The sequence below is a fragment of the Niameybacter massiliensis genome (genome assembly GCF_001282685.1).
Lineage (GTDB): Bacteria > Bacillota > Clostridia > Lachnospirales > Cellulosilyticaceae > Holtiella > Holtiella tumoricola.
Window position 1 is genome coordinate 1,074,067 of the sequence record NZ_LN875035.1, and the last position, 57,671, is coordinate 1,131,737.

Below are 57,671 nucleotides of genomic sequence, written 5' to 3' on the forward strand. Positions count from 1 at the left end.
TAATTATGATGGTACTTTAGATAAAACAGGCTGGAACTTTGACTTTAGCGATGTCACTACTGGTAGTGCACTAACTATTGACATGCAAAAAGTTCAGACCGTAACAGGACTCAAAGTATCTGATGTTGTTACAACCACCTCAGGTGCCTATACCTTACTTGTAAGTACAGACGGCGAAAATTGGACAACTGCTAAAGCTTCAACTTTAGACTCTGGCGATAACTATCAGTACTTTAATAAACCAGGCACCAACTCTGATGATCAACGTATTTGGAGCTATGATGCACGTTATATTCAAATTATAGGGGATATCATAACTACGCTTACTCCAAGTCAAATAGATATTATCACTTATCCAGGAGATGCTATCTACTTTATTGAAGATGGTATCGGTAAACTTAAGCATGATTTCTACATTGGAGACCCTGATCTTGAAGATGGTATACTACCTAAAGGTTCATTAGTAGTAGTTGGAAACTATCGTGGTAATCCTGTATTTAATAGTATGGAAATTCACGGTAAATACTTAGTTGAAGCCCATGGTAAAGAAGCTGAACTTGTGGAAGCACCAATTGCGGGGGATATTTATCTCTTTACAGAAATTCCTGAAGATAACCAAGTATCTACAATTGATCAAGGTATCTGGATTTTTGTTCCAAGCGATCAGACCTTACTTGATGCTTTAACTCATTCCGAATCCGAAGAACACGAGGAAACACTTGAACTATTAACAGCTATCAAGGCAGTCCTTTATCGTACATCGGATGCTTCAACTACAGATAATGCCTATATAGTAAGTGATACACCTTGGATTATTCCAACTGCTGAGTCACTTATTACCTTACAATAAATTTTATTAATGGGAGCATGATATGAAAAAAATAATATTCCTCATGTCACTATCTCTAAGCATGCCTACTTTTGCTCTTTCACCTTTTGGTGTAGAGTTTAAAGTTAATGAAAAAGCTTCAAAATTGCAAATAGAACTTACCAATGTGCCTTCTGGTACTAAGTCCTTTCAATTAGCGTATAACCTTGAAAATGTTCAAGGTTATACAAAAGCTTTATGGGCATCCTTCTTAGAAAGTGGCCATACCTATATCCAACTTACACCTAGTACAGATTCTGCATCAGTTACGCTCTATGCTATTGCCGAGCAAGCACTTCCAAGTGATTTTACACTTATAGAATTAGATCTAGATACAGATTCTAATTGGGCTGTACAAAAAAATGTCTCTATCAAATATCTGAATGAATTTTTAGAAGAAACCACCCTTCCTACTTTTGATGCAAAGCTTACTCAAGTAGAAGATAATAACTCTGGTAATGATGGTTCTGGCAATGGTGGCTCCGGCAATGGTGGCTCCGGCAATGATGGCTCTGGTAATAGTGGCTCTGGCAATAGTGGCTCTAGTAATAGTAACTCCACCAATAGTAAACCAACTAAACCTTCTACACCTGATGTAGAAATCCAACCAGAAACACCACTTATTGAAACCATTCATTTTAATGATGTAGATGAGCATTGGGCTAGTGATTCTATTAAACGCATGGCCCAAAAAGGTCTTATTACAGGCTACATAGATGGTAGCTTTAAACCTAATGGCACTACAACACGTTCTGAGTTTGCAACATTAATTGCAAAAGCTTTTGAGCTAAAGGCTACCACACCAACTCATCCATTCCAAGATGTTAAATCTAACGTTTGGTATACAGATGGTATTTTAGCACTTTATGAACGTGGTATTATTACAGGTCTTACACAAGATACTTTTGGTGGTGACACATCTATCACTAATGAACAAATGGCTACAATACTCTATCGTACATTAGAAAGCCTTGATATTGAACTTCCATTTGTACGAAGTTATATACCATTTAAAGATAGTGAAATCATTAGTCCTTACGCCCTTGATGCCGTTAAGGTCATGTACGAATCAGGACTTGTTAATGGTCTTTCAGATCATAGCTTTGCACCAAAAACATTAGCAACACGTGCACAAGTCGCAACTATACTTGATCGTATCCTTTTACTTATTAACAACTAACCTTAGATTACTATATAGTATAAATAAAAAGGATGTTGCAATTTTTAATTGCAACATCCTTTTTATTTATACTTATAAACTATTTATATTTTTTTAACCACTTCTGATTTAAGTTTCATCGCACCGAAACCATCGATTTTACAATCAATGTCATGTCCGTCTGTTGCTTCATGAATTAAACGAATACCTTTTACTTTTGTACCGATTTTGATAACAGATGAGCTTCCTTTTACTTTAAGGTCACGGATAACTGTTACTGTATCACCATCATTTAATACATTTCCATTAGCATCTTTAATAAGTAATGCTTCTGCTTCTGCTGCTGCACCTGCTGCAGTCCATTCATGTGCACATTCTGGACAAATTAAAAGGCTTCCATCTTCATAAGTATATTCTGAATTACATTTTGGGCAATTTGGTAAAGTAGACATATTCTAGTTCTCCATTCGTCAGTGTTTTTACAAGTTTATATAGTATCATATTCTTTACTTGTTGACAAACTTAGTTTTAGTTTTTTTACCCTTTTTCATAACTAAACCTTATAGTCTCCATATTATATATTTATTTTACCTATTAAAAATTATAGTTTATAGTATAAGGTAATATCAGAATATATTACATACTATTATAAGGAGTCCCTCATGATTGAATCACAATTTAAACATTTTTTAACCCACTACCTCAGCATGCCTAGTCCTGGTGGCTATACTGAAAAAGCTATCTTAAACTGTAAACAAGATTTTGAAGCACTTGGCCTTTCTACTCATCTTACTAAAAAAGGCGGGCTGATTGCAGTTCTTCCAGGTAAAGATACAAGTAAACAAGTTGCCATTTCTGCTCATATGGATACTTTAGGTGGAATGGTAAAAGAAATCCTTCCTAACGGGCATATCCGTTTCCATAAAATTGGTGGCGGTCTGTATCATGCATTAGAAGGTGAAAACTGTACGATTATCACTTCAACTGGTAAAACAGTAAGAGGTTCTATTATGCCTCTAAAATCTTCTACACATCTTTATGGTCAAGATGGTGCTAGTGAACCACGTAATGAATTTAGTGTTGCTATTCGTTTAGATGAAAAAGTTTCATCTGTCTCTGATGTTCATCAACTTGGTATCCAAGTAGGTGACTTTATCTACATGGATCCTAGACTTGAAATTACAGAGAATGGTTTCATCAAATCTCGTTACATCGATGATAAAGCCTGTGTTGCTATTGTTCTTGAACTTTGTACTAGATGGGTTAAAGAAGGTATTCAGCCTAATTATACAACTTTCTTCTATATCAGTAACTTTGAAGAAATGGGACATGGTATCTCTAACATCTTTAACAGTAACTCTCCATTTTCTAATGTCCACGAATTTATAGCACTAGATATTGGTATTGTCGGCCACACACAAACTTCTAGTGAATATAAAGTAAGTATTGCTGCAAAAGATGCAAGAACAGTGTATGACTACGCTCTTAGACAGAAACTTGTAAACTGCTGTGAACAAGACAAAATCCCTTATGCCGTAGATGTCTATAACCGTTATAGCTCAGATGCTTCACAGGCTATGGGATTTGGCTGTGACTTTAAATTTGCATGTATTGGGCCAGGTATTGATGCAAGTCATCATTATGAACGTACTCATATGGAATCTATACTTGCCACTAGTAAACTTATAGAAAGCTATCTTCTTAATAACTTAATAGAAGAATAAGTAAAACCAGGTATTACTTCTTTTTAGATGTAATACCTGGTTTTTTATCATTTTATCAAGATGTCTATTATTGATATGACCATGCCAATTTTGCTACAACTGGATAATGATCTGATGGATACTTTTCATTTACTTTATCTCTACATATTTCTATATCTTGAATTTCAATATCATGGGTTGTAAAAATATAATCTATAGGTTTACCTACTGTTTTCCCTTTAAATCCATGATAGCTACGCCCTATTTTTTCTTCTTTACAACTATATTTTTCAGTATAAGCATTTTGAAGAGACAGCTCTCTTTGTAGTTTAAGCTCTTGCCACCATTTCTTAAATGTCTTACTAGATGGTGTTGCATTAAAGTCACCCATTAACAGTACTGGTGCCTCATACTTTTCATAGTGTTCTTTCATTTTATCTGTAATTAATTTAAGGCCATTAATACGTGCTAAATAACTTAAATGATCTAAATGAGTATTAAATATATTAATTTTTTGTTCTTCATTATTTTTTAAAGAGAGAGTACATGTTGTACAAATTCTAGGAAACATTGCTAGCCAAGCTCTACTTGGTTTTTCTGGTGTTGAAGATAACCAAAATGTATGCTCCTCTTCCACTTTGAATTTGTCTTTAAGATAAAATACAGCTGTATACTCTCCTTTATCTTCCCCATTTCTGCCTACACCTACGTAACTATACTCAGGTAGAAGGTCTAGCATATCCTTTAAGCTGTCTGCCGTTAATTCTTGTGTTCCTATAATATCTGGCTTATTATTTTTAATAATTGCAGCAATAAGTTGTGTTCTATAAGCCCAACGATTGTCCCCAAACGCAAAATAATTACGCTTCATATTAAAACTCATTACTTTAAGTGATATTGATTTCTGCATGGTGACCTCCAGTTCGTTCAATTCTTCTCTGCTTATTATTATATTGCTTATTTCTAAATAATCTCCTATATGATTATTAATTTTTCTTAATCTCTTAGTTTATTTCTTACATTGTATAACTATAATGTCATCTAATCAAGAACTTCTTCATTTTTTCTTCATAGTAATTTTGTCCTATTCCTAAGCTTCTATCTATCAAATAAACAAGTGGCTCTTGCCACCTTTCTTTTACTATTGCACAAAAAGCCTAGATTTCTGAATTAGAAATCTAGGCTTTGATATGGAGATGAGGAGAATCGAACTCCCTACCTCTTGAATGCCATTCAAGCGCTCTCCCAAATGAGCTACACCCCCAAAGTTAAAGCGGCTGACGGGAATCGAACCCGCGTTCCCAGCTTGGGAAGCTGGTGTTCTACCATTGAACCACAGCCGCTTATTTATATTTTTATTATACTCCAAATTTTTACTTTTTCAATATTTAAATTCTGAATTTTATATTTTATTTTTTTTAATAAGATACATTAACTTTTAATTGAAATGATTACCATAAAAAATGCCACTAGGAAAGTCATACGTACTAGTCCTAGCGGCATTTTTACTCTTTTTATCATTAATCTATTAAATAAGATAAGAACTTACTTCTCCTGTGTAATAAAAGCTTAATGTATGAAGAGCTCGTGTTGCTGCAATATACAATAATTGCTTATCAAAGTTATTGCAGTAGTGATCTTTATTGGTTTGATAAACCATGACTGCATCATATTCAAGACCTTTAGCTTCAAAGATTGGGCTAATAATAAGTTTTCCATTTTTATTTTCCTCATCTTTAAAAATCTCTTGTAAATAATGCGCTTCTTTTCTCGTCTTACATAAGATCGCAATATGCTTATAACCTTCTTCAAAGTAACATGCTAAAGTTTGTTTCATATCACTTATTAAGGCCTGTTCACTTGATGCTTCTATTAGCCTTGGCGCTTCTCCATGTCTTTCAAATGGAATCACTTGTTGTGTGCTTCCTCTTAACTTACCTGCAAATTCACAAATCTCATAAGTTGAACGGTAACTCTTTAATAAATCAATTTGTAAACCTTTTCTTGGTTTTAGGATTTCCATAATCCCATCATAAATAGAAGCTTGAATAGGTTTTTCAATAGCCTGGCAGTAGTCCCCTAAAATGGTATACTGACCATTTCTAAAAATCATCTTAAAGATTTTGTAATGAATTGGATAGTAATCTTGGGCTTCATCAATTAAAACTTGCTTGATTGAGGCATATAAGCTCTCCCCTTCTAATCTAAGTTTCAAGTAAAGCAGTACTGCACCATCTTCATAAGCAACTTGCTTTTGTTCTAGACATTTTGCAGTGTGCTTCATCATTCCTTCGATACCTTCTGGTAATACTATTCCTTCTGCAAATTGATTAAAGAGTTTTTGCTTTCTCATCAATCTTTCATAAACCTTAAGTACATTAACTCTAGTAAAACGAGTAATCGTACTCATAAAACAATCATACTCTTCTTGCACAAGGCGTCTTGCTTCTTCTTGTTCATCATGGGCAAATTTGGAATCATTCTCAAGTTTATCTACTAGCTCTTTGTAATAGGCTTTTTCTAAAGGTTTAATACGTTCTAAGAGAATTTTCTCAATACGTTTCAAACGCTTAATAATAGACATGTTTATTTGGTTATCTAAAAACTGTGTTTTAAGCTCTTTCGCACCCATAATTTTTTCTTCACGGTAGTAGACATCTTTAAAAATAATGCCTTCTTTTTCAATCCATTCAATATAACGTTCAAGCATGGTCATAAATGCTTCTGAACCTTTAAAAGCAATAGATGCACGAATTCTATCACGATTTTTGCTACTAATAATAGCTTCTAGCTGACTATGCTTTTTGCCCATTCTTAAGTAGTTACCAAAATAAGCTTCAAATAAATCCTCTAATGTTGCACACTCTACATTTTGTTCGCCAAGCTCTGGTAGTACTTCCGCTATATAATCACCAAATAGACTATTCGGTGATAAAATCATTACATCTTTATTGGTTAGTCCTTTTTCTCTTTGATTGTAAAGAAGAAAGGCAATGCGATGTAAAGCTATGGATGTCTTACCACTACCTGCTGCCCCTTGTACAATAAGCACATCATTTTCTTCATCACGAATAATACGATTTTGTTCCTTTTGAATGGTTTCAACTATATTCCTCATTTGTCTGGAAGTGTTTTGACCTAGTGTTTGTTTAAGCATATCATCCGTAATAGCAATACTTGAATCAAAGAAAAACTTCAGCTCACCCTTTTCCACTTCATATTGTCTCTTAAGAAGCATTTCTCCTTCTATTTCTCCACATGGTGCTACATAGCTTGCTGGTCCTACTTCATGATTATAAAATAGTCCAGCAATAGGTGTACGCCAATCATAAACTAAAACCTCATAGGTATCATCATTCATAGCATTGTGATAACCAATATAAACTTTTTCTTCACTCTCACCGTCTTCTTTAAAATCAAAACGTCCAAAATAAGGTGCTGGTAACATCTTTTGATAATTCATAACCTTTTCTAATTGATGTTTATACTGAGAAGTTTCGATGGCTTCCATATTGACGTACTGGCTCATATCAATGGCTTGATCAAACTCATCAATTGCATGCATACCTTCTTCCCACATTTCCTTACGTATGCCAAGGAGGGTCGCTTTTTGTTTATCTACTCCTTCAAGACCTTTATGAATTTCTTGCTTTAAAAAATCTATAGTTTGCTTTAAATAAGCTTTTTCTTGTTCTAATATAATTGAATCTAACATAGATTACTTATCCTCAACTTCCTCTTCTACTTGTTCCAAACCTTTATATTATGCTATTTTGATTTATTTAACAAGTAGAAATCCCCCCCTTTGTTCACACCTCCATAATAATAGACAATATAGTTGGTCTTCTCTTTGTTTTTTCATAGAGTAATTGCTCTACTACTTTTTTAATGTTGGCTTTTAAGATATACCATTCTACCATTTGATAAGCTAAGCACATTTCTAATTCTTTTGTTGCTACTGCTTTAACTTGATTAATAAGTTCTTCTGCATCTTTTGCATAGACAAATCCACGTGTAATCACATCTGGACCACCCATAATAGAATAGGTCTCTAAATCTATAGCTGCTACTACAATCAGCATTCCTTCTTCTGCAAGATGCTTACGATCACGAAGAACAATATTGCCTACATCACCTACTCCAATACCATCCACTAATATATTACCTGCACGTACACGCCCTGTAATGACAGCCTTTTCATGATCTAACTCCAGAACATCACCATCTTGTAAAATAAAGATGTTTTCTTGCTTCATTCCCATCTCTTTTGCTAAATCACTATGATGTTTTAAATGTCTATATTCTCCATGTGCAGGCATAAAAAACTTAGGATGAGTTAAAGAATGAATGAGTTTTAATTCTTCCTTATATGCATGCCCCGATACATGTACATCTTCTATATCTTTATAAATAACTTCAGCACCCTTTTTATAAAGTTCATTAATAACCTTAGATACTAATTTATCATTGCCTGGTATAGGTGAAGCAGAAATAATAAATAAATCATTAGGTTGTATTTTAATGACACGGTGATGTCCAAAAGCTATTCTTGCTAAAGCTGCCATAGGCTCTCCTTGGCTTCCTGTCGTAATAATGGTAATCTTATCATTGGAATAATTATGAATTTCTTCAAGAGGTATGAGCATATTCTCAGGTATGTCTAAATAACCTAATGTTTTAGCTACCTTTGTAATATTTTCCATACTTCTTCCACTGAAAGCTACTTTGCGGTTATGCTTTATAGAAGCATCTATAATCTGTTGGATTCTATGAATATTTGAAGCAAAGGTTGCAACGATAACACGCCCTTTGACCCCTTCAAACAGTCTTCTTAATGTTTTACCTATCGTTTGTTCAGAAGGTGAGTGCCCTTTACGCTCTACATTGGTACTGTCTGCTAACAGAAGAAGTATTCCTTGTTTGCCAAGCTCTCCTATTCGTTCTAGATCCATTGTTTGCCCATCAATGGGGGTATAGTCTACTTTAAAATCCCCTGTATGAAAAATAATACCTTCTGGCGTATGAATAGCTATACAGCAAGCACCTGCTATACTATGTGTACTTCTTATAAATTCAATTTTCATCTGCTCTAACTGAATACAATCTCCTGGCTCTACGCTATGCATTTTACAGTCTTTAGCTAAACCATGTTCTTGTAATTTATTTTCAATAATGCCTAGAGTTAGCCTTGTTCCATATAAAGGAATATTAATCTGTTGTAAAATATAAGGTACTGCTCCAATATGATCTTCATGCCCATGGGTAAAAAATATCCCCTTTACTTGATCTTTATGGGCTAATAAGTAGGTAATATCTGGAATAATAAGATCTACACCATACATTTGTTCATCTGGGAATCCCATACCACAGTCAATCACGATGATTTCACTTTTATATTGGATTGCAGTAATATTTTTCCCAATACTTCCCAGACCACCTAACGGAATAACTTTTACTGTATCACTCATAAAATACCGCTCCTTTTTTAAACTTTTTAATTTAGTTTTTCCTACATGTAAAAGTGTATGCAAAAAGTCCTACCTTTAGATTTAATTCTAAAGGTAGGACTTTTTCACATGCTTACTCACCACCAAACTTATATCCAACACCCCACATCGTTATAATAAATATAGGTTTAGCTGGATTTGGTTCTATCTTCTTTCGTAGCTTTCTTATATGAGCCATAATATTGTTATCATCATAAGTATAATTATCTTTCCACACGCCATTATAAATCTGTTCTTTCGTATATACTTTTCCTTTATTATTGGCTAATAAATATAAAATATCAAATTCTTTTGGAGTAAGTTGAATCACTTTGTTATCATAGCAGACACTTCTATTAACCATATCTATAGCTAACTTACCGCTTCTTATCTGCTCTGACTCCACTAGTGTCATTTCTTCACTCTCTTTTCTATTTAAAATCAAACAACCATATTCTTTATCTTTTAAACCTTTTAATCCTTCTAACAAATCTTCAAATTCCCTATTACTCCTAGCTTTTTCTTCAAGCTGAGTATAGATCCATTCACACACTTTAGCTTCAATCCCTATTGCCAATGCTTTTTTATTCATATGACTTACCTCATTTCTCTTAAAGTAATTCGCCGTATTTTTTGACATAAATTTTCTTTAAGACTGTAACAAGTATCATATAACATAATATAATGCCCACTAACCAAGCAAAGTAAATGGGTGGTATTGGATACATACCTATAGCTTTACCAAAGCTTGTGTATGGAATAATCGTTCCAATACCAATTGCAAGTGCTGTAACTAGTGTAACAGGTAAGGAAGCTCTACTTTGAATAAATGGAATTTTTGGTGTACGAATCATATGAATAACTAAAGTTTGTGACCATAGAGATTCTACAAACCATCCTGCATTAAAGAGTGCCATAAATAGCACTTTGTCTACACCTGGCTCATGATAATATCCACCACACACCATTGGGCAAATAATAAAGTACATGAGTATATAAGTAACAATATCAAATACTGAACTTGTAGGCCCAATCCATGCCATAAAACTTCCGATAGATGATGCATCCCATTTACGAGGCTTCTTTAAAAACTCCTCATCCATATGATCCCATGGAATAGAAATACAAGAAATATCATAAATAAGATTCAACACAATAAGTTGTATTGCAAGCATAGGTAAAAAAGGTAAAAAGGCACTTGCAACTAATACAGAAAACATATTTCCGAAGTTAGAACTTGCTGTCATTTTAATATATTTAATCATATTACCAAAGGTTTTTCTTCCTTCTATAACGCCTTCTTCTAAAACATTTAAGTCTTTTTCAAGTAAAATAATATCTGCTGATTCTTTTGCAATGTCTACTGCTGTATCTACTGAAATACCTACATCAGCTTCTTTCATAGCTGCCGCATCGTTGATGCCATCTCCCATGAAGCCTACTGTATGCCCATTTGCTCTTAGTACTCTTACAAGTCTTGATTTTTGTTGTGGTGAAAGCTTTGCAAAAATATTGCACTTTTCTACTTCTCGTGTTAATTCTTCATCATTCATATGCTCAATTTCACTACCTAGCAGAAGCTTTTCAACACTTAGTCCCACTTGTTTACATACAGATCTTGTTACGCGTTCATTATCACCTGTTAGCACTTTCACCTCTACACCATATTCTTTTAGAGATGCTATTGCCTTAGCTGTACTTGCTTTAGGTGGATCTAAGAAAGCTAAATATCCCATAAGTACCATATCTTTTTCATCTTTAGTAGAAAATACACCTTCAGCTGATGGATTTGTCTTTTGTGCAACAGCTATAACACGCATGCCTTGGTCGTTGAGCTGTGCTACTGTTTCAAGAATTTCTTTCTTAATAGATTCTGTTAAAACAGTTACTTCTCCTTTATACTCTGCAAAACGGCAGCGATTAAGCATTTCTTCTACTGCACCTTTTGTTACCATTTGTGTCTTACCAAATTCATCTTCAAGTACAACACTCATACAACGTCTTTCAAAGTCAAAAGGTATTTCGTCTACTTTTTTATAACTAGCAAAAATCTCATCTTTTCCCATATCCTTGGTATATTCAATAATAGCAAGGTCCATTAAATTCTTAAGTCCTGTTTGATAATAAGAATTCATAAATCCATGGCGTAGAACACGCTCATCTTCTTCCCCATGAATATCTAAATGGTACTCTAAAATAACTTTATCCTGTGTCAAAGTCCCAGTTTTATCTGTACATAATACATCCATTGCTCCAAAGTTTTGGATAGAGTTTAAGTTTTTAACAATAGTTTTTTTCTTGCTCATCCTAGCAGAACCCTTAGCTAAGCTTGTAGTTACAATCATCGGTAACATTTCTGGTGTTAAACCTACAGCTACTGAAAGTGCAAAAAGTAATGCTTCTACCCAATCTCCTTTTGTAAAACCATTAATAAAAAATACAATAGGTGCCATAACTGCCATAAATCTAATGAGTAACCATGAAACTGAATTCACACCTTTTTCAAATCCTGAAGCCACTTGAGTAGCCACAATAGTCTGAGATAAATTACCAAATAAAGTTTCATCTCCAACGGCCACTACAACCCCTAATGCTGTCCCACTAATTACATTGGTTCCCATAAAAGCTAAGTTATCACATTCTATAGCAGTTTGATAAACTCTGCCCTTTTTTAGTTCAACAACTTTTTCTACTGGTTCACTTTCTCCTGTTAACGCTGATTCACTTATAAATAGATCTTTTGCTTCTATGATTCTAAGATCAGCTGGTACCATATCACCTGCTGATAAGCATATAATATCTCCATTTACAACTTCTTCTAGCGGAATTTCTACCCTTCCTATTTCCTTGCGTTGTACACAAGTTGTAGTCTTAACCATCGCACTTAGTTTTTCTGCTGCATGACTGGACTTAGTCTCTTGTACAAACTTTAATATTCCACTTACAGCCACCATGGTTAACACAATACCGACCGTTGTAAAGTCTGCTTCTCCACTTCCACTAAGAATCACATCTGTAAATAATGAAATTGTTGCTAATATAAAAAGTACCACTGTAAAAGGATTAATAAATGCACTAATAAAGCGTTTTAATGCAGAATCCTTTTTCTCATGGGTAATACTATTAAATCCACATTCTTCTCTTGCTTTTTCTACTTGTTTAATTTCTAATCCCTCTAATGAAGTCCCCATATTTTCAAGTACAAATGCTTTGTGCTTAGTAGCTATATTTACAAGCCATTTATTAATCACGGCTTCACGTGCTTCTTGTTGTCTTCTCATTCTTTCTGCTTGGTTTTTAAAAATATTCTTTTTCATGTCTAATCCCTCCATTTATTCTTAATAACAAAATTGGATTGACACGAAACCTGTCTATCTAACCTACTCTAGAAAGCATCTATTTAGTTGTCCGTTTGCGGTGAGAAGAATGTTCATACGGCATCTCCTCACTTTTTTCACTTTTATACTGCTTATCAGGTCCCGTGCCGTTACTACTACTTGCGTCCATTCTTCTCACCTCCTTTAAATTAACAATACAAAAAAAACCCCTTGCCAAAGCATAACAATGACAAGGGGCCTATCGGCCTAATCTAATTCATCGTTCAAGCTTTAGCATCGTAGGGCGGTGAAATTGTGTTAGGTTATGCCTTGGTTTCGACATCCCCTGCTGACCAACTCATAGTGTCTCCACTATTTTGCGGTAACAATCCATATCCCTACGGTAGCCTCACCTACCGAAGTTATTTTGTTGTGATTACATTTCTAATTATATCAAAAAAATCTGATTTTACCAGAACCTTTTTCTTACTTTTTTCTTACTTTTAAATTTTTAGCATTTTAACATTTATAGTCTTAAGTCTATTCACTATACTTAATAATCTTGATTACATTTATTCTATGCGCTTCTTCTTCTAATGTTTCATAAATAATAATGCTTACACTATCATTGCTCAAACTAAAGACTAAATGATTTAATGTACGCCCATCTGAAGTCAATTTAAAAGCTTCATAATCTTTCTTATCAAGCTCTCCCCAACTAAGGGCCTTTACATCTTGTACATTATGTAATTCCATTAAAGCTCTTTCAACATCTACAATTTCATACAGCGCAAATGTTTTATAAATTGATTTTAAACACTCTTGTTCGAATTTAAAATCACTATATGTTGTTTGCCACTTCTCTTCAAGCGATTTTTGTCTTTCTTCTTTTTCATTTTGTATCTGTTCAGTGGTTGCTTCTTTCTTCTTCAGTGCTTCTTGAACTTCTTTAGTAATCTCTTCATGTTTTCTATTAAAGATATCAATATAAGCTCTTGCACTTTTTATCTCTTCTTTACTCATAGTAAGCATACCTTCATAGGTACTAATTTGAGCATCTTTCATACGTACTTCTTTTGTCATACGTTGCTCTTCCATCTCAACTTGCTGAATATGCTCTAAAATATTCTCTTCTGTAGCACTTGATAATATTTGTTCTTGTTCTGCAAACTTATTAAGTAGAGATTCCTTTTCTTCTACAAGTTTCTTAATACGTTCTTTTGTTTCTGCTTGGCTTCCTTCTTCATACTCAATCAATTTATTCTTAGATGTAATATACCTATCATTTTCTAATAACTTCTGTACAACTGCTTCATAGTTCTCTTCATTTTTAGCATGTTGCTGCATCAAGTCTTGATAAGCCTTATCTAATTTTATTCTCTCATCATTTGGTAGCCAACTTGGTAATATTTCTTCCTTACATTCTATTTGTCCACCCATAGCTTCTACACAAAGTACGATTAATTGAGCAAAGAGTTCACGGATCAATTTATTTTTACCTAATGGCATTTGAAGCTCTAGTACAGTCTTGGCATCAAGAGGTTGTTTAACTTGCTTATTTTCTTCCTCCTCTTCACACTCTTCTTTTTCTGTGTTTTCTATAACATTACTAGCTTCTAACTCCATATCATCATCTAGTTCAAAAACTTGAGCATCTTGAATCTCACCTATCGTTGATTCTTGTATGCCTTCTTTGATACTTATTTCGTTCATACTTTCTACTGAAGCTTCTTCTAATACAGCTTCTACTTTTTCAGTTTCATCTGTTATTTCACCTTCAGCTTCTATTTGCTGCTTTTCAACTTGCTTTCTTAATTCTCTTTGTAATGCTTTCTTTTCTTCTGCATAGCACTTTGTAATTAAATCTGCTTTTTGTGAAGGCAATAATTCTTCTTTGAGCTCATAATGTTCTGCAACTTGATCAATGATAAAAACAGAAAGGGCATCATCTGAATCCTCTGCCTCTATACTTCCTCCTCTTAGTGCATTGCATTTTTCTTTTAAAATGTTCTTAAGATGAATTTCTAATTCTTCGCGTCCTAACATTTGCCAATTAAGCTTACTCTTTTCTAGAAGCTGATCTATTGAGAGCACCTCAGGTGCTTGTAAAGGCGTCTTTTTCATAAGTCCTGTTACTAAATTTGTTGCTTGTACTAATTTTTTTGCGACTTTTTGTCCTGTTTGTTTAGATATGTTGGTCATTGTAAAAGTTTCTAAAAGTGCAATTTGTTCTCTTAGCTCTTCTTCTGAAACCTTTTTTATGCCGTCAAATAAGTTTGCCAAAATCCCATTCTCCTTTTACATACTATTCCTTGTTATTTGAAGGATAATTAAAATTTTATCATTTTTTAACTTTTATCGCTACTCAACTTCTCATATTTAGGTCTTTTTATATGTATTATATAAAAAAAGTGAGCATTTATATTTTTATAAATGCTCACATATCTATTTGAATGTACAACTTTAAGCTTCAATAGGAATAAAAGCAAATTGTGTTACATCAAATAATCCCATATCTGTTAACTTAATCTCTGGAATAACCGCAAGTGACATAAAACAAAGTGTCATAACAGGTTCCACATGTTCACTAATATGAAGTACTTCATGAGCTGTTTGATGAATACTTCTAAGTTTTTCATCTACCCACTCACCACTTCTATCACTCATAAGTCCACCTATTGGCATCGGCATACTTTCAATCACTTGCCCCTTATTAACAAGAATAATACCACCATCTTGTTTAATAAGTTCTTCAACTGCATAAGCCATATCCTGATCATCTACACCTACAACAATAATGTTATGAGAATCATGAGCCACTGACAAAGCCACTGCACCTTGCTTAAGTCCATATCCTTTAAGAAGTGCTACTGCTACATTACCTGTATCTTGATGACGCTCTACAACTGCTACCTTTACAATATCTACTTCTGGATCATATACAAATTCATTATTCTCATTACGTTTAATTGAAGCAACTTCTTTACTTGTGACTACACCACCTGGAAGAATATTGATGATATGTGCTTGTTCTGAATTAATAGTTAGACGTAATTTATCTATAGAGAAGTCCTTTACATGGAAGCTCCCTTTAGTCGCATGAATATCATGGCGTTCAATAGGTAGCATATACTCACCTTGTGTTGCCACTTCTTGACCTGCAATAAATACACGTTGTGCATTAAATGCTGTTAAGTTATCTATGAGAACAATATCAGCACGAAGTCCTGGAGCAATAGCACCACGGTCAGAAAGACCAAAGCATTCTGCTGCATTTAAACTTGCCATTTGTAGGGCTATAATTGGATCTATACCTTCTTCTATACACATACGTAAATGATTGTCTAAATGTCCAACACTTAAAATGGTTTTTGGCTGGCAGTCATCAGCACATAGAAGACAGCGTCTACTGTTTTGCATTGTAAGCCCTGGAAGTAATTTTTTCAGGTTATGACATGCAGAGCCTTGACGAAGAAGTACATATATACCTCTTGCAATACGATCATGCATCTCTTCAATGGTGTCACACTCATGATCTGTACGAATACGTGCTGCTGCATAGGCATTAAGTGCATTCCCAAATACACCTGGGCTATGACCATCGATAACTTTACCATGTTCTTTAGCTACCATAATTTTATCAAGTACATCATCATGACCGCCAATAACACCAGGGAAATTCATAAACTCCCCAAGTCCTAACACGCTTCCGTTTTCAATAGGTGCTTTCATAGCTTCTGCATCAATCACTGCTCCTGCATGCTCAAATGGTGTAGCAGGTACACAAGATGGAAGCATCATCTGAATATCAAGCGCTGTACCTTTAGAAGCTTCTATCATATAACCTATACCACGAAGTCCACATACATTGGCAATTTCATGTGGGTCTGCAATGATCGTTGTTGTACCATGAGGCACAACTAATCTGCCAAGTTCTTCTGGACTTACATAAGAAGATTCAATATGTATATGACTATCAATATAACCTGGTGTTGCATATTGCCCTTGAGCATCTATCACACGTATACCTTCATATGTACCTACACCTGCAATAAGTTCATCACAGATTGCAATGTCACCTTCTACAATACGTCCATTATATACATCTACCACTTTAGCATTCTTGATAACAATGTCAGCTGGTACTCTACCTGCTGCTACATCTATTAATTTTTTAAGTTGTTGCTTTTCCATTACTTGTCCTCCTTTTTTTGGGTCCGTCAAATTCTAGTTAAATGAAGTCCAAAATACTATATTGCACTCATATTAGCATACTTTAAAGCAAAAAAATAGAGTTTTTCATTAAAAATATGAACATTTTTATTTCACAATAAAAAAATGTTCGACACATCTTTTATCTCGTCCAGTCACGCCTTCATTCAATCTATATATTAATAGAGAAGTACATATAGCGTACTTCCCTATCCTCTCATTTTAAAACTTCAGCCTATAACGTATTGCTCTCTTGAGCTCTGAATCTTTCAATCCACAAATTTCTTGTATCATCTCAAGAAAATCATCTATCTCATCCTCTGTATTATAAAGTCCTAAACTTGCTCTTACCATGCCAGGTTCTGGCCTTTGAGGCTGTTGCATCATTTCATATCTTTCCCTATCTGAAACGCCTAATAATCTTGCCACATAAGGCTGTGCACAAAAACAGCCATTTCTCACAGCAATACCTCCTCTTTCCGCTAAGAGTTGGTTAACTAGTGAATGATGCATGCCTTCTATATTAAAACTTATCACACCTAATCTAGCTTTATACAAAGGATCACCGTATAACGTAACCTTAGGTATACCTCTTAAGCCTGCTAACATTCTATTTTTAAGCTTTTGTTCATGCCTTACAATTTGATTCATACCTACACTGGTCATCATATCAAGTGCAGCTGACAAGGCTATTACTCCTAAATAATTAGGTGTACCCGCTTCCTCCTTATCAGGAGAATCCTTAAAGTATACATCATCATCAAATACTGCTGCTACAGCTCCTCCTCCTTGTACATAAGGCCAACTTTCATTAATATACTCCTTTTTCGCTATTACCGCCCCTACTCCAAAAGGCGCATAGATCTTATGGGCAGAAAAGACGAGAAAATCTATATTTTCATCTGCTCTAGTCCCCTTTATTTTGATTGGATAGTGGGCTACTAATTGAGCAGCATCTACAATCAACTTTGCACCATATTGATGTACAATTTGAGCTACTGCATGAATGGGATTAATATACCCTGTTACATTAGAAGCCCCTGTTAGAGTAACATATTGAATGCTTCCAGCTGCATTTTTTAATTTCTCTTCTAATTCATCTAATCTTAATAGTCCATTTTCATCTACTTCTATGTAGAATACCTTCGCCATTTTCCTCCATGGTAAATCGTTGGCATGGTGCTCCATTCTTGTAGAGAGTACTTTGGTACCTTCTTTTTGACATAACTCATGAGCTAATAAGTTTAGGCCTTCTGTCGTATTCTTTGTATAAATTACGCAATAACCATCTTCAGGTTTTAAACCAAAGAAATTTAATACCTTTTGCTTACTCTCTTCATAAGACTCTGTACTATAAATAGATTTTTGCCCTGCTCTGTGAACCGCACCGTACATACCTATTTTTTCTTCTATTGTTTCACAAACATATTTAAATGGTGGTGTTGTTGCACCATTATCAAAATTAATAGGCACCTTAAATGATCCATCTGCTAATTTAACAGGTACATCTATACCTTGAAATAATTCCTTATACCCTTCTGCACGTTGCATGTGATCAACTCCTATATGTTGTTCACTTAAAGTATATTCGACTTTACAGAAGAAGATGTAACTTTAGAAAAACTAAAAGACCACTTAGATTCAAGTGGTCTTATTAAATAATTGTTCCATACCTTTATAAATACCTTCGCCAAACTCATGTATTAAGAGGTTTTGATTAACGTTATAAATAGGCTTATAATCCTCTTTCTTAAAAATTTCATTATGTGCCTCTGGTTTTACACATCTATGATCTATTTGCAAAGAACCATAACTTCCCCATCGTCCATATATTTTTGCAAAATCTTCTTCTACTACTGATGTAAAAAATAATACTTTCTTCTTTTTATCTGTAATAAGCTCAATAATTTCTAGGGGATACATCAAACATGAGAGCGGGCAAAGTTCATAGATTGGAATTTCATGATCTAAGGCATATTTATGTGCCATACATTTATAGACCCCTTCATGAAATACAAGTAAACTACAACGGCCATTACATTCTTTAATAGAACCATCAAAAGAGATAAATCCCCCTTTTTCCATAACCTCATCATAATCTTTCTCATTGAGTCTACGCATTTCTTCTGCTAGGTTACTAAGATGCTTATCTAAATATCTTTGATTCTTTCTACTCATATCACAAGGACTTCCACAGCAACAGCCATATTGATAAAGTTTGGTACATTCAAAACAATTAAGATTAATAAGAGCCCCAATTGCTTCTATATCTACTATATAAAGTTGATCATCTACATCTATTGTTGCAAGTTGCCTACTATTTAGATAATCTTTAAATGCTTCTAGATCGTCTGCTGCTCGTTCATCTAAATCATAATATTCTGCTGACCATAAACTCTCTATAACTTTTTCTACTCTTATCTCCTGAGTAATGCTATGCCCCTCTAGTCTTTCCGGTTGAGTTACTACTAAGTAAAGTTCTACACCTGAAATCACCTTTCCTAAACCTTTATTCAAGGATTTAGTTGCCTTATAGACATTGATATTATTCTCTAGCTGGGTATCTAACTTAAAAGCATCTGGTTCAAAAAATAGGTCTATGAACTGGGCCCCTTGTTCCTTACACCATTTTTCTATAAGTTGCTTAATTTTTTCTTGTGCTCTGTCTTGTATCTCTTCTTCAACTTTCCATGTGACTTGATAATGCCACTTTGTCTCTTTCTTATTTTTCATGTAAAAGTCCCTCTAAATAACGTTTCTTATATTTAATACGTGCCATTTTTGTAATGTCTTTAATAATATTAAAGTTGCTTACGCCACCTACTACGCCAATAATAGGAAGGCCTTGAATAAATTTTGCCATCAGCATAGCTTCTGCCAGACGAGTGGAGGTTTCTTTAATCCCATTATCTATGCTATAAGGAAGTGTATCTACCATTCTATTGCCTACTGCAATACGCTCTAACTTTCTATTGTAGTCCTCTTGAACATCCTCCTTAGTAACTCCTGCACAAATCAGATAAAGAATATAAAGTTTCTCTCTATCTGTTGTATAATCAAATCCATAAGATAAACTAATCTCATAAATACTCTTTAAGATCATTCCTATAAGAATAGGTATATCTGGGATACCTATTCCTAATGCACCTAATAGACTCCCTTCAACTGTAGAAATAAATTGATTACCTCGTACTGTTTTTGCTGCGCCTTTATCAAGCTCATTAATATTTTTATGATTCATTTGATTCATAATCGTATAATGCTTTACATCGAAGTCCTGAAGCTTAGATTCCTTTTTATAAGTCTTCTCTATTAAGCCAACGCCTTTTTCAAATACTACTTTAAAACCTGTCTCAAACGCTTTTTCTAACGTTTGCTGAAGTTTAGCTGGAATCTTACTTTCTATCTTCTCTTGAATAGGTGAAACTTTATTTTTAATAAACTTTATCTCTTTCTTACTAAGAACTTTATTTTCCTTTTTTTCTACTTTATCAAGTTGTTTCTTAATCAGCTTATATTTCTTTGCTTGGTTATTTTCCACTTAAAACGCCTCTTTTCTAACCCTCATCACTACAAGGACATATACTATGCATGAGTAATGCCAGTTCCTCTTTACTTAACGTCTCACAATAGGCATCAAAATGCTCTTCTGAACAAAAATATCCAACTTTGTGGTTAAATGGTTCTCCTTGGATTTGTTGATTACAATATAAACATTTCTTTTGATTATTTATTTTCATGATATTCCTCTCTTTATTTACCTGTTCTTTATACTATCTAATTGGCGGTGTAGAGCTTGACTTGTTCTACTACACTTGGTGTATTAGGAATATTAATCCCTTGTAAAACTTGCTCATAAAAATCCTTTATATCTTCCCATCTATAATAAGGTCTTTCATTACTTCCTGTGGGGAATGGAATAGCCTTTTCATTATAAAGCATCTTAACTAATATAGGCTGATTTTCTTCTCCTTTATAAAAAATCCACTGAATATTAGCTGCCATGGGCGCAATACATTCATCTTTCCAAAACTTAGACACTGTATTGAGCTGATCCGTTTGTCTTCCCCATGTTAATAAATCTAATAAACTTGCAAAAGGAATAATAGTTTCTGCATGAGCAAACCTTAAATCTGCAGAGACATCGCCACTTTGAAGCGCTGCATCACTTTTATCAATAAAATCTCTTAACAGTGCAAATGCAATATTTGTTGGTAAGTCTTGCCCCATATTGCTTGGCCCTTTTTCTAAGTAATTTTTAAGATTTTCATTTTCCCAATAATACTTAAGTGTACATTCATCAAAATACTGACCAAGACCTAAATCCACCTGCATATTATAGGTATTTGCATAAATACTATATAACGTTGTTGCCAAATCCAGAGCCTTTGTAGGTGTTAGCCCATAACTTTCCTTAATAAACTTTGTCATAAAAGGGGTAGAGACATCTTCTCTTTTCGTAAAAGTAGCAAGTTCTGCTTTCCACTTTCCCTTTTCTTTATACTGAATATAGGCTTCATTAAGATCAAAAAATCTTAATAGTGGATCTACTTCTCCATTTACATATGTTGTAATAGGTTTTCTTCCTATATAATGACTAAGTTCTCTTATAAATGCATCCATACTTTGTTTTGCCCTTGTTACATAGGTGGAAACGGCATGCACCTGTTTTCCAAAAACTGTAGGATAATGGGCATACATACGTTTAGCTATTCCTTTTTGTTCCTGTACACCAAAAGGTGTTAGTAATCCGTACTTACCTTGTGAAAGTGCCATAAATCTTCTAATCTGCCTTCTGAGCTGCTTCCCTTCTTGGGTAAGTTCATTTTGCTTATAAGCTTCACTTAGCACTTTATAGAGTTCTTGGGCACCTTTTGAACTTGTCACATATCTTGATCCATGTCGACTTAAATGAGTAATATATACAGCGTGATAGCCACTAGGGGCTTCTATCTCACTTTCAGGGGTATAATAATAAGGTGTTTCTGTTCCTAGATAACACCTAGCCATCGGTAAACTCATCTTATCATCTCCTTAGAAAGGTCTTCTAAGGAAATTATATTCTAGCTCACCTTTTCTCATGAGTTAATGATTTCATGGATAGCCTTTTGATAGGCTACTTTATCATACATATAAGCTTCTACATGTTTTGCTCCTTCTATAAGGCATAGCCTATCTTGCATACTATTTCTAGCTTTATACATTCTCTCACTCATTGTATATGGAATAGTTACATCTTCTTTACCATGAATAAAGGCAACTGGCCCATTATAATGTATAATCTCATCAAAGGGATTAGCTTCATCTAAATTTAGCCTATATCTATATTTAATCCAAAAATTGATAATTTTATAAGTAAGCTTAGCCGGCAAATGTGCAAAAGTCTTAAATTGATATTGCAATACTTCCATTGCCCTCGTATATGGACAATCCGCTACAACAAAAGCTATATCCTTATATCTACCTGCATACATCAGGGCTGTTGCTGCACCCATAGACTGTCCATGCAAACCAATTCGAACAGTTTCTCCTTCTATTTCACGAAGCTTATTAATCCAAAGCCTTGCATCCTCAACTTCACAAAGTCCATAAGTTGGATAAATACCCTCACTCTTACCATGACTTCTTGCATCAATGGCTAAAATATTATAACCATAATCTCCATAAATCTGAGCCACTTGTAAACTCATCAAATGGTTACCTGTATAACCATGAATCAATAGAACAACCTTCTTTGCATCTGGATGAAAAGTTATATATTCTCCTTGTAACTTATAACCTTCTTGACTCGTAATTGTTATTTCCTCTTTAGAAAGCGCCTCATAATCTGAACGCTTGTACACCTTTCTATGTTCAAGTTCATTAAAGGCCTCCTCTTCTGTTTTACGCCGTGCAAAAAATATATTTTTAATAGCAAAATGCCCAATACTTAACCCTACTCCTATAGCCACACAACTTATGGCTATTATGCCTAATACCATATTTCTTCTCATATCCTCTCTTTCTACATCTACCCACTTATTTTTTTCTATCATATATAACTTTTATTATACTGTATAACTGACATAAAAAAAGGTTTATTACATGGTTTTTAATCCATGTAATAAACCTTTTAAATTTTATAACCTATGCTTCATAAAATACACTTTTAGGCTTACCGCATATTGGACATAGATAAGTATCTGGTAATTCCTCAAAAGGTACTTCTCCATCATAAATATAATGACAAACTGAACATTCATATTGTACTTGTTCTTTTGTAGGTTTAACAGATCCGCCTAATGATACAGGTTGTACTTTACCTGCTTTTAAATCTCTATAATAGGCATAAGTCATTGGTTCACCATTTATAAGCTTAGTCGCATCTATAACTTCTCCAATAAAAAGAGTATGTGAACCTAAATCTATTTGCTCTACAACTTTACATGAAAATGTAGCAATACTATCTTTTTCTATAACAGGAGTACCTAAAGTATCTACTTTGTACTCAAAATCTTGGAACTTATCAACACTGCGTCCACTTTGGAAACCAAAATGTGCAATAGTATCTAATGATGCGTGTTTACCAAGTACTGATACTGTAAATTTCTTAGATGCATCTACCATATAATGTGTTAAATTACTTTTTAAAACTGTTACACTCACACGTGCTGGCTCTGCTGTAAGTTGCGTACAAGTATTAATGATACACGCATTTTTTGCACCATTATTTTCTGCTCCTAAAATAAATACACCATATGTTAATGTAAATAATGCTGTTTGATCCATTCTTATGCCCTCCACTTTAATATGATAATATTATAATAACATATTTTGTTTATTTAGCAAATAATAATTATTATCCCTTAGAGAAAAATAAGTTCCTTAAAGTTCTCTCTACACAAGAACTTTAAGGAACTGTGATTATTAATGCTTTAACTCATCTAGATGACATTCTAATACTTTAACTAACTTTTCTTTTAAAATACCTTTATACGTTTGAGCTTGATTGTGGGGCATACAAACTTCCTCCTAATAGGCTTTAAATATAGTATGAAGTTCCTTGCATACTCCTATGTGTCTTTGAGAGATAAACCATTTTTTTCCACTTTAATTCAAGTCTTCTCTCCTAGACTCCTCCCCTCACATTATCTTATGCCACTTGTTGCTTTAACATTTGTATTTGTCTATCTCTTACATGATAAATTAGGTCTACAATACACCCTGCACTTGTAAGTACTATAATGGTAATTTTAAATAAACTAAATAACATGAGGAAGATTCCTAGACCAATTCCCTTAGTTATACCTATAGACCCAGTCTTTGTATAAATAAATTTACTTACTAAGCTATGGGCATCTCGCAATATAAAGTACAATGCAATCCACTGTATAGCTCCTAATACCGTCTTTAAATAAAGTGGAAGTGCTACAAATTGTAATGCTTGTATACCCACTAGATACAGAATCCATCTATAAGTTGTTCCTTTAGAACAGCACAAATAGCCAGCATATTTTTTAAAGCCCTTAATCACCTTAAATTTTTCTTTTGTTGTGCCAGAAAGAATACGCAATTTATGGCCTACAAAAAGAGTACCGATATAAGCAATAATACTCGTACCTACCGGCAAACTGGCCAGTCCTATAGATACTGCAATCTCCTTTACTACATCTGGAGCCGGAATAGGCTCTAGTGTTCGCCAAAGTTCAGTAATCAGACTCATTCCTAAAATATTCTCACAATAAACATCTATAAAGATAACAATAAATGCTCCACCTACTGAGCACCACAGTAAATCATCCATAATTGTCGAATCCTTACTAAGAGCTACACTACATATAAGCCCAATTATAATACCTTGAATCATCCAAATAGCCGTAGGCAAATCCCCCATGCCAAAGAAAATAATCAAAACCGAAATTATCCCACATAAACTGGTATACTTAAACCCACACTTCAAGTAAACAAGTCCAATGAGAACAGGAAGTCCCAAATCTATAAAGATTGTATAGCCAAGACCTGTCATCATTACAAACAAAGTCATAGCTACAATCACAGCAGATAGCATTCCTGCATAAGTTAGCTTTTGTGTATTCATTATGTTTCACCACCTAATTGGACATTATAGACTTATTATGTGAAATTTATATGCATATCTTTCCTTCAGGGGAACAAATCTTTCTTGCTAATTCACTTTAGTAAAATGCTTTTGATTGATCGAGGAATGGTAATCAATTGACTCTTTCTATCAAACACGCCTGATGCATAGTCCTTTTGATCATAGTCTCCAAAACTCTCATATTTTGAAGCAACTTGTGTATCTTCATCATAGCAGCTATTGCTCGATACTCCTTATCAAGGAGTACCTTTTTCACCTTATAAATCATATCCTTAATCCTATAAATACTTTTTATACCCACTCTTACTACTAGGTTCTTTGAGTTTTTTCCATTTGTAAGCGCTATCTTTATATTTTCCATTCCTTGATCTATTATCACAAGTCATCTCTCCCCTATTTTAAATGTACTACCAATTTTATAGTATATATAAAAAGATGCCTTCATCAAACTCAAGGCATCTTCTCGGCTGCTTATGCAATGGCAACTAACTCACGTTTGCAAAGTTCATTTACAAATGCCATTACTTGCTCTTTACAAGTTACTTCATCTATTTCATATTCATTTAATAAGTGTTGAATCACCTCTGCAACTTTCATAGGTTGTTCAACAAGGTCCCATATATGGGTTGCAACATCATTGAGCATGAAGTAACTCCCTGTATCTAAATCCATCATTACTTTTTCGCCATCAATATCTGATGTATCCATATCACCTGTTTGTCTAATCATTGTTTCTAATGTAATTTCTTTTGTTTCTTTCATTTTAATAGGCCCCCTTATGTAATTTTACTCATTCTTTTATTATCTTAACGCTTTATTAAGATAGGTTAAACCATCCTGCAAAACTTCCACCACCATCGCCACTACTACTATCCGACTCATTACTTGGTCCTAATCCAATAGCCGGCCCTGTTGTAATAAGTGCTGGTCCTGTTGTAATGCTTGGCGTTACATTAAATATAGGATCTGTGTTAAATGTAGGTTCCGTGCTTATAGTTGGTTCCATACTTATAGTCGGTGTCATCAGATCACTTTGTGTATAGGTAACTCCCAAGATATAAAGTTTTGGATTTTTCCATTCTTTCACTATCATCCCTCCTTTATCCTTTAATATTATACGGCAAGATTGGCAAATCTAGCCACTTCCTTATACCTCATTCTTGCACCATCTCCAGTAACAATCATCTGGCCACACCTAAGCCAAGCATGTGCTTTGAGGTCTCCTTCGCTACCTTTTGCCACCCCAAGATATAAAGTGGCTGGGATTTTACGTCTTTTCAGAAGATATTGTGCTACCATAGCCTGAACCAAACATTTGCTCTCCCACGGCGTATATCGACTCACCATAGATACTACTTGCCCTATCTTCTTAGCTTGACGGTAAACATATATATCTTCTTCTAGATTCGAATCAGCATTATGCTCTCCTAGGTAAGGTCGGAACTTCTTAAATGGAATGAGTAAAATCAAGGCCCTTACAATACCGCATAATATAAATGTTTGTATTACCAATAACTGGGTCCGCCAATTCAATTTCAAATATAATTTAAGCTTATGCATAGACTCCTCCCCCTTCCTACAACTGTAGATCCCTAAGTAACTTATTACGCTTCTTCGATACCCTAAAAGCAGTAAAGGCAAATTTAAACTTCTCTTTTAATTTATATTCCTTATTCCAAATACCATTCCATAAATGATGTATCCAAGCAATCGGAAGTAGTACTTTATGTCTCTTGCCATAGGCATATTTATCAGACAATTTTTCCTGTGGTGGACATAAGAAGTCTAAGAAATTATGTAATACACTTGACTCTTCACTCGACTTCTTACCTTCTACATCCTTCGCTAGCTCATGTGCTAATACACGAGAAGCATCACGCTTTCCATGGACACCTGCTGCCCACATATCTTCTATAAGCTCTAGTACTACCTGCTTTTTCACGCTGCCTAGCTTATTAAGTGCCACTGGAAACTCTAGTTGGAAGAGGACTTCTGCCATTTTAAATACAGCTACAGTAAAATGGCTTAAGTTCCACCTTTTAATCTTCTTACGCAATATATTCCACTGAATCACATGTCTTTTTGCTTGTACCAATAATACAAGGTCTATTAATTGACGAATACCAAATCCACCTACAGATAAATGCGTTGCCATATGTACACACAAATGGGCTATCTGATCTTCTAAACCTAATCCAAGCACTTCAATGCCATTGACACTTACAGAAATAGCTTCTTGCCACAATCCAGCCTCTAAAGCATCTATTTCTTCAAATATACGTTCATCTCGAATCGTCCAATGAATTTCAATGGCATAACATCTAGGATGTGTATATTTAATATGTACCGGTGACGCTTCTTCTGCATGATATCCTTCTTCTAGTAAAATCTCTTCTATAATCTTTAAGTCCTTTTCATGAACTAACAAATCAGCATCACACATTGTTCGTAGCTCTGGTCTTGGATAATACTCTCTTATTACTAAGCCTTTCAATACAATCACATCAATCCCAAGCGTTCTAAAATGGCTTAAAATTCTTGAAACTTGACAAACATGTTGAATTTGACTTGTACCTGTTCTAAAGGTTTCCTTTTTCCACTTTTCATATAGTTGCTCATCAATATGTCCTTCTATTTCTCCTCTATCAATTGCAGTATAAATCATCCCTTTGACTTGGTGTTCTCTCGCCTCTGCTAATACACCTTCCCAGTCTTGATATCTTGTATCTTTACATTTCTCTCCACGAATTGCAGACGTAAGCAATTCTAGTAATTGTTCCTGTTGCTTATTCATCCTTATCCCCTTACTATCTATTCTCTATATTTTTCTTGTTCTATACTGTTATGATTTTTTATGTGTTCTCTCTTTACATGATACTATACCCATTTTTTTCCTTAAAGTATATAAGTGTATACTTCTACTTGACCTAATATACTTATATAGTATCATTGAGATTCCAGTATTTTCTTTTTATACTACATATAATAGTTTTAAATTTAACTTAATATGGGGGAATCATCATTATGCTTACAACAATACAAAAGACTTGGGCGCAAATCAAATGGCTCGCTAGACATGCCAAACCGGTCCTTGGCTATCTCATCTTCAATACATCTGTAACAGCAATTTTCTCATGTATTGGTGTCTACTCCGCACTTTTATCCAAATCCCTAATAGATGCAGCCACTACTGGAGACTTGCCGGGTGTATTTAAATGGTTGGGACTTATGGCACTGATTTTCGTCTTTAGAATCACTATCTCATCCATTACATCTATTACAAGCACCAAATGCTCCACTAAACTTAGAAATAATATTCAAAAACACTTCTACGAACATATTACTTATAGCGAATGGCTCGAACATAGCAAATATCACAGCGTCAACTTACTCACACGTATTAATAGCGATGTAAGTGTCATCATTGGTCTTATTACCAGTACTGTTTCTAGCTTACTGTCGCTTACTATCACCTTTGTTGCTTCCTTTATTACACTCTTCTTTTTAGACCGAACTGTAGCTATTCTTTCTATTGTTATTGCACCAGTACTTATGCTTTGTAGCATTGTATTTGGTAAGAAAGTCAAAAATCTATACATGGAAGTTCAAGATCACAACATTAAATACAACTCCTTTATCCAAGAATCTATTCAAAACATCATGATTATCAAAACCTTTTGCAAAGAAAAGAAAAATATGCAAGACTTAGAATCTCTACAAGACACAACTATGAAACTTAACTTACGCTCTAGTATTATCGGACTTATTGCAGGGCTCTTTATGACAGTAAGTTCCTACCTTACCTACTTTGTTGTATTTAGTGTAGGTGCTTACAAAATTGCAGTAGGCTTAATGAGTTTTGGTACAATGACTGCTATGCTTCAACTTTTCAACAACATTCAAAGTCCACTTTCCGGGTTTGCGAGTATTGTCCCAAACATTATCAAATCCCTAGCCTCTGTTGAAAGACTTATGGAGGTCGAAGCACTCACACTAGAAGACCGCACACCCAAAGCACTTGCTCACCTACCAAACCTCAAACCAAGTATTTGCTTTGACCAAGTAAGCTTTTCCTATCAACCAGAAGTACCTATTTTAAAGCAAATCTCTTGTTGTATTGAACCTGGTGAAATTATTGGCTTAGTTGGACCATCTGGTGGTGGCAAAACAACGCTTATACGCCTCCTACTCTCCTTAGCACATCCACATGAAGGGCATATCACCTTAAATACTTCACATCAAACAGAAGAAATCAACGCACTACATCGTCACCTGATCTCCTATGTCCCTCAAGGTAATACCCTCTTCTCCGGTACTATCAAAGACAACCTTTGCTACGGCAACTTACTAGCTACCGATGAAGAAATACAACAAGCTTCAAAACGCGCCTGTGCATGGAGCTTTATCACTGCACTAGATAAAGGTCTCGAAACTTCTCTTGGAGAAAAGGGTCTTGGCATCTCCGAAGGTCAAGCTCAGCGTCTCGCTATCGCACGTGCCTTCCTAAGACAAAAGCCTATCCTCATCTTAGATGAAGCCACCTCTGCACTAGACCCTGAGACAGAAGTCAAAGTACTACATGCGATTAAAACCTTACCGCATAAGCCAACCTGCCTGATCATTACCCACAGACCATCTGCTCTTTCTATCTGTGATAGAGTCCTAAGACTTGAAAATCAAAAACTGACTACTGTAGACTCTATAGATAAGCTTATGAAAATAGAAAGTGCATAAAAATAAACCAAGGCAACCGCCTTGGTTTATTTTTATGCACTTCTTAATACTTAAGATAGATTCGCTTCTTCCCATCCTAACCCTGCATTTGTTGCACAGCAACTACACCCTTGATGTGGCTGACGTTTTGCACCATGGTTATGAGGCGTACCATGCCCACCTAATGCTGTATTTTGGCACCAGCAGTTAGCAGGTGTATCCCCATTACCATGACCCTTCCCTCCAAAAGTTTGTTGCACTTGCAGACTTCTTACTTTAGGCACTTCCCATTGTTTTTGCATATATATCCTCCTTATAATTCATATAATTCGGCACAGTTAACTTACTGCAAATAAATCTGAACAGCAGCAGGTATGCCCTTCACAATGATTGCTATTAGGTACATGATCATCAAACCACTTAGAGTCACTATGACCTAACCCTGGGTGATTGCCTCTGCTTCTCCTTAAGCAAGTATAATAATGTATCATTCTAATATATTTATTTGTATACTTAATAATTCAAATATAGATTCTAAAAAATTATCCCTAGCACACCTACTATAAAATTCTTTTTTTATAGTGTGAAATACTATTAAGATAGTTTCCTCTCTTCATCTACACCATTTTTACAAATCATTTTATTGGTGTATCATTTAACCTGACTTCTTATAACTCTGATCGATTCTATTATATATAATTAAACTTAACAACCTGTATTTATAAATAGACACATGAATTGTACCTTTAAAACGTTACCTTATTTATTAATATATTGACTAAGAGCTGCTAGAATAGTAACTTATAGTCATTACTATTCTAGCAGCTCTTACTTATCATTTCTTATGAAAATGTAGGAATTGGGTCTCCATCACCCTCACCTGCAATAGGTGGTACTGGTCTTCTAGCACAAGTTAATTCATGCTCATTTCTAGCATTTTTAGTCCAAAAGCGCTCACAGCAATATTTGCACGCATAGAAAATTTTAGCATTTGCATTTAAATCTTCATCCTCATGTGTACTTTGTACACCTAACCCCATAACTTGAGGTATTTTCCATTCTTTTTTCATAATTTATTCCTCCCTATTATTTAACCTATGTACCTTGATATCTCTGGTCTCTATATTCCAAAAATACACGGTGAACACGACATAACTAGCTTACCACTTTTATCCCAACATCCACAATTATACATATCTATACACATCTACTTATTATTTATATATATATCTTATACACTGTATATGGGTTCATCAATCGTCGATTAATTTTTAAGACGCATCCATTATTTCTTCTATACACCTAATCTGTTCTTCCACAGTAAATCCCACTCTAGGTCTTTTAATCTTATAAAATTGCACATGCTTGGCAATCTCTACACATTGCTTAAAATACTCAGGTGCTAGCCCTAGTGAAGGTAAGAATTCTGCGCGGTATACATTTTTCATAATGTATTGAAGCTTCTCTTGCCCTTTGATCATTTCTATTCCTACTTGTTCTACATCACTTGGAACAACTTCACATATAGCTTGTAGTGGTGTATCTACCTCTTGAAAATCTTCAAAAGCAGGTACAATATATTTCACTTTATTATCTCCTTCAAATGAAGTATATGCCATCTTATCATAACCTAGTTTGTTCATTGTATCCTCACAAAGCTTCTGATAAGGAAATCCACACTGTACCAATAATGTATCCTTTAAAGTTGTAGCTGCCACATCATCAGTCAAAAACTTATATCCCTTTTGCCTCAAAGCCGTCGTAAGTGTAGACTTGCCTGCACCTCTATCTCCTGTAATGACAATCGCCTTATCTCTCATGACAACCGTACCACCATGAATGGCAACCTTCTTACGCTGAATCATAATAAATCCTAAACAGCTACACATTAAAAATATTTTTAACAGTTGCTTATCACACCCCTTACAAGGCTCATAAGAAATATGATTTCCCTTAGTAATACGGTATGTTGCAACATTTGGAATATTGAACCATATATCTTGTGGTGACATATAGCTTTTACGTCCATGGTGAATAGCATGTTTAATATTAGCACTCATTATCCTACGACGAATATATACTTTGTCAGTACTCTTTTCTTCAGATTCATCCATAAGGAATTCTGGAATTTCTATCTCTGATTCTATTGTTAACCCATATACCTTGTATGTATAACGCATATTACACCTCTTTTATCTTAAATTATAAATTGTTTAGTATATATTAACACGTATTAATGAGCATATATATTATATAGTTATATAACTATATTTTTTTAGATTATATTACACATATTACTAAAAAAGTTAAGTGAATAACCCTATGGGCATTCACTTAACTTTTTTAGTATTTATTATCAAAGATTAAGAATAAAAATAATGAATATGTTCTTGATTACCTTGCAAAGTACACCCATACTTCTCAAAGTGAGTATCATACCCTTCTGCTGAATTAAATATTCTATTACAAGTGATGCATTTTACTCTTGTCCAATCGCCTGCCGCACCACCTGGTGGAGTAGCATTAAATAGTTGGATGTCATTATCAAATGTATTACTAAGTGCTAATACTAATACTCGTGGTTGATTCCATGCTTGCTTCATTCTTTCTCCCCCCTCTCCATTGACTTCTGAGCTAAGCTACACTTATATTTTACTAAATTGCTATATTGTGTCAATTATATAGTTCTATACAAATCCTTGTATTTAAACAAATAAATGTTACAAAATGGTTCTTCACCAAAAACTGTATTTGCTAGAAAATAGAGATTGCTAATTATCAGCAATACCGCTTTACTAATGCTTCTGTTGAAGAAAGAAATAACAAAATCAAAGTATGTATAAATGTAAGTATTATTATAATATTTTTCATTTTCCTCACCATTTGTACTAGCTTTTTCATATTATATAATAAACGACAATTTAAGTGTAAGGAGGAGTTATGCATGGCATTTCTTGATTTATTCGGTTTAAAAAATTATTTCTATACCAAAGAAGAGATAGACACTAAACTCTCATCAATTGAGTCTGGTGCTCAAGGCCCTCAAGGAGTTAAAGGTGACACTGGCGCTCAAGGTGCTCAAGGCCCTCAAGGGGTTAAAGGCGATACTGGAACATTTGATGCAACTACACAGTTTGATGCTCTCACTACTGATGCAAAAACAATCATTGCAGCTATTAACGAACTTCAAGCTAAAATACCTTCAATTTGGATTGGCACCCAAGCTGAGTATGATGCATTAGCAACAAAAGATGAAAATACCTTATACTTCATTAAATCTTAATACTGCTTATTGTATTCACATTACTCTTTATCACACAAATACCTAGATTTTATATCTTGTTACTTTGCTAAAAACTTATCATTACTTTGACAATACTGTTTATTTTATAATCTACATCATTTTCCAATTACACCCTAGTCTCTGAAATAAATCCCCTGTAAGTTTTAGCTTACTCATTGCTTACGCTAAAACTTACAGGGGATCATTACGTTCTTATCTTATAATATCTACACTTGTGTTATCTACATATTTAACATCTATTATCTGCGCTTCTCCATCAATTATATTATCTTTTAATGTAATCATATATGCTCCACTCGTTATATCCGTACCAGTAATTACGTTTCCTGTAGCTTGTAGAATAACATTATTTTCTAACGTTAATTCTGCTCCATCTAATCCATTCTTTGAACAATTTATAGTATAATACTTCATTGGATTTGTGTTATTAATTTTTGAATCCACAATCGTTATAGGAGTGGTTGTTCTTAGATTGATAAATTCCTTTGTTGTTACATCTATATCACAATTTTTCACTAAAATGTTGTTTTCCTTATTACTATAATTATCTAAATATAAGGTCATATCTTTCATTTTACACTTATCAAAAAGTGCATACATAGCACCTTGTGCTTTCATCCAACAGTTATCAAATTCACATCTAATAAACTTCTTTATAGCACTTCCATGCAATTTTAAATTAAGTGCATTTATAAACTGACATTCTATATAGCTACTCCCTGTACTTAAATAAGTTGCAAAATTAATAAATTTGCATCTTAAAAATTCAATATAACGGGGTGTTCCTATACACTCATACGTTCCACTAAATTCAAAAGTACTATCAACTATTCTAATACCACCTGTATCCGGTATATAATTACTACGAACATAAGGTACATTTTCAATAAATATTTCATTCTTTAAAATAAAACGACTACTCTCATTTGAAAGTGCTAAGTTAGCAGTTACTAAATGTGTATTATTATATATGCGTGTATAACCTGACCTTTTAATTGTCTCATATCTCAATGTGCTTGTATTTGTTAATCTATTATTTCGTACAACATAACTTCTAGATCTTTCCCAAGCATATATGCCAATAGCCTCATTATCTTCTATAATTAAATTATGACCTGCGCAAATCAAGAAATAATTATATGGATTTTTTTTAAAAATATTTCTTCTGAAGGTTAAATCTTGCATGAGATCCCAACCATCTTCTGCATCAAATGCACACTTCCCTAATGTATATCCACAATTTTCAAAAGTGCATCCTTCTACTAATAGATTAACAAAAGATGTTGGTGCCATTCCTACCGCCCTTATATTATTATGTTCTATATTTTTAAATGTACAATTAAGAGGTGTATTCAATGCAAATATCTGTATTTTTGAATCAGGTTCATTTGCTGAAAATAGTGTAATTCTCACATATTCTGCAAGTTTTGGTACATATAATCTTCTATATGCATATCCTTCAATCGTATCTAAATAATTTTTATTAGTATCATAAAAGGTTGCTTTGTATACCCAGTTATCTGTTACATTTCCTTGATAGCCTAGATATGCACCAATTTGAAAATATCCTTTTTCTTTATAATTATATTTATTAGATGCTAATGTAAGGAAGTTTTTAGAAGAATAACGTTCACTAGACTCCATCCATACACCTTCTTGAATATCACCTAAAGCAAAATCAAAACCCACTTCATTGCCTACTACGTTAGATCTTCCAAATAGGGTACAGGTTCCATATCCTGTTATATCTTTTACAACTAAATCTTCAAAAGAATTATATTTTCCTCCATTAATTGTAACCCCATGAACACCTTCTGATTGACCAGGTGCATTATTAAAGTCATGTTCACTCCATTCTCCTTCAATAATGCCATTTACTACGTGACAATTATAACAATCTTGCAGTTTCACTATCATCGCTGACTCTAAAGCATTAGGATTTAATTTAAAAGTTGCACCATTCATATCTAGAATAAAATTTTTCAACTGCTCTAGTAATACAGGTGTATTTTCAGATATTCTGTACCTTCCTTCTGGAATGATAATCTTTTTATAATTCATTTCGATGGCATGTTGAATTAAACTATTTATCCCTTCTGTGGTAGCTTTTGGTTCTGTATCATCCTTTTTAATTCCAAAGTTATCTAAATCTAATTCTGTCACTATATAGGTTAAACTTTCTTTTTCCATCTCTACTTGTTGTGTATCTATTATCATAATCTCATTAAATAACCTATGTGACTTACACCCATACCTATCTACAACTTGGAAAGCTAGTAAATGTTCTCCTAACTCTATCTTACCAAGGTCTACAGTATTATCTCCAGCTTTTATTCCTGATATCTCATACTTCTTCTCATCAATCCAGTACAATAGCCTAAAGGTTTCACTATAATTATTTTCTCGATATTCCTGTTGTAAGTAATCTGTTACATAGTAATTAATGATAACATTTTCACTACTATCAACTATTGGCTGTATATAATAATTCGCGATATAGGGGACTTCATTAATATTTATTTTCTTCTCTATACTACCACTTAACAGCTGTTCACCTAGGTAAATTTTCTGAATTAAATTAGGACCATAGTATACCTCTACGCTCACATTACTACCTCCTCCATATTATTGTTACTTCCACCCTTACCTACTCTCTTCTTATCTGTTACCTCCCTCTTATCCTTAAACTTTCAGCTACTATAGCATATGCTTATGCCTGTAATAAAAGTGCTTACTCTAGACAAACTTGTATAAAAAATAGGAGCAGTTGTTAGAACCTTGATTCTTAACAACTACTTCTATTTTTAAAGGTGTATATAGGTAGCAAGCTTAATAACTTTTTGTCGCTTGCAAAATTTCTGATTCCCTTCTTCTCCAATTCTAAATAAATACTCAACATTATTGTTTTCAATAGCATCCAGATACTCTGTATCAAAATATCTTCTCGCACCTTCATTGTTTATAGATTCTCTTATATTAGAATCATCAATATACTGTCTTATCATATCCTGAATTGCCATCCTATCGTGTTCTCCTCTAAAACAATTTTGGAGACATGTCTTAAACGTATTTAATAGCATGATACTTATACCATTCATTCTCTTTTGCTCTGTATCTTTATAATAGCTTTCGATAACCTCTTTCTGTATCTCATAGCACCTAACTGTGTCACTAAACAGATAAGGCATATATCTCGAAGTAAATCCGCCACTTCGATAATAATAAACACACTTAGGAAGTATACTCACTGTTTTAGCATTTAAAAAAATACCCATATTATAGAATAAATCTTCTCCTAAAAATTTTATTCCGTCAAGATATGTATGACTATGCTTTAGAAGAGATTTTTTATATAACTTTGCACACAATGAGGAAGGAAAAGGATGTCCATGTAGATAAGCACTTGTCAGATATGTATTTATATCTTCATTTCTATATATCTTCCTCTCTTTAAAATAAGCACTTGTGTTTGCTTGTTTAATCATTGCTGTGTTGCTTAAAACTTTGTATTGATTCGCTACTACTACATCTGCATTACTTATAACTGCTTCATCATAGAGTAGCTTTATTGCATTTTTATTAATCCAATCATCTGCATCTACATGCATAATGTATTTTGCTCTTGCAGTGTCAACACCCCTCTGACGGGTTAGTATACTTCCTTCATTCATTTTATCTATTACTCGTATACGCCTATCTTTTTTTTCATATTCCCTACAAATCTCTAAACTTGTATCTTTAGAACCATCATTTACTAATATAAGCTCGAATTCTTCAAAACTTTGTTTTAGAATGGATTTAATACATTTTTTTAAATACTTCTCAGCATTATAAATAGGTACAATTACACTTACTTTGCACATCATTGGCTCCTTTTTCACTATTCTTTAATTTCTTCTAAATAGGATTGTATTATTTGAGGACGCTCCGTAGCAAATTCTCTAAGTTTTTCATCTTTTTCTTATACATTGTAAGGTTTTAATTTTTGTTTATAAATTATACTTTATTCATATGACATATAAGATACATACTATAACAAAGGTTACGAAAATAAGAAGTTGATAATTTAATTTATACATAGTATTTAAAGGAGATTTTAAAAAACATATGTATTGACTATAAATTCATTGAATATATACTATATCACCCTATATTACAACCATTAAACATCCCTTCTCTTTTAGCTCATTACCTTATCTTGCGTGTATTTTACAACTTTATTTTGTAAAGCTTTAAATTGTATCTTAGCTACATTCATTAAATATTGAAATTCCCTAGTTCTAAAGAATACTAGCATATAAATTACATTTATTACAATTACACAGATCATTCCTCTTACGACTAAAGATATAAAACTCTCACCTCTTGTAAATATTCTACATAAACCTGTTGTTATCCATCCAGTCCCAAGCATAATAAGTGTATACACTGCATATTTTATAAAAAATTTACGTACTGGAATGTCAAAAAGCTCTCTATATAAGATTCTAGCCTGATTCCAAAATGGTACTGCCAATGTACTTATAGTTGTTCCAATAAAAACACCTACTAGTCCAAAATATTTAATCAAAACTAAAGATGCTCCTAAATTTATTACACCCTCAACTGCAGGTGCATACTTGTCTTGTACAAAAAGACCTGCTTTACTCTTAAAAGTACCAATTACGCTTCGAATTCCACTTAAATAAAAATTGATGAGTATTATAAAAAATGTTATTTTGTCTAAAAGAAATCCTTCTCCAATCCACCAATTTATAAAGGGTTCTAATAAATTAAATAGAAATATACATGCAAATGAATATATCCAAAAGCTAATTAAATATGTAGTTTTAAATACGTCATACACTTTTCTATTATCTTCTGTCGCTATTAGATTTCCAACTCCAGCTCCAATCCCCCCTACAATAGGTCCAAGTAGTGCACTTAATTGACTAATAACCATTGTGTAATTAGAATAAAATCCAACTATCTTAACCCCAATAAAAGTAGAAATCAGAATATTATCTGTACTACACACTAGATAACCACCTATGTTATGGAAGAACATTGCTTTGACATTCTTATTAATATTCTCTTTAGTATCTTGATCAATCTTATGCCTGCCCTTGTTTCTTATATATGGATAGCGTTTATGAACAACATAAGTATTCACCATATTTTGTACGATAAATATTACCAATTCTATAAATAAGAATCCCAAGTAATTGTGCGTGACTTTTAATATAAAAATCTTAGCAATGGTAGTGATTATTTGAAATATCATATTATTTCTGGCAAGTAAATATCCTTTTTGGTCAGCATTAATCAATGCCCATTTATAAGCATTTAGATAAGAAACTATATTCTTAGTAACAAAAATCGCATAAACTATTACCATTTCCGGTATTACTGTATCCGTTTTCATAAACTTTCCCAAAAGTGGATATAGAATTATGCTCATACCTAGCATGATAATTGTCAAAATCCCATAGGCTTTTTTATAAAGATGTACTAATGCAGTTATTTTTCCCCTATCATTTTCTGCTAATGGTTTGTATAAGTTATAAACAATGCTAATACCTATACCACTTTCAATGAGTACCATCATTGATAATACATTTGTCAATAAACCATTTATCCCCAAATATTCTGCACCTAAATTATCAATAAATACTTTCCTCGATACAAATCCTAAAATAATAATAATAACTTGCGAAATTAAACTCATAGATATGTTTTTAACTGCATTTTGTGTTCTCATTCATTCTCCCCGCATCCCTTCTTAAATTATCACTTAATCGTATTCGTTCCTCTGGATGCTCAATTACATATCGCACCGCCTCATACAATGCTTCTTCAGTTCCTTTAATGATCATCCCTGTCTGTCCATTTTTTATCTGCTCCTTAGCCCCCGTAAAATTCGTAGTAATAATAGGTTTATTGAGACATCTTGCCTCTGCCAATGTTAGACAGTATCCTTCATGTCTTGATGTTTGTACATATATATCTGCTTGATTCATATATGGATAAGGATTAGTCTTACTTCCGAGCAATAGAAAATCTTCTTCTAAATGATAGGCTTTTATAATCTGTTCATATTCCGCTTTTGCATTGCCATCACCAATGCAATACCATCTTACAGAATATCCTTCCTCTTTAAGACGCTTTAGAGCATTTATTGCCAAATCTTGTCCTTTTTCTTTTGCCAGTCTCCCAACTGTCAAAAGCTTTATGCCTTTATATGTTGGATCTAGCTGAATTTCTTCACTTGCCAATTTATGTACCAATTTATCAGATACTATATTCGGAAAAGTTTCCACTTTTTTTTCATCTATACGATACAGATTCAGTAATTTATCTTTAGCTTCATTAGACACAACAAATACTTTATTAAATTCCTTAAACAGCTGCTCATATAACTTTTGATTTGGACTTACTTGCCCTAAATCAAAATGAATCCATTGGACTTTAATTGGTGCCTCAACTTTATTTAATATATAGCAATCAATAAGCTCGGTTGGCCCTGGATATGCAATAGCTATATCAAAAGCCTGTGGATAGTGGGGAATACTTTTTAATAACTGCTTATGAAAAATCATGCGATTATTCGATAACTTTGTTTTATAATAACTCCATATAAATTCTACACATGGTATAATTTCTTTTTTTTCTAAGTATTTCTTTACTGTCTTATTAGGCGCCTCCATTAATATCGATTTAACTTGTGAAAACCACTGTACTTCTTCTACCTTAACCCACTTCGGCATAAGGTCAAGAAATCCCCCTTTTTTCTCAAGCATCAACACTGTTACGTCATACTCCGTTGGAGAAATTGTATCTAACAATGAAAGTAGCGATTTCTCAACTCCACCAATATTCATGCTACTTACCATAAATAATACTTTCTTCATCTAGTTCACTTCCTTGCCTAAAGCTAATCTAGTATCTAACATCTCTTTTACTCCTTTATAGATAGCAGTAGCATTACAGTTAACTACACATCCATGCTTAACATTTTGTATCTGTTCCTTTGCCCCTGTAAAATTAGTCGTGATAATAGGCTTCTCAAATACCTTTGCTTCTGCTAATGTAATACAGTATCCCTCATGTCTTGAAGCTTGCACATAAATATCACAAGCTTTCATATATGGATAGGGATTTTGTTTTGCACCTAAGAGAATGAAGTCAAACTCGATACCATACAGATGAATACGTTCTTCACAAATCTCTCTATAGTTGCCCTCACCTATACAATACCATCTAAATTTGTATCCTTCATCTCTTAACAACTTACATGCTTCAATACAAAGGTCCTGGCCTTTTTCCTCCGATAATCTTCCAACTGTTAAGATACGTATTCCGTCAAAATCATCTTCAAAAGCTTGTGTTTCTTCTGCTTGTTGTAAAATACGTTTTCGGGCTATCTTATTGTAAAATGTCGTTGTCTTATCTGCTAGACAAGGCATTTGGGTAATTAATTTCTCTTTTCCTTCTTCTGATACAACAAATATTCTAGAAAAAAAAGGATAATATTTCTTAGCAAAGTTCATATTAAAACCTATCTTGCTAATATCAAAATGAATCCACTGAATCTTAATTGTTGCCTGCACTTTTTTGACTATAAAATATGTAATAAAATCCATAGGTCCTGCAAATGCAACCGCAACATCATAGTAAGTATCTAATGATGGTGTATTTCTTAATACGTATCTAAAAAAGCTGCTTTGATTTCTAGTTATCTTTGACCATAAGTATAATCCTAGCATAACAATGCTCTCTTTATATCTTTTGTTGATTACTAACTGCATGGTTGTTTGTAAAAGAGGCCTATTTAATAATACTTTTATATCTCCATAGTTTCTTAAGTACTGTATATGTACACCCTCAGGAATATCATTCAAGAATCCACCATACTTTTCAAGCATGAGTAATGTAATATCATATTTATCTTGTGGCATTTCTTCTAATAAATTTAGAAGTGCCTTCTCCGTTCCTCCAATATTCATATTTATAAGCATAAACAGTACCCTCGTCATCTTACAATCCCCTTAACCAATAAGTTTATAAAACTTTTGCAATTCTTCCGCATTCCCCTTCTTCTCCTGTTTTAGATATGCCACAATATGTTCATAGAGCTGTTGATTATTGATAAGTTGTATGATGCCCTTATATACACTCTCATCATTCATATCTACAACCAGTCCATTTTGTCCCTCTATCATTTGGCTATATACTGCATCAAATCTCGTTGTCACAACAGGTTTATTCAACATTCTTGCCTCTGCAATAGCAATACCAAATCCCTCAAATCTCGATGTCTGAACATAAATATCACATGCTTTAAAATATGGATATGGATTTGCCTTTACACCAAGTAGTTTAAAGTAATCTTCTAACTTATGCTCGATAATATATGTTTCAATTTCATCTTGTAATGGACCTTTACCAAGTGCATACCATCTAAATTTAACCCCTTGTTCTTTTAATCTTTCACATGCTCTAAGAGCAATATCATAGCCTTTTTGATTTGCCAAACGTCCAACTGTTAAGATTCGTATTCCATCAAAATTATCATTAAAGCCCTCTTCTAACTCTGCCATCTCACTGATTAACTTTGCATCATTAATATCATAAATTACCTCTACCTTGTCACCGTAGTTAGGAAAGGTTTCCAGTAAAATAGTTTGTGTGGATTCTGATACAGCAACGATCTTATCATATTGATCATAAAACTTTTCTTGAAACTTTCTATCTTCTTCGTTAAGCCGATAGCTTACATTTACCCATGCATATTTATTCGTCGCATTAATCTTATCTGCAACATAAAAGGTTGGTACACCTTGTGCATAGGCAATAGCAACATCATAATGTTTTCTATTTTCTTCAATTGTGTTGCCTGCTGCTTCCCAAAATACACGTGCCTTCTGTGCATTACTTAAATTTTCTTTTCTGATCTTTCTAGAGTATTTAACACGTGCTCTTATTTCATTTATTTGTAATTTACTTAAAGATTGAATAATAGCCTGTTTAATACTCAAATTAGCAAACTGTGTGTACTCTAAAGGGGGTAATAGATTTACCGCCTTTGGTAAAATTTTTTCAAGTGCTCCTCCATACCCTAATAATTGGAGGTCTACATCAAATTTTGTGTAGTCTATTAAAGATAACAATGTTGTTAGACTTTTTTCTGCACCTGCACAGTGTAGCGAATCTATTGTAAATAGTACTTTTTGTTTCATTTACATGCCCCCCCTTTGATCTATACTCAAATATCTCTTGATATAAGCCTCTTAATATATTTTATTGTTTACTACGTTATTTATAAATTCACTTTATACTTATAACCCTGTCGTAGTATTTTGGATTTAACCCAAATAGGAGTAATGCCATCTTATACTTTGTACTCATTAATGGGTTTATCAGTATCCCCCCTACATATCTTCTATAATCCTTAACAACCTTATCTATATAGATAGGTGCATCCTTAACTTCATCTTTTAATAATATATAATTTCTTAGTATTGCATCAGCATAAAGCTGCTGTGTATAATACATTAATTCTTTTATTCCTTCTTGCTTTGCAAAATCCATCCTATGTTTCAAAGCAACTAATTTATCCAACTGCCTTACACTATAGACCGTATGTAAAATACTATCCTCCCGTTGATAATAGCAATATAAAGGTGATGCTATATAGACAACGGAAGTTGCCGCACGAAATATTTTATGTGCAATATCCATATCTTCGAAAATCATACCTTCTGTGTATCTTATTTCTTTAAATAGTCGTCTACTATATAATTTATTCACAGCTAGGTTCCATAAAAAGGGTTCTTTATGTAATTCTAATAAGACTTGTCTACTGGTGAACACCTCTTGATTGCTATATGGTATAACTCTATTTATCTCCTCTCTCATCTTTTCATATACTCTCTTAAAGTTGCATACTGCTATTTCCACCTTATGTTTTTTAATGGCATTATACAATTGTTCATACATATCTTTCTCGATATAATCATCACTATCTACAAATCCAATGTACTCGCCACTAGCTATATCTAATCCAGTATTTCTAGCACTCGACAAGCCACCATTTTCTTTATGTATTACTTTAATTCTTGAATCCATTTCAGCATACTGATCACAAATTTCACCACACCCATCTGGTGACCCATCATCAGCTAAAATGATTTCTAAATTTTTATAGGTCTGATCTAATATAGAGGTAATACATTTTTCTATGTAATCTTCCACCTTATATATTGGTACAATAATACTAATTAAAGGCTCTATCATTTTTATCCACCTCTTATGCTAAATGTTTTATTATATACATATATACTTTAGGGCTATAGCTGAATATTTGTATAAGTATCTGCTGCTTCTTAGTAAGCATAGTATTTTCTTTTAAGCTACTTTTTTGTTTTCTAATACGTTGTTTTAAATTCTGTAAGATTACTTGATCCGTATTCTCTTCTACTAATAAGGTATTCATAATATCAAAAAATCTTAATGCATATGCACATTCGGCGTCCATTTGAAGATTAGGATATTGTTTATTTATAAACTGGATAATATCTTCTCCAGCATTAAGGATTTCTAGATTTTTTTCACTAAAACTTCTATGCACAATGCTTCCTTCTCGTTGTAGATAATAATACAGCGTTAAGTGTACATATTTAACTTTGTGTGCCTGAGCAATCGCTCTATAGGTAAAAAAATTATCCTCATATATCTTTCCCACTGGAAATAAGACTGTTTTGACCAATTCACGCTTAAAGACCTTATTACATACACTATGTCTATATAACTGCCCTTTTAATAACTGTCGTAATGCCTCTTCCGTTTGCATCTCTCTTGTTTCGTATGTAGAAATATTTAACATTTTTGGCGGTCTGCCCTCAGCATAACATTGGTACCTACAAATACCAATCTCACTTTGTGATTGTTCCACTTCATTTAGCAAAATGGTATACATCTGTGGATGGATTGTATCATCACTATCCACAAAACCTATATACCTTCCTCTACTAAGCGAAATCCCCACATTTCTTGCACCACCTAATCCTACATTTTTTTGATGAATCACCTGAAGTCTACTATCTAATTCTTGATAATCATCACATAGTTCACCCGACTTATCTGTTGAGCCATCATCAACTAGAATGACCTCAAAATCATTAAAGGTTTGATTCAGTATTGATTCTATGCACTTAGGTAAGTATTTCTCCACATTGTAAACTGGTACAATAATACTTAATATAGGTTGTTTGTTAGTCTCCATTGTATTCACCTCTTTTAACCAATCTTGCCTTCCCCTGTAATAATATTAAGTGTTTCTCTAAGCTGAGTTGATGAAGTCTCTTTTGTGTATGGAAGGTAGACAACATCTACCCCACGTTTATTAAATTCTTTTTCATATTGATCCCATTGAGGTGTATTTTTCCAATCATCTCCTACAAAAACTACATCAAAGTGTAACTTTTCTTGTGCTTTAAGCTTATCCATGTTATCTTGCTTGACTACTTGGTCAACATAGCGTATACCTGCTACTATATCTCTTCTTTCTTCAAATGGAATAACAACTTGTTTATTTTTATAATTTCTTACCAGTTCATCTGAGCTTACACCAACGATTAGTGTATCGCATTGTGTCTTTGCTTTTCTTAAGATATTGAGGTGCCCAATATGAAATAAGTCAAACACGCCTGTCGTATATCCAACTTGATAATGTTTCATTTTTTTATCTCCCCTATTCCCTTTACATAATCTTTGTAATATACTCTGCCAACTGTTTACATGCATCCCCTTGTTCAAAACTCCCTATTTTTTCATCAAAATACTCGAGTGCCTCTTCATATGCTACTGCATCAAATGTCAATATGCATGTGTTTAAGGCTTCCTTGTCTTCTGCAATTCCAAAAGGCAACGCCTTTACATCAAAATACAATCCTCTATCATTTGTAATATACGTCTCAAGGTCTGGAACATATAAAAAACAAGGCCGTTTTGTAAAGCTAAAATCAAACATGAGAGATGAATAATCGCTAATAAGTACATCCGTCACTGCTAGTAGCTCCTGTATGTCTTCCCATTTGCTTGCATCTCTTAGATTTTCTGACCACACTATGTGTAAATCATCTGAATTGAGGTGTGGATGCAAACGAATAAGTATACTCCATTTCCCTGGCCATTTCTTTTCAAGTGTCACTCGCAGCCTATCATACTCTAAGTCATATACGCTTAAATCATGACCCTTACGAAAAGTTGGTGCATATAAAACTATTTTTTGCATTGCATCAATACCCAAAGCTTCTTTTATTTTTTCTTGGTGTACCCGATTAGGATTTTTCAAGTAATCATTTCTTGGTGTACCACATTCTAATATGGGTCCATCATACCAGAAAGCATGCTGGAAAATGTGTGTACTATAGGCACAACCTGATATTAACAAATCACATTGTTGTGAATCCGCCATTGCCATTTCGATATAGTCCTTCCCCAAAGTCTCTATAGCATCTTTTTCTATTTGCTTAAGTCTTAAAGAGCTATGCCAAGTTTGAATATAGTATTGGCTGGGGCGCTTATGAAATTGTTTAGTCATTCGGTAATTAGTGAGAATAACCCTAGACGTGTACATCTCATAAAAATATCGTGGGGTCATAACACGTACCTTACGCACTCCTGTTAAGGCTTCTTGGGCACCGACATCATTAAAAGCCCATACAATGTCCCAGTTGTATGTATCTTGATGTGCCTTTACGTACTCTGTTAAGTATTTTGGATTACAATCATACCCTTTGCCGTAGTAGCTCATTATAAATATTTTGTTCCTTTTAATCGGGCATAATTTGCTAAGTCGTATTAGGCATTCTCCCCCCCATTGTTTAATCTGCTGAATCCGTATTTTCATGAGCATAGCTCCTTTCCATCACCATGTGAAAGTAACATGCGTTTTAACTTTTGTACCACTCTATATCCAATCAGACAATAATAATGAATATGTATACATCTAAGGTATGTTTTTAGCGTTTGGTTACCCTCGCAACATTTTTGTAGTTCCTGATAATTTGTATTAATATACTTACAAATTTCACGCCTATATTTTTTATTGTTAATCTGCTTTTTATAAAGAAATAGTAAAACAAGTGACTCTACACATGCTCCTAAAAACTGCTGCTGCATTCCTAATGCAAGCTCTGGATAGTTATGAGATATAAATTTGTAACGTTCATGTAGACCTTCTAATCTATCCAGGTTTTTAGCTTTAAAAGTCCCCACTATACTCTCTGGGCGTTGAAAGTAGTATACAATAGGCTTGGCTAGTACGACGCACTTGTGTACTCTTGAAAATACTTGATGCTGCCAAAAAATATCTTCAAATAACTTCCCTTTGGGAAACTTAATATCTTGAATGAGCGACCTTTTGTAGAGCTTACCCCAAGCAAAATTTTTAATACTTTCACAACATACTAATGCTTCCATAGCTTGAAAATGGTCAAGTACCTCAAAAGCCATATTTTCTTCCTTCATCCTGAACTCTTGGCTTATTTTATCTTCATAAGCATAGTACAACCCTCCTACTACAAGATCTGCATCTTCTTTTTGTATTGTACCATACAGGCTTTCTAATGCATCTGGCACAATCCAATCATCACTATCTAGAAAAAAAAGATACTCTCCTGTAGCACTTGCCATCCCAACATTACGTGCATCGGATAGCCCCCCATTAACTTTATGAATCACATGGATTCTACAATCTTTTTTTGCATACTGGTCTGCTATCTGTCCACATCTATCTATGGATCCATCATTAACTAACCAAATTTCAACATTGCTATAGGTTTGTTGAATAACAGAGTCAATACATCGTTTTAAATATGGTTCTACGTTATAAATTGGTATTACAACACTTATGAGCATTTCTTCTCCCTTTCTTTTGATACTATTTAGGAAGCACAATATATGCTGCCAACGGATTGTGCAACTGCTTTGATATCATAGTTTCTTGTCGTAATGGCTTGATAAATGACAGCTGAATCAATGGCTTGCTTTACTTGTATACTATTTAATCGTGCTACCCAATCCTCAGGTGTTTGTAAACTTAAAAAACTGACAAGCCCAAGTCCCATGTCAATTTCTTGTGGTACACCTGTTGACACAAGGCATGGTGTGCCACATGCTTGAGCTTCGATAGCGACAATTCCAAGACCTTCAAATTTTGAAGGTAGTACCAGCACATCAAGTGCAGCCATAATATTAGGAATATCTTCTCTTAATCCTAAAAATTCTACGTATTCATCTAGCCCAGCTTCAACTAACGTACTCATGAGGTTCTCCCTATATGCTTCATGCCCTTGACCCACAAATATGACTTTAAAATCTTTATCTCCACGTGCTAACTGCTCCGCCATTTGTAAAGTAAACATTTGGTTTTTAAAAGGTGATAAGCTACCAACTTGCCCAATAAGTAATGTTTCTTTAGAGATACCAAGCGCATCTCTTATCATATCTCGTTGTGCTATTGTATAACGCTCAACATCTATTGCATTGGGGATAATACGTTGCCTTGATTTACAGGGCTTAGAATAAAATAGAAAGTGTGCTGCTTCTTTTGAACATGCCCAACAGTCTGTTGCAAACCCTGCAATACAGAGTTTTTGTATACGTAGCATAAGCTGATAGGCTAATCCATACTTCATAAGCTTTGATGTATGTGCATGAACAACTATTTTTTTTATTCCTGCCATACGCGCTGCAAGTGCAATAAATCCACCTTGCCAGTCTAAATGGGAATGTACAACGTCAAATGGCCCTATCTCTTTAATTAAGTGTATCAGTTGCTTAATATATTTAATCGGTCCAATACTACCTTGGCTTGGCATATAATAAATACGTCCTCCAAGTTCAAGAATTTCTTTATCGTAGTATCCCTCCCCTTTACTGTGTACTAAAAAGTCAAACTGTATCTGCTCGCGGTCCATATGACGATAAAGATTCATGAGCATTGTCTCTGCACCACCACAGTTCATCTTTCCTACACCGTGCAATACACGAACAGGTCTATCTATAAGTCTATAAAGCTTTTCTACCTCATTTTCATTGCCATAGCTTCTATCCTCTACTGCTTGTATAAGTTGCTTCCGTAGTGTGTTATCTTCTATAACTTGTTGCATAGCATCCGCACAAGCCTCTAAAGCCATCGGTACAATCATTCCATCTATACCATCTTGCAACTGACTAGAAGCTGTCTCAAAGTTTGTAATAATTACAGGCTTTCCTAGTATCTGTGCTTCTCGGACTGCTACAGCCTTACCTTCATAGCGTGAGGGTTGAACATAAATATCACATGCTTTCATATAAGGATATGGATTGCTCCTCTTACCTAAAATAATAAAGTCTTCTTGAACATTTAGTTCCTCTATTAGCGTACGAAGCATTGGCTCATCTCCACCATATCCTACGGCATACCACTTTACCTTACAGCCTCTATCTAATAGCAACCGACACAATCTTATTGCATTATCAAAAGCTTTTGCCGTTGAAAATCGTCCTACAGTACATAGTCTAATCGTATCTTCTTCTTTTGGCATTTCATCAATAACATCAGTCATAGCTTCTTGTCTCACTAACGTCTCTGATAAAATATTTTCTATTTCTATCACCTTATGTTCATGCTCTGGAAACACCTTTTTGAATGCAGCACCACATTGCGTAGATACGGCTGCAATATGGTCATATGCTCCCCACATTTTGCTTTCTAACTTTTGATTTATATTAAGTGCCGTATAATCTGTATGGATCCAAGCAATATGTTGCTTGGCTTGTGCTTTATACTTTGCAAAATAATGGGGTGTCAAAAAACTAAGTGCAATATCATATTGTTTATCTGATATTGGAGGTAAGAAGGGTAAACTTGCTTTGCAGTAGGCTGTTAGTAATGAATCACTTACATTTTTTCCTAAGCATTGCCTAAGTTTAAGTTGTACCTTACATAATATACGGATAATGCCTATCCACAAGTTTTGAGTATGCAATGTTTCTGAGATAGACTTTTGGAAAAGTGTGTAAGGCCTAAGTTCTGGCAATAGATGTACTTCTTCTGGTATTGCAGGTATAAACTCACCTTCCTGCCTACATAAAAATAAATCTACTTCATATTGACTATAATCGATTGCATTTAACAATCCTAGTAGACTACGTTCTACACCACCTATCTCCATTGCCCAACAAGTTATTAGTATCTTTTTCATCCCTTTTCCCCTATCCTAAAATATTACCTAATATAATATTGGTGTAATTTCCTCCCCATGTAATTGCTACTTGATAGTAACAAAACAGTGCATAAAAGCCTATTAAATATACATATGCTATCCTCGATATTTTTCCTTTTAAACATCCTAGACATCTGGGAATTAAAGCAAGATTAAATAATTCAAAGTAAATACAAACTCTATAAAAGTATAAATATTGTGATGCCAATAGCATAAATCCAAAATTTAAAAGCGACATAAATATAAATAGGCTACTATCTTCCCATTGCTGTTTCAGATCATCTTTTACTAAATATGCTAATACTAATGGTACTAGCATAATTAAAATTCTTATCGTATTAACGCCTTCACCACCTGAGGCCATGTCTTGTGCATAAGCATCATATCTTCCCCCCTCCAACATCTCTACTACCATTGGCATAAAAGGTCTGAATGCTGTAGTTGCTGCTATAAAAAAACCTGCAATCCACCAAAATAATTTGCCCCAAGCTTCTTTTTTTCCAATAAAATATAAAGGGATAAAAATAAGTGCAGAGTTATGAAATGTTGCCAAGAATAATGTTAATATGACATATCTAAAAAACTTCTGTTTTTTAATCAACTGTATTCCTAAGCAAAAGAATATAGAAGCTACAAATGCTTGACGCATTCCGTTCATTGTTACATAAAAGATAACAGTTGCAAAATATAAATATATACCCAACTCAAAAGGACGTGCATACTTATATATAGACTTTAAGTTTAAGATATTCGTGATAAATGCCATTACAAGCACTAATATTTGTGGGTCGGGTGTTATATAATTAAGTCCTACCATTAGTGCATTAAATCCTAATTCTTCTGCAAATAATGTTTTGATTCCTTCCATATCACCTGCTGCTAACTTCTCTCCTACTATTTCATAAGAGTGTTTATAGAAATAAGTATCTCCTACCCCTGTTCTAAATCCGGATACAATAAATAATATAGCAAATATAAGTGATAGGCTGACTGCAACTAATAATTTAGACTGCACCTTATTATTAATACCATAATGCCCTATTAGCAGCACTAGAAACATACTACAAAAGTAAACGTTCACCATCGGCATTGTTATCATATGCTTCACCCTCTACCGCAAGATGTCGTGTTTCTTGTAATTCAACTCCTTCTTGTAGCTCAATTCCTTCTTGTAGTTGATCTACTTCTCCAAGGTTTGTATCAAATTCTGCTTCCTCTAATGTCACACCAGCTTTATTACGTTTTTTAATTTCTGCTACACGTTCTTTGTCCTTTTCTTTAGCATAATTCTTATAGGCTTTACTCATATGTTTATCCTTTGTACGATTAAGTACTACACCTAGTACCTTACCATCTACATATTCAATAGCAGCCTTTGCCTTTTCCACCTCTTGAATCTTTGTTCTTCTATATGAAGCTACAAGTACACATCCATCTACATATTGACTAAGTACTTGACCATCTGCCATTAAGCCCACAGGTGGTGAATCGATAATCATATAATCATACTCTACTTTTAAACCTTCTATTAATTCCTTTGCTTTTTGGCTACATAATATTTCAGATGGATTAATAGGCACTGTTCCTGCTGGTAATACATAGAGATTATCAATACTTGTTTGATGTACCACATCCTGTACTTCTTTTATGTTTAGAAGTACATCTGTGAACCCCCTTTCATTTGCAAATTTAAAGAGGTTTGAGATGCTGGGTTTCCTAAGGTCACAATCTACCAAGATAGTCTTTTTGCCTGCAAGTGCCATCACTGTAGCAAGCATTGCTGTTGTTAAACTCTTACCATCCCCCTGTTTTGCACTAGTTACTACAATTGAAGTAATATTTTGATCAATACTTAAGAAGTTTAAGTTCGTTCTAAGAAGTCTATAGGCTTCTAAGAAACTTGGACTAAACTCTTTCACATTTCTAAAGCTTACTGTCTTAATCTTTTTGCGCTGTCTCGGTACACGTGTTAGACAACATGTATTTAAACGTCGTTCAACTTCTTTGTCTGATTTTAGTGTATTATCCATAAATTCTAGTGCAAACACAACAAATATTGAAAGTATCCCCCCAAGCATACCCCCTTTAATTGCCATAGAACTTCTTGTTGTACCAGTTGTAATTGTACTTGGCTCACTTACCTTATCCATCATTCTTAAAGTAATTGCGGGATAGGTATCCACCATTTCTTCTATAAAGGTCTCCGTAACAACTTGTAAGACCTCTTGTGCTTGTTCCTTTACAGGCCAAGATAATGTTAAATCTAAAAACTGTGTATTGGCTTGTGGACTTGCACTTATACGTCCTCTGATTGCACCTGCAGATGCTTCAAAACTTAAGCGCTCTACGACTTTATCCATAACCATATCGGTATTTAACATGGCAATATATGTATTCATATAATTTTGGTACACCTGAATATCTTGAATGTTAAAAGACTTGCCTTCTGCATCTATAGAATTACCTACTACGATACTTGTCCTTGTTTGATAAGTCGTAACAATATTTCCTCCTTTCAAATAGGCCATTGCCCCACCTACAGTTAAAATACATAGTACAACAATATACCATTTTCTAAGTAACGACATAAGTAGCTCTTTGTACTCTATATTAAATGGATCTGGCATATGTTCTTCCCTCCTTTTCTAAATTTAAAGTTCAACTTAGAACTTACCTGTTTTCCACCTTATTACACTTTGTTTACGACTTGAAATACGCTTTGTTCTATAAGGGATGTCTTTGCCCTCTAAAACACATTGAGCATGCATTTGAAGCTGATTAATAAGCTCTGACTTACCCCTTTCTTCTAAGCCTTCGATAGCACTTTGCATCTCTGGATTACGTCTACCTACCGAATGACTATCAGAAGCAATGAGATGAATACACTCTAATTCTAAGAGTTCATTTGCCCATTTCTGTACTTTTCTTCCATCCACACCATTGAGTGCATTGACATTACACTGCATATAACATTCACGTGTTATAAGTTCATTGAGTATATGTCGATGCTTTTGAATCCCCCTGTATCTTTCAATATGTGCAATAATTGGGCGAATACCTTGGCTCCTCAAAGCATCTATAAGCTGTAACTCCTGGGCTGTGACCCCTTCACCAGTACATTCTATAAGCATATATTGTGTATCATTTAATGTTCCAATATGTCCCATTCTCAATTTACTCATCATTTGATTATCTAACATAACCTCTTGCCCAGGATAAATCTGAAGCTTAATTGCTAACTGATGTAGATGTTGATTAAGATACTCTACCTTTTGCTTTACTTGTTTATAGTTTGTATCAAATAATCCTGTAATAAAATGTGGTGTTGCAATCATGTGCTTTGTTCCTGACATATATGCGATTCTTGCCATTTCTATACTATCTTGTAGTTCCTTTGCACCATCGTCTATGCCATCAAGTATGTGGCTATGTATGTCAATCACGGACTTATCCTCCTCTCCTTATTAGCTTGCCTTATATATAATTGTACTTTTGCTTGTATGCATAATGTAGCAATAAAGTAAAATACCTGGCACAATAGCAAGTATCGTCAAATCTTTTCTAGGAGATTCCTTTAAAAATCTTCTATTTTTTATCATTATACTACTTGATATATAGTGAATCGCTTCTTTAAACTTTACCTTAATGCCTGGCTTGTAAATCATGCCAGCCTTTCTAAGTTCTGCAAACCCTCGTGGATTTTTTCTATACTGATGTATCATATTCATACTAGATCCATCTGCTTGATACTCTACAAGGCATACAATCTCATCAAGAATAAGAAGTGGATAATCTCTATCTATCATCATATATTTGTAGTTAAGTCCTACATACTTTTCGCCTTCAAAAATTGGGTAAGGCGGATACTTTTTAATGACCTCTGTACGATAAATTAACTTTTTATCCCCTGTTCCACCTTTTGTATAAAAACCCATTAACGTCGTTGATTTTATTTGTGGTAATCTGCAACCAATAACCTTATAGTCTGTTGTTGCATCTAGTGCTATAATCCCCGCATATGTTTTGTCCCCATATTGTCTCCAAAAACTATTAATTTTTTCTACTGCATCATCTGTCATATAATCATCTGAATCGATACAAACATTAAGTTCTGTATTGATTAAATTATAGGCTGTATTATGGGCACCATGCATTCCCATATTTTCTTGATAATGATATGCTATCGTTACATCATCTTCTGAAATCCACTTTTGTATCAATGTTTTTGTATGATCTGAGGACCCATCATCTATAATAAGCCATATAAAGTCTTTACATGTTTGTCTTTTTAAGCTTTCATAACAAAGGTGCAGTGTATGTGCTCTATTATATGTTGGTGTAAATATAGTAAGTATTGGTTTCATGTCATTCTCCCCTCTTTTTGGCTATAGTTTGTATAAAATGTCTCTAGATACTTTGCTGTCTGAATGCTGTCATATCCTCTTTGCCTTATTGAATCGATTTGTGTACATCTTTTTTCTCTTAATTCATCAATTTCCTTTAATCTACTAGCTATTGTACCTAACCATGATGTTACTTCATTAATAGGAAGATATTCTATAAGTTGTATGCCTAAATCCGCTTCTTCTGTTACTTTATCAGAAACTATACAGGATAAACCTGATACTTGTGCTTCTATAAGTGTCACGGGTATACCTTCTAATAAAGAAGGAAATAAAAATAAATCAAAAGCATTTAACAGTCTTGATACATCCTCCCTTACGCCTAAAAAAATCACTTTATCTACAAGTCCTAGTTTATGTACCAACGCTTTAATTTCTTCCTCTAATTCACCTGTCCCTACCAGACATAACTTACATTGAGGTATGATCTGAACCAGTTGACTAAACATATGAATTAAAAATTTATGATTTTTAGGATAGCAAAATCTCCCTACATGTCCTAACAAAAAACTCTGATCATCTATATCTAATTCTTGCCTTATTTCTTGTCTTATATTTTTAGAATAAGTATACTGCTCTATATTTACGCCATTGTTAATCACCTGAAAATTATATTTCTTTCCAAATAACCATGCTCCAGCATCTTTTCCACAAGCAAAACGCTGCGTACTATATTTATTAAGAAGTGGCTTTAAAGAAGCCTTAATTATACTTCTTATTATACCTTCTATACTTCTTGGCTCACCAATCTTACCAGTATGACTATGGGCAATCCGAAATGGTACATGTGCCTTATAAGCCTGTTTTAAATAAACGCCTCCTAAAGCATCTCGATGGCAGTGTACAATTTGATACGCTTCATGTGCTTTAAAAAACTCATATACGTTTTTTTTATATTTCCAGTACCCTACTTTCGTCATCGCTGGAATATTATATATTTTCCCTCCTAATACACAAATCTCCTCATCAAATACTCCTTGAATTTCTCTTGTAACTAAGAAATCAAATTGTATCTGTTCTCTATCTATTGTTCGGTAAACATTCATCAAGAAATTCTCTAGTCCGCCTCTATTCATATTGGCTACTATATGTAACACTCGAACTGGTTCCATTTCTTTTCCTCCTTATGCCTCTACATAATCTAGCGTCTTTTGCACTATTTTCCTCTTATCAAACTTTTGCTCCATATATCTTCTAGATTGCATCCCCATGACAATCTTAGTGTCTTCGTCTAACTCTATGTACATCTTAATCTTGTTGTATAAATCTTCTTCATCTTGTACCTTGACTGTATAGCCATTATGATCTATAGCTTCTCTGCACCCTGGTATATCGGATACGATCAGTGGCCTGCCTATAGCTGCTGCTTCAAGAAGTGTATTTGCCATGCCTTCATGATAAGAAGGCAGTACAAAGCAGTGGCTACTTTTGATAAAGGGCTTTACATCCGTTTGATACCCATAGTAGTGAATAATACCTGCTTGTTCTAAGGCTTCTATCTTGCTCTTGTAGTCTTCTTCATAAGGTCCTACTACTTCAAATTCTGTATAAGGATATTCCTTTTTGATGCGCTTAGCCACATTAAAGAATTCCTCTATACCTTTTTCTTTCATAATGCGCCCTATAAAGAGAAATCTAAGTTGTTCTTCTAATCGCATTAACATATAAGGGTATTCTTCTAAGTTAATACCTGCCCCATTGAGTCCTATGGCTTGTTCTGAACTGATAATGTTATGCTTTAAAAAGGTGGCTCGGTTATCACCATTCTCAAAGAATACGGCTTGTGCCTTTTTTAATGCCCTTTTATATAGGAAGGTAATCATCCTTTTTAAGATACCTTCTCTTTGAAATGCTGTGCCTAAGCCTGTAATATTGGCATAGTAAGGTACTTTGTGCCACCTACTTATAAGTCCTCCGTAAATATTGGGTTTAATGGTGTAGGTGATGACTTTATTGGGTCTTACTTTTTTAAGTAATTTGTGATACTGAAGCATAAGCCCTAAATCTTTAATCGGATTCATGCCTCTTCTTTCCATAGTTATCTCTATAAACTGGCATCCCATCTCTACAAGAGGATCTACAAGTTCCCCATAAGGAAGTGCAATGACTACTTCATGCCCCTCTTGAAGTAATGTCTCTATTAATTCCTTACGAAATTTGTATAACCCTAAATCATAATTAGCAATAATAAGCACTTTCACTTTGTATCTCCCCTTGTAAAATGTCTATTTTTTCTTTTTTGCTGGTATGCCATAAACAGATTCTTTTGATAATACATCATGAATGACGACTGCACCTGCTGCTATTAAGCAGTTACTTCCTATTTTAATGCGATTGATAATGGTTGCTCCAATGCATACCCAGGTCTTCTCCCCTATTGTGACTTCTCCCCCCATCTTGGCTGTGGGAGAAAGGTGTACCCCATCTCCTATATAGCAATCATGCTCTATAAGTGCAGATGTATTGACAATGACACCTTTACCTACTTTGCAGCCTGCATTTAAGATTGCCCCGGGCAAGATGATGGTACCACTTCCAATCTCTGCATATTCACTAATAATGGCTGTTGGATGGATGAGTATGGGGACATTGTATGTCATGGCCTCAATCTCTTCGATAAGCTGAAGTCTATAACTATTATTCCCTATGGCAACAAAAGCATTCTGGTAGTCCCCTCTTAAGCTTTCCAAATCTGCAATCTTCCCAATGACCGGATGGCCTAGTATCTCTTCTCCTATCTTGTTGTCATCTAAGAAGTGAATCTCATCAAAGCTTTTCATAAGCTTTGCACAGTCTAGTACGACTTTTCCTTGCCCCCCTGCTCCTACTATTAATAATCTATTCATATGAGCCACCTTTACCCTACTGAATTAAAAGCTGGCATAGTCGTATCTTGACTGTTATTAACGTCTTTGCGACACAAGACATTTTTAAGGGTTTTATATACAATGTATAGGTCCGTTTTTAAGCTGATGTGGTCTACATACCACACATCTAACTCAAATTTTTGTTCCCATGTAATTGCATTGCGCCCATTGACTTGTGCCCAGCCACTTATGCCTGGCTTTACTTCATGCCTTCTGTGTTGTTCTTCTGTATAACAAGGTAAATACTCTTCTAGTAAGGGTCTTGGACCAATAAAGCTCATATTCCCTTTAAGTACATTTAAAAACTGTGGTAACTCATCTATGCTCGTCTTACGTAAGAACTTGCCTACCCTTGTCGTACGTACTATGTCGTATTGTGTGTCTCCTTTTTCTTCTTCTGCAGGTGTACGCATGGTTCTAAACTTATAAATAGTAAAGATTTGCTCTGCCTTGCCTGGTCTTGTTTGCCTAAAGAAAATGGTGCCTTTAGGATCTTCTATTTTAATAGCAAGTGCTGCTAATGCCATAATAGGTGAGCCTATAATGATTAAAATAAGTGCCATGAAACGGTCTATAAAACCTTTGACCTTTATATACATAGATCTTGCTCCACTGCACCCAATAACCCTCTTATAATCTGAATGACACGTAGCTGTTCTTCACAGGTCATCTTTGTATCCGAAGGTAAGCACACCCCTTGGTTGAACCATTCTTCTGCTACGCTTATGCCTTCTTCATAGTGATTGTAAAAGGCACAGTCTGCATATACTGGTTGAAGATGCATTGGCTTCCATACATTTCTACTTTCTATATTGTGTGCTTCTAAGGCTAGGATAACATCTAAGGGTTTAACTCCTATCCCTTTTTGTAGGGTCATTACAGACAACCAGTAATTTGACTCACCCTTGGTGTAGATAGGTGCCATCTCTATCTCTTCAATATCCTTAAAACTGGATTGGTAGAGCTGATAAATCTCTTTCTTCTTGGCAATGCGTTCCTCGAGTACTTCCAGTTGTCCTCTTCCAATCCCTGCACATATATTACTCATGCGGTAGTTGTAGCCTATTTCTTTATGATGATAGTACCTTTCTGGCTCCTTGGCTTGAGTTGCCCAGAACTTAACCTTCTTCATGGTTTCTTCTTCATCACATACAAGTGCCCCCCCACCTGATGTGGTGATGATCTTATTCCCATTGAAGGAGTAGATGCCTATAGTCCCCATAGTGCCACTCTTTCTTCCTTTATATGTAGCACCTAAGCTCTCTGCTGCATCCTCTATGATAGGTAC

General features: G+C 34.2%; 50 protein-coding genes, 2 tRNA genes and 1 riboswitch (2 of these 53 only partly in view). Of the genes, 5 read left to right on the forward strand and 47 right to left on the reverse strand.

Annotated elements, in window-relative coordinates; genetic code table 11:
• Together BN2390_RS10720 and BN2390_RS21710 are read left to right on the forward strand one after the other, a co-directional pair.
• Positions 1-850, forward strand: the final stretch of a protein-coding gene (locus BN2390_RS10720) for a M60 family metallopeptidase (RefSeq protein ID WP_053984346.1). The gene continues 4,073 nt to the left of window position 1, outside the view; only the last 850 of its 4,923 coding nucleotides appear in the window; its start codon lies off the left edge, out of view; the stop codon is at positions 848-850.
• A 22-nt stretch (positions 851-872) separates the two neighbouring features.
• Positions 873-2,048 carry an S-layer homology domain-containing protein gene (locus BN2390_RS21710; RefSeq protein WP_053984347.1) on the forward strand — a complete coding sequence of 392 codons (1,176 nt, stop codon included), beginning with the start codon at positions 873-875 and terminating at the stop codon, positions 2,046-2,048.
• An 83-nt stretch (positions 2,049-2,131) separates the two neighbouring features.
• Here the strand turns inward: BN2390_RS21710 and BN2390_RS10730 are convergent, their stop codons facing one another.
• Positions 2,132-2,479: a zinc ribbon domain-containing protein YjdM gene (locus BN2390_RS10730; RefSeq protein WP_053984348.1), complete on the reverse strand. Its 348-nt coding sequence runs from the start codon at positions 2,477-2,479 to the stop codon at positions 2,132-2,134.
• A gap of 210 nt (positions 2,480-2,689) precedes the next feature.
• Between BN2390_RS10730 and BN2390_RS10735 the strand changes: the two genes are divergently transcribed.
• Entirely contained in the window at positions 2,690-3,751 is a 1,062-nt protein-coding gene (locus BN2390_RS10735) for a M42 family metallopeptidase (RefSeq protein WP_053984349.1), read from the forward strand.
• 67 nt (positions 3,752-3,818) lie between these two features.
• Here BN2390_RS10735 and BN2390_RS10740 read toward each other — a convergent pair whose 3' ends face one another.
• The 21 genes from BN2390_RS10740 to BN2390_RS10845 all read right to left on the reverse strand — a co-directional run bounded on the left by BN2390_RS10740 (position 3,819) and on the right by BN2390_RS10845 (position 27,637).
• Complete coding sequence (locus BN2390_RS10740) at positions 3,819-4,640, reverse strand: endonuclease/exonuclease/phosphatase family protein (RefSeq protein ID WP_053984350.1); 822 nt, start codon at positions 4,638-4,640, stop codon at positions 3,819-3,821.
• A gap of 281 nt (positions 4,641-4,921) precedes the next feature.
• Positions 4,922-4,994: transfer RNA gene (locus BN2390_RS10745), tRNA-Ala, on the reverse strand.
• Between the two features lie 8 nt (positions 4,995-5,002).
• Positions 5,003-5,073: transfer RNA gene (locus tag BN2390_RS10750), tRNA-Gly, on the reverse strand.
• Positions 5,074-5,258: 185 nt separating this feature from the next.
• Positions 5,259-7,445: an RNA polymerase recycling motor HelD gene (gene helD / locus BN2390_RS10755; protein ID WP_053984351.1), complete on the reverse strand. Its 2,187-nt coding sequence runs from the start codon at positions 7,443-7,445 to the stop codon at positions 5,259-5,261.
• A gap of 94 nt (positions 7,446-7,539) precedes the next feature.
• Entirely contained in the window at positions 7,540-9,198 is a 1,659-nt protein-coding gene (locus tag BN2390_RS10760) for a ribonuclease J (RefSeq protein ID WP_053984352.1), read from the reverse strand.
• Between the two features lie 112 nt (positions 9,199-9,310).
• Complete coding sequence (locus tag BN2390_RS10765; RefSeq protein ID WP_053984353.1) at positions 9,311-9,808, reverse strand: winged helix-turn-helix domain-containing protein; 498 nt, start codon at positions 9,806-9,808, stop codon at positions 9,311-9,313.
• A 19-nt stretch (positions 9,809-9,827) separates the two neighbouring features.
• Positions 9,828-12,533: a magnesium-translocating P-type ATPase gene (gene mgtA, locus BN2390_RS10770; RefSeq protein WP_053984354.1), complete on the reverse strand. Its 2,706-nt coding sequence runs from the start codon at positions 12,531-12,533 to the stop codon at positions 9,828-9,830.
• Positions 12,534-12,802: 269 nt separating this feature from the next.
• Positions 12,803-12,961, reverse strand: a riboswitch (M-box (ykoK) riboswitch).
• Between the two features lie 112 nt (positions 12,962-13,073).
• On the reverse strand, positions 13,074-14,816 hold the full coding sequence (locus tag BN2390_RS10775) for a hypothetical protein (protein WP_053984355.1): 1,743 nt from the start codon (positions 14,814-14,816) through the stop codon (positions 13,074-13,076).
• 180 nt (positions 14,817-14,996) lie between these two features.
• Positions 14,997-16,727 carry an adenine deaminase gene (gene ade, locus BN2390_RS10780; RefSeq protein ID WP_053984356.1) on the reverse strand — a complete coding sequence of 577 codons (1,731 nt, stop codon included), beginning with the start codon at positions 16,725-16,727 and terminating at the stop codon, positions 14,997-14,999.
• 240 nt (positions 16,728-16,967) lie between these two features.
• A complete protein-coding gene (locus BN2390_RS10785) occupies positions 16,968-18,296 on the reverse strand; it encodes an aminotransferase class V-fold PLP-dependent enzyme (protein WP_053984357.1) in 1,329 nt (442 codons plus the stop codon).
• A 90-nt stretch (positions 18,297-18,386) separates the two neighbouring features.
• Positions 18,387-19,478 carry a hypothetical protein gene (locus BN2390_RS10790; protein WP_053984358.1) on the reverse strand — a complete coding sequence of 364 codons (1,092 nt, stop codon included), beginning with the start codon at positions 19,476-19,478 and terminating at the stop codon, positions 18,387-18,389.
• Positions 19,468-20,286, reverse strand: a complete 819-nt coding sequence (locus BN2390_RS10795) for an EcsC family protein (RefSeq protein WP_053984359.1) — start codon at positions 20,284-20,286, stop codon at positions 19,468-19,470. Before BN2390_RS10795 ends, BN2390_RS10790 begins: the two co-directional genes overlap by 11 nt.
• Positions 20,287-20,302: 16 nt before the next feature.
• On the reverse strand, positions 20,303-20,485 hold the full coding sequence (locus BN2390_RS10800; protein ID WP_053984360.1) for a hypothetical protein: 183 nt from the start codon (positions 20,483-20,485) through the stop codon (positions 20,303-20,305).
• Positions 20,486-20,522: 37 nt separating this feature from the next.
• Positions 20,523-21,767 carry a histidine-type phosphatase gene (locus BN2390_RS10805; protein ID WP_053984361.1) on the reverse strand — a complete coding sequence of 415 codons (1,245 nt, stop codon included), beginning with the start codon at positions 21,765-21,767 and terminating at the stop codon, positions 20,523-20,525.
• 56 nt (positions 21,768-21,823) lie between these two features.
• On the reverse strand, positions 21,824-22,780 hold the full coding sequence (locus BN2390_RS10810) for an alpha/beta hydrolase (RefSeq protein ID WP_053984362.1): 957 nt from the start codon (positions 22,778-22,780) through the stop codon (positions 21,824-21,826).
• A 91-nt stretch (positions 22,781-22,871) separates the two neighbouring features.
• Positions 22,872-23,513 carry a flavin reductase gene (locus tag BN2390_RS10815; protein ID WP_053984363.1) on the reverse strand — a complete coding sequence of 214 codons (642 nt, stop codon included), beginning with the start codon at positions 23,511-23,513 and terminating at the stop codon, positions 22,872-22,874.
• A gap of 364 nt (positions 23,514-23,877) precedes the next feature.
• Positions 23,878-24,822 carry a hypothetical protein gene (locus BN2390_RS10820; protein WP_053984364.1) on the reverse strand — a complete coding sequence of 315 codons (945 nt, stop codon included), beginning with the start codon at positions 24,820-24,822 and terminating at the stop codon, positions 23,878-23,880.
• 492 nt (positions 24,823-25,314) lie between these two features.
• Positions 25,315-25,605 (reverse strand): lasso peptide biosynthesis PqqD family chaperone, encoded by a 291-nt coding sequence (locus BN2390_RS10830; protein WP_053984366.1) that lies wholly within the window; start codon positions 25,603-25,605, stop codon positions 25,315-25,317.
• 55 nt (positions 25,606-25,660) lie between these two features.
• On the reverse strand, positions 25,661-25,930 hold the full coding sequence (locus tag BN2390_RS10835) for a hypothetical protein (RefSeq protein WP_053984367.1): 270 nt from the start codon (positions 25,928-25,930) through the stop codon (positions 25,661-25,663).
• 26 nt (positions 25,931-25,956) lie between these two features.
• On the reverse strand, positions 25,957-26,376 hold the full coding sequence (locus BN2390_RS10840) for a lasso peptide biosynthesis B2 protein (RefSeq protein WP_242847663.1): 420 nt from the start codon (positions 26,374-26,376) through the stop codon (positions 25,957-25,959).
• Between the two features lie 43 nt (positions 26,377-26,419).
• Entirely contained in the window at positions 26,420-27,637 is a 1,218-nt protein-coding gene (locus tag BN2390_RS10845) for a nucleotidyltransferase domain-containing protein (RefSeq protein ID WP_053984369.1), read from the reverse strand.
• Positions 27,638-27,867: 230 nt separating this feature from the next.
• Between BN2390_RS10845 and BN2390_RS10850 the strand changes: the two genes are divergently transcribed.
• Positions 27,868-29,577, forward strand: a complete 1,710-nt coding sequence (locus tag BN2390_RS10850) for an ABC transporter ATP-binding protein (RefSeq protein ID WP_053984370.1) — start codon at positions 27,868-27,870, stop codon at positions 29,575-29,577.
• Positions 29,578-29,627: 50 nt separating this feature from the next.
• Here the strand turns inward: BN2390_RS10850 and BN2390_RS10855 are convergent, their stop codons facing one another.
• From BN2390_RS10855 to BN2390_RS10870, 4 genes are all read right to left on the reverse strand, one after another.
• Positions 29,628-29,858 carry a hypothetical protein gene (locus tag BN2390_RS10855; RefSeq protein WP_053984371.1) on the reverse strand — a complete coding sequence of 77 codons (231 nt, stop codon included), beginning with the start codon at positions 29,856-29,858 and terminating at the stop codon, positions 29,628-29,630.
• A gap of 540 nt (positions 29,859-30,398) precedes the next feature.
• The gene (locus BN2390_RS10860) at positions 30,399-30,626 is read right to left on the reverse strand and encodes a hypothetical protein (protein WP_053984372.1); all 228 of its coding nucleotides are present in this window, start codon (positions 30,624-30,626) and stop codon (positions 30,399-30,401) included.
• Positions 30,627-30,827: 201 nt separating this feature from the next.
• Positions 30,828-31,736 carry a phosphoenolpyruvate carboxykinase (ATP) gene (locus BN2390_RS10865; RefSeq protein WP_053984373.1) on the reverse strand — a complete coding sequence of 303 codons (909 nt, stop codon included), beginning with the start codon at positions 31,734-31,736 and terminating at the stop codon, positions 30,828-30,830.
• A 183-nt stretch (positions 31,737-31,919) separates the two neighbouring features.
• Positions 31,920-32,159 (reverse strand): hypothetical protein, encoded by a 240-nt coding sequence (locus BN2390_RS10870; RefSeq protein WP_053984374.1) that lies wholly within the window; start codon positions 32,157-32,159, stop codon positions 31,920-31,922.
• A gap of 341 nt (positions 32,160-32,500) precedes the next feature.
• Here BN2390_RS10870 and BN2390_RS10875 point away from each other — a divergent pair, with 341 nt between their 5' ends.
• Positions 32,501-32,839 (forward strand): collagen-like triple helix repeat-containing protein, encoded by a 339-nt coding sequence (locus tag BN2390_RS10875; protein WP_053984375.1) that lies wholly within the window; start codon positions 32,501-32,503, stop codon positions 32,837-32,839.
• Positions 32,840-33,052: 213 nt separating this feature from the next.
• Here the strand turns inward: BN2390_RS10875 and BN2390_RS10880 are convergent, their stop codons facing one another.
• From BN2390_RS10880 to BN2390_RS10980, 21 genes are all read right to left on the reverse strand, one after another.
• The gene (locus BN2390_RS10880) at positions 33,053-35,467 is read right to left on the reverse strand and encodes a right-handed parallel beta-helix repeat-containing protein (RefSeq protein ID WP_053984376.1); all 2,415 of its coding nucleotides are present in this window, start codon (positions 35,465-35,467) and stop codon (positions 33,053-33,055) included.
• A gap of 197 nt (positions 35,468-35,664) precedes the next feature.
• The gene (locus BN2390_RS10885) at positions 35,665-36,726 is read right to left on the reverse strand and encodes a glycosyltransferase family 2 protein (protein WP_242847664.1); all 1,062 of its coding nucleotides are present in this window, start codon (positions 36,724-36,726) and stop codon (positions 35,665-35,667) included.
• Positions 36,727-37,040: 314 nt separating this feature from the next.
• The gene (locus BN2390_RS10890; RefSeq protein WP_053984378.1) at positions 37,041-38,600 is read right to left on the reverse strand and encodes an oligosaccharide flippase family protein; all 1,560 of its coding nucleotides are present in this window, start codon (positions 38,598-38,600) and stop codon (positions 37,041-37,043) included.
• Positions 38,578-39,750, reverse strand: a complete 1,173-nt coding sequence (locus tag BN2390_RS10895) for a glycosyltransferase (protein WP_053984379.1) — start codon at positions 39,748-39,750, stop codon at positions 38,578-38,580. The genes BN2390_RS10890 and BN2390_RS10895 overlap by 23 nt, the downstream gene beginning before the upstream one ends.
• Positions 39,751-40,875, reverse strand: a complete 1,125-nt coding sequence (locus BN2390_RS10900; protein ID WP_053984380.1) for a glycosyltransferase — start codon at positions 40,873-40,875, stop codon at positions 39,751-39,753.
• 12 nt (positions 40,876-40,887) lie between these two features.
• Positions 40,888-42,078: a glycosyltransferase gene (locus BN2390_RS10905; protein WP_053984381.1), complete on the reverse strand. Its 1,191-nt coding sequence runs from the start codon at positions 42,076-42,078 to the stop codon at positions 40,888-40,890.
• An 88-nt stretch (positions 42,079-42,166) separates the two neighbouring features.
• A complete protein-coding gene (locus BN2390_RS10910; RefSeq protein ID WP_053984382.1) occupies positions 42,167-43,135 on the reverse strand; it encodes a glycosyltransferase family 2 protein in 969 nt (322 codons plus the stop codon).
• A gap of 13 nt (positions 43,136-43,148) precedes the next feature.
• Positions 43,149-44,123 carry a glycosyltransferase family 2 protein gene (locus BN2390_RS10915; RefSeq protein ID WP_053984383.1) on the reverse strand — a complete coding sequence of 325 codons (975 nt, stop codon included), beginning with the start codon at positions 44,121-44,123 and terminating at the stop codon, positions 43,149-43,151.
• Between the two features lie 14 nt (positions 44,124-44,137).
• Positions 44,138-44,578, reverse strand: a complete 441-nt coding sequence (locus BN2390_RS10920) for an FAD synthase family protein (RefSeq protein ID WP_053984384.1) — start codon at positions 44,576-44,578, stop codon at positions 44,138-44,140.
• Positions 44,579-44,600: 22 nt separating this feature from the next.
• Complete coding sequence (locus tag BN2390_RS10925) at positions 44,601-45,752, reverse strand: CDP-glycerol glycerophosphotransferase family protein (RefSeq protein ID WP_053984385.1); 1,152 nt, start codon at positions 45,750-45,752, stop codon at positions 44,601-44,603.
• Positions 45,749-46,762, reverse strand: coding sequence for a glycosyltransferase family 2 protein (locus BN2390_RS10930; protein ID WP_053984386.1), 1,014 nt, complete (start codon positions 46,760-46,762; stop codon positions 45,749-45,751). Before BN2390_RS10930 ends, BN2390_RS10925 begins: the two co-directional genes overlap by 4 nt.
• A 26-nt stretch (positions 46,763-46,788) precedes the next feature.
• Positions 46,789-49,092 (reverse strand): glycosyltransferase, encoded by a 2,304-nt coding sequence (locus tag BN2390_RS21405; RefSeq protein ID WP_082238748.1) that lies wholly within the window; start codon positions 49,090-49,092, stop codon positions 46,789-46,791.
• 10 nt (positions 49,093-49,102) lie between these two features.
• On the reverse strand, positions 49,103-50,212 hold the full coding sequence (locus tag BN2390_RS10940) for an EpsG family protein (RefSeq protein WP_053984387.1): 1,110 nt from the start codon (positions 50,210-50,212) through the stop codon (positions 49,103-49,105).
• Positions 50,175-51,740 carry a tyrosine-protein kinase domain-containing protein gene (locus BN2390_RS10945; RefSeq protein WP_053984388.1) on the reverse strand — a complete coding sequence of 522 codons (1,566 nt, stop codon included), beginning with the start codon at positions 51,738-51,740 and terminating at the stop codon, positions 50,175-50,177. The genes BN2390_RS10940 and BN2390_RS10945 overlap by 38 nt, the downstream gene beginning before the upstream one ends.
• Positions 51,741-51,776: 36 nt before the next feature.
• Positions 51,777-52,556: a tyrosine-protein phosphatase gene (locus BN2390_RS10950; RefSeq protein ID WP_053984389.1), complete on the reverse strand. Its 780-nt coding sequence runs from the start codon at positions 52,554-52,556 to the stop codon at positions 51,777-51,779.
• Positions 52,557-52,577: 21 nt separating this feature from the next.
• Positions 52,578-53,477 (reverse strand): glycosyltransferase family 2 protein, encoded by a 900-nt coding sequence (locus BN2390_RS10955; protein ID WP_053984390.1) that lies wholly within the window; start codon positions 53,475-53,477, stop codon positions 52,578-52,580.
• Positions 53,474-54,628 carry a glycosyltransferase family 1 protein gene (locus BN2390_RS10960; protein WP_053984391.1) on the reverse strand — a complete coding sequence of 385 codons (1,155 nt, stop codon included), beginning with the start codon at positions 54,626-54,628 and terminating at the stop codon, positions 53,474-53,476. Before BN2390_RS10960 ends, BN2390_RS10955 begins: the two co-directional genes overlap by 4 nt.
• 12 nt (positions 54,629-54,640) lie before the next feature.
• The gene (locus BN2390_RS10965; RefSeq protein ID WP_053984392.1) at positions 54,641-55,717 is read right to left on the reverse strand and encodes a glycosyltransferase family 4 protein; all 1,077 of its coding nucleotides are present in this window, start codon (positions 55,715-55,717) and stop codon (positions 54,641-54,643) included.
• Positions 55,718-55,741: 24 nt separating this feature from the next.
• The gene (locus BN2390_RS10970) at positions 55,742-56,362 is read right to left on the reverse strand and encodes an acetyltransferase (protein ID WP_053984393.1); all 621 of its coding nucleotides are present in this window, start codon (positions 56,360-56,362) and stop codon (positions 55,742-55,744) included.
• Between the two features lie 11 nt (positions 56,363-56,373).
• Positions 56,374-56,982: a sugar transferase gene (locus BN2390_RS10975; protein ID WP_053984394.1), complete on the reverse strand. Its 609-nt coding sequence runs from the start codon at positions 56,980-56,982 to the stop codon at positions 56,374-56,376.
• On the reverse strand, positions 56,973-57,671 hold the 3' portion of the coding sequence (locus tag BN2390_RS10980) for a DegT/DnrJ/EryC1/StrS family aminotransferase (RefSeq protein WP_053984395.1). Its footprint extends 447 nt past the window's final position; 699 of the gene's 1,146 nt are visible here — the last part of the coding sequence; its start codon lies off the right edge, out of view; its stop codon occupies positions 56,973-56,975. The genes BN2390_RS10975 and BN2390_RS10980 overlap by 10 nt, the downstream gene beginning before the upstream one ends.

Excerpts from the sequence above, each read along its gene's own strand:
- BN2390_RS21710 (WP_053984347.1), top strand. The coding sequence starts at position 873 with ATGAAAAAAATAATATTCCTCATGTCACTATCTCTAAGCATGCCTACT.
- BN2390_RS10730 (WP_053984348.1), bottom strand. The coding sequence starts at position 2,479 with ATGTCTACTTTACCAAATTGCCCAAAATGTAATTCAGAATATACTTAT.
- BN2390_RS10735 (WP_053984349.1), top strand. The coding sequence starts at position 2,690 with ATGATTGAATCACAATTTAAACATTTTTTAACCCACTACCTCAGCATG.
- BN2390_RS10740 (WP_053984350.1), bottom strand. The coding sequence starts at position 4,640 with ATGCAGAAATCAATATCACTTAAAGTAATGAGTTTTAATATGAAGCGT.
- helD (WP_053984351.1), bottom strand. The coding sequence starts at position 7,445 with ATGTTAGATTCAATTATATTAGAACAAGAAAAAGCTTATTTAAAGCAA.
- BN2390_RS10760 (WP_053984352.1), bottom strand. The coding sequence starts at position 9,198 with ATGAGTGATACAGTAAAAGTTATTCCGTTAGGTGGTCTGGGAAGTATT.
- BN2390_RS10765 (WP_053984353.1), bottom strand. The coding sequence starts at position 9,808 with ATGAATAAAAAAGCATTGGCAATAGGGATTGAAGCTAAAGTGTGTGAA.
- mgtA (WP_053984354.1), bottom strand. The coding sequence starts at position 12,533 with ATGAAAAAGAATATTTTTAAAAACCAAGCAGAAAGAATGAGAAGACAA.
- ade (WP_053984356.1), bottom strand. The coding sequence starts at position 16,727 with ATGGAAAAGCAACAACTTAAAAAATTAATAGATGTAGCAGCAGGTAGA.
- BN2390_RS10785 (WP_053984357.1), bottom strand. The coding sequence starts at position 18,296 with ATGCAACGTGCAGAAGGGTATAAGGAATTATTTCAAGGTATAGATGTA.
- BN2390_RS10790 (WP_053984358.1), bottom strand. The coding sequence starts at position 19,478 with ATGAAAAATAAGAAAGAGACAAAGTGGCATTATCAAGTCACATGGAAA.
- BN2390_RS10800 (WP_053984360.1), bottom strand. The coding sequence starts at position 20,485 with ATGAAAATAAATAATCAAAAGAAATGTTTATATTGTAATCAACAAATC.
- BN2390_RS10805 (WP_053984361.1), bottom strand. The coding sequence starts at position 21,767 with ATGAGTTTACCGATGGCTAGGTGTTATCTAGGAACAGAAACACCTTAT.
- BN2390_RS10810 (WP_053984362.1), bottom strand. The coding sequence starts at position 22,780 with ATGATAGAAAAAAATAAGTGGGTAGATGTAGAAAGAGAGGATATGAGA.
- BN2390_RS10815 (WP_053984363.1), bottom strand. The coding sequence starts at position 23,513 with ATGGATCAAACAGCATTATTTACATTAACATATGGTGTATTTATTTTA.
- BN2390_RS10820 (WP_053984364.1), bottom strand. The coding sequence starts at position 24,822 with ATGAATACACAAAAGCTAACTTATGCAGGAATGCTATCTGCTGTGATT.
- BN2390_RS10830 (WP_053984366.1), bottom strand. The coding sequence starts at position 25,605 with ATGAAAGAAACAAAAGAAATTACATTAGAAACAATGATTAGACAAACA.
- BN2390_RS10845 (WP_053984369.1), bottom strand. The coding sequence starts at position 27,637 with ATGAATAAGCAACAGGAACAATTACTAGAATTGCTTACGTCTGCAATT.
- BN2390_RS10850 (WP_053984370.1), top strand. The coding sequence starts at position 27,868 with ATGCTTACAACAATACAAAAGACTTGGGCGCAAATCAAATGGCTCGCT.
- BN2390_RS10855 (WP_053984371.1), bottom strand. The coding sequence starts at position 29,858 with ATGCAAAAACAATGGGAAGTGCCTAAAGTAAGAAGTCTGCAAGTGCAA.
- BN2390_RS10860 (WP_053984372.1), bottom strand. The coding sequence starts at position 30,626 with ATGAAAAAAGAATGGAAAATACCTCAAGTTATGGGGTTAGGTGTACAA.
- BN2390_RS10865 (WP_053984373.1), bottom strand. The coding sequence starts at position 31,736 with ATGCGTTATACATACAAGGTATATGGGTTAACAATAGAATCAGAGATA.
- BN2390_RS10870 (WP_053984374.1), bottom strand. The coding sequence starts at position 32,159 with ATGAAGCAAGCATGGAATCAACCACGAGTATTAGTATTAGCACTTAGT.
- BN2390_RS10875 (WP_053984375.1), top strand. The coding sequence starts at position 32,501 with ATGGCATTTCTTGATTTATTCGGTTTAAAAAATTATTTCTATACCAAA.
- BN2390_RS10885 (WP_242847664.1), bottom strand. The coding sequence starts at position 36,726 with ATGATGTGCAAAGTAAGTGTAATTGTACCTATTTATAATGCTGAGAAG.
- BN2390_RS10890 (WP_053984378.1), bottom strand. The coding sequence starts at position 38,600 with ATGAGAACACAAAATGCAGTTAAAAACATATCTATGAGTTTAATTTCG.
- BN2390_RS10895 (WP_053984379.1), bottom strand. The coding sequence starts at position 39,750 with ATGAAGAAAGTATTATTTATGGTAAGTAGCATGAATATTGGTGGAGTT.
- BN2390_RS10900 (WP_053984380.1), bottom strand. The coding sequence starts at position 40,875 with ATGACGAGGGTACTGTTTATGCTTATAAATATGAATATTGGAGGAACG.
- BN2390_RS10905 (WP_053984381.1), bottom strand. The coding sequence starts at position 42,078 with ATGAAACAAAAAGTACTATTTACAATAGATTCGCTACACTGTGCAGGT.
- BN2390_RS10910 (WP_053984382.1), bottom strand. The coding sequence starts at position 43,135 with ATGATAGAGCCTTTAATTAGTATTATTGTACCAATATATAAGGTGGAA.
- BN2390_RS10915 (WP_053984383.1), bottom strand. The coding sequence starts at position 44,123 with ATGGAGACTAACAAACAACCTATATTAAGTATTATTGTACCAGTTTAC.
- BN2390_RS10920 (WP_053984384.1), bottom strand. The coding sequence starts at position 44,578 with ATGAAACATTATCAAGTTGGATATACGACAGGCGTGTTTGACTTATTT.
- BN2390_RS10925 (WP_053984385.1), bottom strand. The coding sequence starts at position 45,752 with ATGAAAATACGGATTCAGCAGATTAAACAATGGGGGGGAGAATGCCTA.
- BN2390_RS10930 (WP_053984386.1), bottom strand. The coding sequence starts at position 46,762 with ATGCTCATAAGTGTTGTAATACCAATTTATAACGTAGAACCATATTTA.
- BN2390_RS21405 (WP_082238748.1), bottom strand. The coding sequence starts at position 49,092 with ATGAAAAAGATACTAATAACTTGTTGGGCAATGGAGATAGGTGGTGTA.
- BN2390_RS10940 (WP_053984387.1), bottom strand. The coding sequence starts at position 50,212 with ATGATAACAATGCCGATGGTGAACGTTTACTTTTGTAGTATGTTTCTA.
- BN2390_RS10945 (WP_053984388.1), bottom strand. The coding sequence starts at position 51,740 with ATGCCAGATCCATTTAATATAGAGTACAAAGAGCTACTTATGTCGTTA.
- BN2390_RS10955 (WP_053984390.1), bottom strand. The coding sequence starts at position 53,477 with ATGAAACCAATACTTACTATATTTACACCAACATATAATAGAGCACAT.
- BN2390_RS10960 (WP_053984391.1), bottom strand. The coding sequence starts at position 54,628 with ATGGAACCAGTTCGAGTGTTACATATAGTAGCCAATATGAATAGAGGC.
- BN2390_RS10970 (WP_053984393.1), bottom strand. The coding sequence starts at position 56,362 with ATGAATAGATTATTAATAGTAGGAGCAGGGGGGCAAGGAAAAGTCGTA.
- BN2390_RS10975 (WP_053984394.1), bottom strand. The coding sequence starts at position 56,982 with ATGTATATAAAGGTCAAAGGTTTTATAGACCGTTTCATGGCACTTATT.